This is a genomic window from Caballeronia sp. LZ032, assembly GCF_031451315.1.
GTDB lineage: Bacteria > Pseudomonadota > Gammaproteobacteria > Burkholderiales > Burkholderiaceae > Caballeronia.
Genome location: NZ_JARUXP010000001.1, coordinates 2938395 through 2988631, shown reverse-complemented (window position 1 = coordinate 2988631; position 50237 = coordinate 2938395). Strand labels below are relative to the sequence as shown.

Genomic DNA, 50237 nt, shown 5'->3' with positions numbered 1-50237 from the left:
CCCCCCCCCCCCCCCCCGGCCGCCCGCCGCCCCCCCCCCCCCCCGGCCCCCCCCCCCCCCCCCCCCCCCCCCCCCCCCCCCCCCCCCCCCCCCCCCCCCCCCCCACGCCCGCATTCTGTTTTCTTCCCTTCGCGCCGGCATTGTTCAGCCGCGCCGGTATCTCTGTTCAAGCTTCGATGCTTTTTCCCGCGCCGTACCGCGCCTAAAGTGTCCGACTTCAATCTGGCATTGGTGTCCTCATGCAAATCGAACCACCCGCTGTTTCAAACTCTTCCGAAGGAGGCTCGACGACGCTGCGTCAATGGCTCGCCGTGCTGGCCGTCGCGGTCAGCGCGTTCGCCTTCGTCACCGGCGAATTTCTGCCGGTGGGCCTGCTGCCGCAGATCGCACAGGATCTCGGCGTGTCGCCCGGCGTCGCGGGCCTGATGATCACGACACCCGGCGTAATGGCCGCGATCTTCGCGCCGACGCTCATCGTCAGCGCCGGCCGCATGGACCGCCGCTACGTGTTCCTGCTGCTCACCGCGGTGCTGCTGCTGTCCAACATCGTGTGCGCGATGGCCACGAACTTCGCGCTGATGCTCGCCGGGCGCGCGCTGCTTGGCGCCGCGCTGGGCGGCTTCTGGACACTCGCGACGGCGGCCGCGCCACGACTCGTGCAAGGCCGGGACGCAGCCAGGGCCACGGCCATCATCCTGACCGGCGTGACCTGCGCGACGGTCATCGGCGTGCCGCTCGGAACCTTCATCGCGTCGTTTGCCTCGTGGCGCATGTCGTTCGCAGCCACCGCCGGCCTGGTCGCGGTGGCGCTGCTCGCGCAGGCGCTGCTGGTGCCTGCGCTGCCGTCGGCATCGGCGCTGCGCGTCGCCGACTTCAGGACGCTGCTCTCACGCCCGCATACGCGTCTGAGCATGCTGATGGTCGCGCTCGTATTCGGCGCGCACTTCTCGACCTATACCTACATCGCACCGCTGCTCGAACAGGACTTCTCGCTCAGCGCGATCACGCTGCTGCTGTTCGGCTTCGGGCTGATCGGCTTCTTCTCCAATGCGCTAATGTCGATGGCGGTCTCGAATCACCTCAAGAAGTCGGTCGCCGTGATGGTCCTGCTGCTGCTTGGCGCCATGTCGTCGATGCTGCTGCTCGAACACTCGCTCATCGGCGAGACGGCGGGGATGCTTTTGTGGGGCGTCGCCTTCGGCGCGCTGCCGTTGTGTTTCAGCGTCTGGATCCAGCGCGGCACCGCGGACCTGCCCGAAGCCGGCTCGGCGATGTTCGTGAGCATCATTCAGGTGGCTATCGCCGCGGGCTCGGCGGTGGGCGGCGCGCTCGTCGATCGCGCCGGCGTGCAGGCCGACTTCACGCTGGGACTCGGGCTTGCCGTGCTGGGCCTCGTCATCCTGCAACGGCTCGCCTCGCTCGAGCGGCCCGCAAAAGCGGCGTCGTTCAAACAGACCTGCGACGCATCCGTCGACTGATCGACGACGGCATAGATGGCTTTATCGGGCATCTGGCGCCGCCGGGCGCCGGATGCCGCACCTGTGGACAAACTTGTTGAAACGTCATGGCACTGACTGTTTGCGGATTCTGAACAACTCGGCGTAAACGCGGGCGAGCCGAAAGTTGTTCCGGGTTCACGCCGCAACCGGCCGCGATATACCGAAGTTGTTTACTTGCTAAGTCACTGACGCGAAACGGCCGGCGAGAGTTGTCCACGGAAATGCGCGGGGCTTGTTAACTACTACCACGTATACATACACGTTCTTCTGTTTACTTAGAGAAGCAGAGGGCGCTGCTCAAAACAGGCGCGGCCTTCACGCCGCACCATGCACCTGTCTCAGGCGTTCACGGCTGTTGCTCAGATGCATGCGCATCGCGGCGCGCGCATCCTCGGCGTCTTGTCGCACGATCGCCTGGTAGATCGCCTTGTGCTCGGCAAGCACATGACGCAAATGTTCGATCTGATCCAGTTCCGCAATCTCCGCCTTTCCCAGACGCGTGCGCGGACTCACGCCGCGTCCCATCTGGCTCAGCACGTCGTGGAAGTAGCGGTTGCCGCTCGCCCGTGCAATCTGCAAGTGAAACTCGACGTCGTGCTGAAGGACATCGGTGCTGCCGCTCGCCAGTTGCGCCTCGAATTGCCCGAGCGCGGCTGAAATCTGCTTCAGATGAGTTTCGGTGCGCCGGCCTGCGGCGAGCGCTGCCGCCGCGCCTTCCAGATCGATGCGGAATTCGATGATCGCCATGATGTCGAGCAGGCTCGACAGGTCCGCGTCCTTCAGGCGCATCGCCTCGCGTTCCTCAGGTGCTCGGATGAAGGTGCCGATGCCATGGCGCGTCTCGACGACATTCGCCGCCTGCAAGCGCGACACCGCTTCCCGAACGACCGAGCGGCTCACCGACAGCTGTTTCATCAGCGCGACTTCAGTGGGAATCTTGTCGCCAGGGCGCAGGACGCCGCGCTCGATATCCTCGAACAGGGTGGAGACGACTTTATCGGTGAGACTGGGCATGGCGATTCGCGGTTGGAAACAGGGAGTGGATGCGTGGTCGGACATCCGCAAGCGGCTGGCGGCAAGACGACGCTCATCGACGACGAGCCGCACGGGAGCAGGCATCCAGAGATGTCCGACAACGCATCATCCCGCGTGACAGCAGGTTGGTCAAACCAGCGGCGGCAGACTGCCTTGAGCTTGCATGTTATTAGACATCGTACAATTGAAAGATCACATGGTTACGCCATTAAGCCTTATGGAAATAGGTGGTTAGGGTTTACATGCCTGTCACAGGGGCAAGCTTAAACGGTACTCTGTGTTAAGACGTCTGATGACATTGCCATTCAGACGTACCGGTTTCCTATCGTGTCGCTGCCGTCACAGGAGGCATCAATGTCGTCATCCTCGCCCTACCAGGCCCTGCCCAACGCCTTCCGGACTTCCGTGCGCGAGCGCAAGCGGCTGATCGGCTGCTGGATGTCGCTGGCCAGTCCCATTGCCACGGAACTCATCGGCGTGGTGGGCTTCGACTGGATGCTGCTCGACGCCGAACACACCCCCAACGACCCGCTCACGCTGATCCCGCAGCTCATGGCGCTGAAGGACAGCATCAGTGCGCCCGTGGTGCGGCCGCAGGCCAACGATGCCATCGCCATCAAGAAGCTGCTGGACATCGGCGTGGTCAATTTCCTGATCCCCTTCGTCGACAGCGCCGCCGACGCGCAGCGCGCCGTGGCCGCAACGCGTTATCCTCCGCAAGGGGTGCGCGGCGTATCGGTCGGGCATCGGGGCAACCGCTACGGCACGGTGCCGGACTACTTCGAGCAGGCGAACGACAACATGTGCGTCGCGGTGCAGATCGAGAGCCGCACGGCGGTGGCGGCAATCGACGAGATCGCCGCGGTCGAGGGCGTGGATGCGCTGTTCGTCGGCCCGTCGGATCTCGCGGCGTCCTACGGTCATCTCGGCAACCCGAATCATCCCGACGTGCAGGCGGCCATCGCACACGTATTCGAACGCGCGCGCGCCGCGGGCAAGCCGAGCGGCATCCTGACGCCCGTCCGCGAAGAGGCCGAGCGCTACCTCGCGATGGGCAGCACGCTCGTCGCCGTGTGCGCCGATCTGGGTCTGCTCAGGAACGCCGCGCAGGGCGTGCGCAAACACTTCATTCCCGAATGAGCTGAGTTAGCCGAGTGAGCAGCAGGTTCGGCGAACCGGCATCGAAGCATCGACATCAAGGAGCGATACATGCAAAAGGCAGGCTTTATCGGACTGGGCATCATGGGCAATCCCATGGCGGCCAACCTTCTCAAGAACGGCGTGGCGCTCGCGGCCTACACGCGCAGCGGCGTGCCCGCCGACCTGACCCAGGCGGGCGCCAGCGCGTGCGATTCGCCCGCCGCAGTGGCCGCGCAGGCCGATGTCATCTTCATCATGGTGCCGGATACGCCTGACGTCGAAAAAGTGCTGTTCGGCGAGAACGGCGTCGCAGGGAAACTGAAGGCCGGGCAGATCGTCGTCGACATGAGCTCGATCTCGCCCATCGCCACGCGCGAATTCGCGGCGAAGGTGCGCGAGAAGGGCGCCGATTATCTCGATGCGCCCGTCTCCGGCGGCGAAGTCGGCGCCAAGGCGGCGTCGCTGACGATCATGGTCGGCGGCGCGCAGGGCACGTTCGACAAGGTCAAGCCGCTGTTCGACATGATGGGCAAGAACGTCTCGCTGATCGGCGAGGTCGGTGCCGGGCAGGTCTGCAAGGTCGCGAACCAGGTGATCGTCGCGGCGACCATCGAGGCGGTGGGCGAGGCGCTGCTGCTGGCGTCGAAGGCCGGCGTCGATGCCGAGAAGGTCCGCACCGCGCTGATGGGCGGCTTCGCGTCGTCGCGCATTCTCGAAGTCCACGGCGAACGCATGACCAAGCGCACGTTCAATCCGGGCTTCCGGATCGAACTGCATCAGAAGGATTTGAACCTGGCGCTTTCCACTGCGCAGTCGCTCGGCGTCGCGCTGCCGAACACGTCGACGTGCCTGCAGCTGTTCAACGCGTGCGCGGCGCATGGCGGCAAGGCATGGGATCACTCGGGCATGGTGCGCGCGCTGGAAATCATGGCAAATCATGAGATCGGGCAGGGCGAGAAGTAAGCGTCGTCTCTTCCTTCGCATCATCGACACTGCCGGCCTTGGGCCGGCAGTGTCGTTTCTGACGGCTCCCTTGACGCGGTGATTAAGTCATCGGACGTCTTAGCTTGCGCAACCAATTCTACTGATAACGGGCACGCAAGAAGGCTTAAAACCGTTATAAAACAGAATGTTATGGGGTGTCGGGTAAACGCGCGCTAGCGTCACGGGGGCGCCGATCATAAAATGTCATCAGACAACGTACCACGTGGTGCGATCAGGAGACATTCCGTTGAACACCGACTTCGCCAGTCCCGACGCGGCCCTCGAATCGGCCAGTTCCAAGGTCAAGCGCCACGTTCTGCCCCTGTTCCTCATCATGTTCATCGCGAACTACATCGACCGCGTGAACGTCGGCTTCGTCAGTTCGCACCTGCAGACCGACCTGGGCATCGGCGCGGCCGCCTACGGCCTCGGCAGCGGCCTGTTCTTCGTCGGCTATGCGCTGTTCGAGGTGCCGTCCAACGTCCTGATGCAGAAGTACGGCGCGCGCGCGTGGCTCACCCGCATCATGGGCACGTGGGGAATCGTCGCGGGCGCGATGGCCTTCGTCTGGAACGACACCTCGTTCTACGTGCTGCGCTTCCTGCTGGGCATCGCGGAAGCCGGCTTCTTCCCGGGCGTCGTGTACTACTTCACGCAGTGGCTGCCGCAGAAGGAACGCGGCAAGGCCATCGCCATCTTCCTGGGCGGCTCGGCATTCGCTTCGATCCTGTCGGGACCGGTGACGGGCGGACTGCTGTCGATTCGCGGTCTCGGCCTGCACGGCTGGCAGTGGATGTTCCTGATCGAAGGCGCGTTCTCCATCTTCCTGTGCGGCGTGAGCTGGATGCTGCTGAAATCGCGCATCAGCGACGCGCACTGGCTCAGCGCCGACGAGCAGCGCGCGCTGCAACGGACCCTCACCGCCGAGCAGGCCGCGCGTGAGGCCGTGACCGGCGCGCACGTGCCCGCCATCAAGCTGCTGAAGGATCCGCAGATCCTGCTGTTCTGCATCCTCTACTTCGCGATCCAGCTGACGATCTACGCCGCGACCTTCTGGCTGCCGACGATCATCCGCAAGATGGGCGGCCTGAGCGACTTCCAGGTGGGACTGTTCAACGCGATTCCGTGGCTCATCGCGATGATCGCGATGTACTGCTTCGCGCTGCTGTCCGCGCGCTGGCGCTTCCAGCAGGCGTGGCTCGCGACAGCGCTCGTGATCGCGGCCTGCGGCCTGTTCGCGTCGACGACCGGCAACGCGGTGCTGTCGTTCGTCGCCATCTGTTTCTCGGCGATTGGCTTCAAGGCCGCTTCGTCGCTGTTCTGGCCGATCCCGCAGGGCTACCTCGATGCGCGCGTTGCGGCGGGCGTGATCGCGCTGATCAATTCGGTCGGCAATCTCGGCGGTTTCTTCGCGCCGGCGACCTTCGGTTATCTCCAGCAACACACGGGCTCGGTATCGGGCGGTCTGTATGCGCTCGGCGTCGCGTCGCTGATCGCGGCCGCGGCGGCCTTCTTCACCCGCAACCGCCGCGCGGATCATCCGCCCGGCGCACATGCAACGCAGCGCGCCGCGCACTGAATCTACCCGCCGAACGCGCAACCCTTCTTTTCTCAGGATCACGATCATGTCCACTCAAGCAGTCAAGCCCAACGCCACACCGACCGTCACCGAATTGCGCGTCATCCCGGTCGCGGGCCGCGACAGCATGCTCATGAATCTCTCGGGCGCGCACGGCCCGTTCTTCACGCGCAATCTTGTGATCCTGAAGGACAGCGCGGGCAATACGGGCGTCGGCGAAGTGCCGGGCGGCGAGAACATCCGCAAGACCATCGACGATGCGCGCGCGCACGTGGTCGGGCAGTCGATCGGCAACATGCAGGCGGTGCTGAACGCGGTGCGCACGGCGTTCGCGGATCGCGACGCGGGCGGACGCGGCCTGCAAACCTTCGACCTGCGCACGACGATTCACGCAGTCACCGCGCTCGAGGCCGCGCTGCTCGACCTGCTCGGCAAGCATCTCGGCGTGCCGGTGGCCGCGCTGCTCGGCGAGGGCCAGCAACGCGACGAAGTGGAAATGCTCGGCTATCTGTTCTATATCGGCGATCGCAACAAGACGGATCTGCCGTATGCATCGGGCGCGGATGGTCAGGACGACTGGGAGCGCTTGCGTACCGAAGTGGCGTTGACGCCGGAGGCGGTCGTGCGACTTGCCGAAGCGGCCCAGGCACGCTACGGCTTCAACGATTTCAAGCTGAAGGGCGGCGTGCTGGCCGGCGATGCGGAAATCGAAGCGGTGACGGCGCTGGCCGAACGCTTCCCGGAAGCACGCGTGACGCTCGATCCCAACGGCGCGTGGTCACTGGCGGAAGCCATCCGGTTGTGCCGCGACCAGCATGACGTGCTTGCCTATGCCGAAGACCCGTGCGGTGCGGAAAATGGCTACTCAGGCCGCGAGGTCATGGCGGAGTTCCGCCGCGCGACCGGCCTGCCGACGGCCACCAACATGATCGCCACCGACTGGCGCCAGATGGGCCACGCGATCCAGCTTCAATCCGTGGACATTCCGCTGGCCGATCCGCACTTCTGGACGATGCAGGGTTCGGTGCGCGTCGCGCAGATGTGCAACGACTGGGGCCTGACGTGGGGTTCGCATTCGAACAATCACTTCGACGTGTCGCTCGCGATGTTCACGCACGTCGCCGCAGCGGCGCCGGGCAAGATCACGGCCATCGACACGCACTGGATCTGGCAGGACGGCCAGCGCCTGACGCGCGATCCGCTGCAGATCGTCGGCGGCAAGGTGAAGGTGCCGCAGGCGCCGGGGCTGGGCGTCGAACTGGACATGGACGAAGTCGAGAAGGCCCACGCGCTGTACCGGGAGCACGGCCTCGGCGCACGCGACGACGGCGTCGCGATGCAGTATCTGATCCCGAACTGGACCTTCGACAACAAGAAGCCGTCGCTCGTGCGCTGAGCCTATTTGTTCAGGCGTTCGAGCAGCGCCATGGCGGCCGCCGGGTTGTGCACCTTGTGGCCGCTGATGACGTAGAGAAACACGTCGCGCGCGGCGGCCTTGGGCGGCGGCTTGCCGAAGGTCTGCAAGTCGTCCGGGGCCGCGCCCGCCGCCCACGACTGCGCACGCGCGGTCCAGCGGTCGAGCGCTGCTTTCGCGTAGCCTTTCGCCTGCTTCTCCGTGGTGCCCATGATGCGTGCATAGACGAAAGGCGCCGTGACGTCCGCGATCTGCGGATACTTCGAATCGCCGGCCACCACTACAGCAACGCGATACTTGCGCGCCAGCGCGACGAAGGCCGGATCGCAGAAGCTCTCGTGCCGGACTTCGACCGCATGTCGGATCGTGCGTCCGTCCAGCTTCGCGGGCAGCAGTTCGAGAAAGCGCTCGAAATCTTCAGGGTCGAATTGCTTGGTCGCCGCGAATTGCCAGTTGATCGGGCCCAGCTTGTCGCCCAGTTCGAGCACGCCGCTGCCGAAGAATCGCTCGATGGTGTCGCCGGCTTCGGCCAGAACGCGTCGATTGGTCGCGTAGCGGGGCGCTTTCAGCGAAAAGACGAAATCGTCGGGTGTCTCGTCACGCCACTTGATGAAACTCGCGGGCTTTTGCGAGCCATAGAACGTGCCGTTCACCTCGATGCTGGTCAGCGCACGGCTTGCATATTCGAGTTCGCGTTTCTGCACGAGATCGGCGGGATAAAACGTGCCGCGCCATGGCTCGAATGTCCATCCGCCGATGCCGACGCGTATGCGCCCGCCTTTAGATTTCGAGGTCTGCTTGCGTGTCGCCATCGATATGTTCCGCTCCGCTTACCTGCGTCCGACCAGATAGCTGACGCCCTCGGGCCCGTATGTCTCCGAATGCTCAGTGTGTGCCGCGAGATGGAAGATGTCGCCCGCGCGATAGGTGTGGGCGTCGTCGCCGATGCGGATCGTGACCTCGCCCGACAGAATCAGGGCGCGTGCCTCGAATGGATGCGTGTGCAGAGCCAGTGCGCCGTCCGGATCGCGCGTGACCGTGACGACTTCGTCATAGCCGGCGCTCGAGAGTTGCGCGAGAAATTCTTCGCGGTGCATGTGGGCGACCCTTGGAAGAGTAAGGGACACGCCCGGCCGCTCAGGCCGGGCGCGTGTTCATGCACCTGATGCTAACGCAGTTGCCGGACGTTCGTGCCGGCTCAGTTTCCAAAGAAGATATTGCACTGCGGTCCGCGTGTGCAGGGCTTCGATGCAGAGCTGTCCATCGTGCCCATCGTCGTCGCGCCGGCTGCGCCACGTGTCATCGGCGCGCCGCCATACGACATGTCGTCGGACTGACCTTGCATGGCGCTCTGCTGAGGCGCATTCGGATCGCTCCAGGTATCGGCGGTGGCCTGACCCGGCACTTGAGCCGTACGGTAATAGGACTGCTGGGCAGACGCCAGGCCCGCAGTGGCGAATAACGAGACGGCCAGCGCCGCCATGGCAATACGTGATTTCATGTCGACTCCTTGAGGAAAAGGCGCGCTCGCTTGTCGCCGGCCTGTCGCCTGTCGGCGGGATGCAGGCTGGCTGCTCGGCGCTGTTCACTGTTGCGGTTCGATGCTCCGCACAGAACGTGCCACGTGTCCTGATCTGCCATGCTTCGCCCGTGCTGCTGAAGGCCCCGGCGCCGGTTCTGGTCGGGCTGCGCGTGGCGCCGCGATGATGTCTGGCGCGGTTCGAATGCGATCCACCTCGCGCGCGGCATCTCGCGGGTGCGATGCAGACGGAGCGCCGATGCTCGCCGGTCAAGGCGGCGTGCTTCGTCGTTGCACAATTTGTTATAGGCCGCGCAACGGCGAATGAACAGGACAATTGATCATGCCGCAGGAAGGGAGTCGGGGGCCTGTCGCTGACGTGGCGCGCATGTCATCCGCGCGCGAGGGCTCTAGAATGCGAGGCGTCACCCCTTCTCACGAACGCAAGGATTTCTCGATCATGACCGTCACCATCTATCACAACCCGAAGTGCGGCACGTCGCGCAACACGCTGGCGTTGATCCGCAACGCGGGCATCGAACCGACCGTGATCGAGTATCTGACCCATCCGCCCGCGCGCGAGACGCTGGTCGCGTTGATCGCGCGTGCGGGCTTGTCGGTGCGCGAGGCGCTGCGCGAAAAAGGCACGCCGTACGCGGAGCTCGGTCTCGACGATGCCAGTCTCACCGACGACCAGCTCATCGACGCGATGCTCGCTCATCCGATCCTCATCAACCGTCCTTTCGTCGATGCCCCCAAAGGCGCGCGGCTCTGCCGTCCGTCCGAGCTCGTGCTCGATATCCTGCCCGAGCCGCAGAAGGGGCCGTTCACGAAAGAGGACGGCGAAGTCGTCATCGATGCGTCCGGCAAGCGCGTGCGCTAGGTCACGCTGAAACCCATCGCGTCACCTGACCAGCGGTTGACCGTTACCTGACGTTACCTTTCTGGCAGACCCGTAGCACTTGTATCGCGAAGCGCTTCTTAGACTGCTCCTGACTCACCCGGCACGAGGTGCAAGGAGAACGCGATATGAAAAAGAAACTTCTGGGTACGGCAATCGGACTGGCGGGGCTTGCGGCGCTCGCGATGTCGGCGGCGGCGAATGCGCATGTGGATGTAGCGGTTGGCGTCGGCGTGCCCGTGTACGCGCAGCCCGCCGAACCGGTGGGCTACTACGGTTATGGTCCCGGCTATCGGGAGCACGAGCGCTGGCGCGAACGCGAATGGCGTCGTCACGAATGGCGCGAACGTCACTGGCGTCATGAGATGCGCCGTGAAGATCGCTGGCACGAACGTCACGGCTGGTAAGCGGCAAGGCCTGCGACGGGTCAGGAAAGACCTGCCGCGCGCGGCTCAGATTTCCCCGACGTCGTCGTAGTTTTTGCGTTCGTGTTCCGGCTTGTTCATCCAGCGCCGCAACAGACGCTTCTCGACGACGCGTCCCGACACCATCAGCAGGATCATCAGCAGCATCGCGAGAAACGCGACGCTCCACACGCCGAGTCCGCACACGATGCCGACCGCCGCGGTCACCCAAATCGATGCCGCCGTCGTGAGGCCGCGCACGCGGTTCTCGCGCGGATTCTGCAGGATCACGCCGGCGCCGAGAAAGCCGACGCCCGTCACGATGCCCTGCACCGCGCGGGAGACGTCGGCGTCGTCGGAGAGCGTCATGGAAAAGCCCTGTGCGCACATGGTCGCGAGGCACGCGCCGAGCGACACGAGCCCGAGCGTCTTCATGCCGGTCGGCTTGCCGTGCAGATCGCGGTCGATGCCGATGATGCAGCCGATCAACATCGCGGTCAGCATGCGCATCAGCGCGTCGGCGAGGATGGGATAAGGAAGCATGGAGCGTTCGATGGAGGCACGGGGTTCCGGTCATCTTCGCATCAAAGCTGACGCGGCGGTAAGGCAGGAGCGTTCATGCCCAATTTTGGCGCGCTAAGGTTCGAGGCTCCGCCACCCGACGCAACCCAACAGACGTTCAGGAGAAGAAGTGACGCAACTGCCCAGGTTCACGATGGTCGATGCCGCGCCGACGCCGGTCGGTCCTTTCTCGCATGCCGCGGAGGCGGATGGCTGGGTGTTCCTGACCGGCCAGATGCCGACCGACCCCGACGACGACGCCGCGCCGCTGCCCGAAGGCGTCGCAGCCCAGACGCGGCGCGTGATGGACAACCTGATTCTCGTGCTCGGCGGCCTTGGCCTGACGCTCGACAACGTTGTGAGCGTGCGCATCTTCCTGACCGAGTTCAAGCGCGACTACGACGCGATGAACGCCGTGTACCGCGCCTACTTCCTGCCGAAGCCGCTGCCGGCGCGTACTTGCATCGGCGTGACGGGGCTTGCGCGGGACGCGCTCGTGGAGATCGATTTCGTCGCGAAGCGGCCCTAAGCGCGGCTGGGTTTGCGCTTCGACGCATCGACCCAGCGGAAGGTGAGATTGATGCGCTCGCCGCGCGCGCCCGGTTCCTTCGGCACGCGATGCACCCATTCGAGCTGGGTGCGTCCGCGCATCACCAGCAGGCTGCCGTGCGACAGCACGAGCGCATGCGTGGCATGGGTGCGCGCGTGACGGAATTCGAAGGTGCGTGTCGCGCCCAGGCTCACCGACGCGATCACCGGTTCAGGACCGAGTTCGCGTTCCTTGTCGGCGTGCCAGCCCATGCTGTCCAGCCCGTCGCGATAACGGTTCAGCAGCACGCTGTTGAAGCGCGCGCCGCAGGCCTCTTCGGCGCGCTCGCGCAACTGCGTGACAGCCGGCGTCCATGGTTGCGGCACGTTGCGGATGCCCGAGTACACATACACCGCATCGGGCTCGCCTTGCCACGCGGTCAGGCGCGGCAGCGGCACGCGCCCGCCGGGCGTGGTCATCGTGTCCTGTTGCCAGCGGACTTCGTCGAGCAGGGCGCCCATCAGGTCGGAGGCGGCGTCGGCCTCGATCCAGTCCGGATGCCACACGATATCGGGCTTGGGGATGTCGTCGAAGAGATCGAACATGACAGGATGCGCAAGAACGGCGGCTCGTGAAGCAGTCACGATAGCAGAGCCCGCGCACGCCGGATTGCTCCGCCATTCTGTGGCGCGAAAGCGCTGTGCTACAGTCCCCGCACTATCTCAATATAGTTGCGCGAGCGCCGGAGCACGGGCCTCGCGCGACGACGAATCACGGGAATTCGCATGAACACCATCGCCGAAGCGGACGGCGGCGCGATGCAAGGCCGCCGCATCCTGCTCGTCGACGACAGCCTCGACGCGGCGCTCGCGCTCTCGATGCTGCTCGAAGCACTCGGACACGAAGTGCGCACCGAGCACGACGGCCCGCGCGCGCTTGCCGCCATCGACGACTTCACGCCGGATGTGGTCGTGCTCGATATCGGCTTGCCTGGCATGAGCGGACTCGAGGTGGCGCGGGAGATGAGGAAGCGCGATGTGACCAAGCACGTGCTGATGCTCGCCTTGACGGGCTGGGGTGGCGAGGCCGACCGTCAGGAAGCGCTGGCCGCCGGCTTCGATCATCATCTGACCAAGCCTGTCGGCATTGCGGAGATCGAAGCCGCGCTCGCCGGCAAGCGGAAGTAACCTCGGATCGAGGCGCCGCGCTCAGTCCACGCGCAGCCGCGCCATGTAGGGCAGGTGATCGGAGAGCCACGCGGTATCCTGCGTCGGCACGAGCCATTCGACTGGTTTCAGTCCGCGCACGAACATCTTGTCGAGCGCGAGCGCCGGCGAGAACGCCGGAAACGTACGGCCCGATTCCCCCAGCATGTTCGCCACTTCCTGCATGCCCAGTTCGGCGAACAGCGGCGTGGAGTCGTTGCGCCAGTCATTGAAGTCGCCCGCCAGCACGAGCGGTCCTTCGGGCGCTTCCTTCGCGATCCAGTGCGCGATCCAGTTCATCTGCCGCAAGCGCGCCTGTCTTGTCAGCGCGAGATGCGCGCACAGCAGCGTGATGGCGCGGCCGGCGAAGGTCGCGCGCGCGACCAGCAAACCGCGCCGTTCGAAGCGATGCGCGGAGATATCCCAGCGCCCCGACAGATCGAGCGGATGCGGCGACAGGATCGCATTGCCGTGCCGCCACGACGGCTTGAACACGTTCGGCCCCAGAGCGATCTGCAACTCGAGCGCGGTGGCGATTTCGGTGGCCTGGCAATGCCAGACATCGTCGAGCGGCGCGTTCAGCGGATTGCCGAAGCCGGTGGCGAGCATCGGCTGCGGCATGCGCCGCGCCATCGCTTCCTGGAGAAAATAGACGTCTGCGTTGGTGGTCTGCACCCACCGCTGCATCGCGTTCCACGCGCGCAAGCCGAGCGGCGAGCGGCCCTTGTGGAGGTTCCAGCTGACCGCCGTGAAATCCGGAGTGGCCGGATCAGCGGACGGGCCGGGCGGAAGATGTTCTGGGTTTCGCATGCGTTCTGTATCTTGTGCGGCGCGCCGGAAGCCATGTCGCCGCGGTTGTCATTGCGCCGCCGTGGAAGCGGGGAGCGTCGCGCGCACCCGGTAGGCGAGCGACGGATTGCTGTCGATGATCTGCCATTGTCCCCATTCGCCCGGCTTGAGCACGAGCCCCGGATGCGCGCCGCTTACCTGGCGCGGCACCGGCGGCAGCTTGCAGCCGGATGGTGACGCGCGCGTGCTGTCGTCCTGCAGGGTTTCCTGGGCGTCGATGGCGAGCGTGATGTCATCGGCGCTGGCGTGGGTCGGGGAGACGGTGAGCGTGCGTTGCAGATCGATCTCGCCCGCGGGTTGATCCGCGCAGCCCACGCGGTTCTGCACCTTGTTGTGATGCGTTTCCGTGCGGGCCTGTCCGACGTTCGTCGTGCCGGAGAAGCTGTCGATCTGCTGCCCGTCGCGCACGACCTGCAGTTCCCACTGCACCGGCTGCGGCGCCGTGCTCTGCGCGCAGGCGCTGAAGGCGGCGAGGCCGGCTCCTGTCGCAAGCGCGAGTTGTACAAAGGCGGTTCGTATCGTTGTAGGCATTGAAAGCGGCTCCTGCGCGCGGACTGTTCGGATGGCGGCGCGCCCGGCGGGCGGCCGCTGGATCGGCGTTCCTCGGCAACTTCCTCTGACACGGCGGCACGGCGCCGGTTCAGCGCGCCGCTGAAACACGCACGTGGGGCTGACCTGTACATCGCTCAACCCCGGCACCTGAAAGAGCATGTTTCGAACCCGCCCGCCGCGCGATCCCGACGATGATACTAGCCCACGCAAAACGCGGCTCTGTCGGTGAGGCCCTGTGCTTTGGATTGGCAGCACACGCGCGAGACTGCTCGCTTGCGCGGCCTTTTGGCGTCGCTACACTGGACTCACCGACCAGAACAAAGACGGGGTGCGACATGACGACGGCCGTGGTGAAACAGGAACTCGCGGTGGCATCGTTCAGCAAGGTCTACAGTCTCGACGACGTGGAGACCGCGCTCAACGAGTTGTCCGAGGGCGCAAGCGAAGCCTTGCGCGCCACCTACGAAAAAATGCTCAAGGTAGGCAATCTGCGCTTCTGCGTGAAGCCGAACCGCATGCCGTCCATCGACGACCTCGCGGCCAGCCTGCCGAATTTCGAGGAGCCGCTCGACGACATCCGCAAGCAGATCGCGCTGTGTCTCGAAACCGATGACCGGCTCGAACTCATGCCCATGCTGCTGCTCGGCGAACCGGGCATCGGCAAGACGCATTTCGCGAAACAACTGGCGCGGCTGCTCGGCACGACGTCTCACTATGTGGCGATGAGTTCGCTGACGGCCGGCTGGATCCTGTCGGGGGCGTCGTCGCAATGGCGCAATGCGAAGCCGGGCAAGGTCTTCGATGCCCTTGTGAACGGCAGCTATGCAAACCCCGTGATGACCGTCGATGAAATCGACAAGGCCACCGGCGACGCGCAATACGATCCGCTCGGCGCGCTGTACGCGCTGCTGGAGCACGACACGGCGCAGAGCTTCATCGACGAATTCGCCGAAGTGCCGGTGAACGCGGGCAACGTGGTGTGGATCGCCACCGCGAACGACGCGCGCGCGATTCCCGAGCCGCTGCTGAACCGCATGAACGTGTACGAGATTCCGCCGCCCGACCGGGACGGTGCGCGTCGCATCGCTCAGGCGATCTACGCCGAGATCCGCGAGGCACACGCATGGGGCGCGCGCTTCCCGGAAACCCTCGGGGATGCGCCGCTCGACGCGCTCACGCGGGCGTCGCCGCGCGGCATGCGGCGGGCGATGCTGAATGCATTCGGCAATGCGCGTATCGATGGCCGGCATCACGTCGACGCGCGCGACATCCATCTCGACCGTCATTCGCACAAGAAAGCCATGGGTTTCTGAAAAGTCGAAAATGGCGAAATTGCCAAAAACGCTCCAAAAACCTGGCAATTTCGACATTTGGCGGCCAGATTCTTGCCTTTTTCCGAATTGCACCGGAAAACGATCCTAGTCGTGTGGGTTTGTTGTGTATTGCGCAATAGTCCCGAACGTAGAATAGCCAGGACGGAATGTGCGACGGACAAGACATGGATCGGATCGAGTGTGTGGTCATCGGCGCGGGCGCAGTGGGACTGGCCATCGCCCGCGCGCTGGCCTTGCGCGGGCGTGAGGTCATCGTGCTGGAGGCGGGGGAGGGGATCGGCATCGGCACGAGTTCGCGCAACAGCGAAGTCATCCATGCAGGCATCTATTACCCGCGCGGCTCGCTGAAGGCCGAACTCTGCGTGCGCGGCCGCGACATGCTGTATGACTTCTGCCGCGCGCATGGCGTGCCGCACCGGCAATGCGGCAAGCTGCTGGTGGCCACGGCGCGCAACCAGGTGCCGCAACTCGCGGCGCTGGAGCACAAGGGCACCGAAAACCGCGTGAAGGGTCTGGTGCGCATCAGCGCCGCCCAGGCGAAGGAAATGGAGCCGCAGCTGGAGTGCGTCGAGGCGGTCTTCTCGCCGCTCACCGGCATCGTCGACAGTCATCAATACATGCTCGCGCTGCAAGGCGAGGCCGAGCAGCACGGCGCGAACGTCGTGTTCCATACGCCGGTCACCAGCATCGATGCGCGCGAGGGCTGCTTCATCGTCGAGACGGGCGGCGCGTCGCCGGCGCGTTTCCGGGCGTCGTATCTGATCAACAGCGCCGGCCTGCACGCGAACGAAATCGCAAGTTCGATCCGCGGCCTGGATGACCGTCACGTGCCGCCGCTCTACTTCGCGAAGGGCAACTACTTCAGCGTGAGCGCCCGTACGCCCTTCGAGCGGCTCATCTACCCGATGCCCAACGAAGCCGGCCTGGGCGTTCATCTGACGATCGATCTCGGCGGCCAGGCGAAATTCGGCCCGGACGTCGAATGGGTGCCGACGCTCAACTACGATGTCGATCCGCGCCGCGCCGACTCGTTCTATGCCGCCATCCGCGCGTACTGGCCGGGCTTGCCCGACGATGCGCTGCAACCCGCCTACGCCGGCATCCGGCCGAAGCTCTCGGGACCGGGCCAGGCCGCCGCTGATTTCATGATCCAGGGCAAGTCCGCGCATGGCGTGCCGGGGCTCGTGAACCTGTACGGCATCGAGTCGCCGGGACTGACGGCATCGCTTGCGATCGGCGAGCGCGTGGCCGACATGACGCGCTAGATTACGGACGGCTTTCCGTCGATTCTTATCTCCGGCATTTGAGGTCCTCGACCCGCTTCCAGGTTGTTATGCTCGGTTGTCGCCGTCGCCAAGAACGGCGCAACCCCCAATACACCATGGAGTGAGTCACCATGAAGACATCACGTCGCACGTTCATTCTGACCAGCGTGGGCGTCGCCTCGACGCTCGCGCTCGGCGCCCGCACCGCGTTCGCCGCGGATGCGGCGAAGGTTACGGAGAGCGATCCCACCGCACAGGCGCTCGGCTACAAGGAAGACGCCAGCAAGGTGGACAAGGCCAAGTACGCGAGATATGCCGCCGGGCAGGACTGCGGCAACTGCCAGTTCTATCAGGGCAAGCCGACCGACGCCTACGCGCCGTGCCCGATGTTCAGCAACAAGCAGGTTGCGTCGAAGGGCTGGTGCAGTGCCTATGTGAAGAAGGCGTAACACGCCTCGCGACACCCCGCGCAGCGAACCGAAGCGCGCCCGGCCGCAAGTCCGGGCGCGCTTTTTCGTGTGCGCGATTCGCTTGATCGCGGATTAAGGCGTCTTTACACTCGCGAGGAAAAATCAGCCGCGCGTGCGAATCGGTGCAACAAAACGCGGACGGCACGAGACCAGCGGGGCCATGTTTCGAAGCCGCAACCGCAGCCGCAGCCCGACGCATGACGCCCGCATCCATGGCAATCATCGCAACCATCGACCTCAGGGGAACGCATGCCCGCCAGACCACTGAACGCGCGCGCCGTGACGGCGGCTGTCATCGGCAACGCACTGGAGTGGTACGACTTCACGGTATTCGGCTTCATGACGGTCGTCATCGCGCGGCTGTTCTTCCCGAGCGCGAGCGACTATTCCTCGATTCTCCTGACCACCGCGACGTTCGGCGTCGCGTTCGTCATGCGGCCGGTGGGCGGCATCGTGCTGGGCCTCTATGCGGATCGCGCCGGCCGCAAGGCGGCGCTGACGCTGGTCATCGGCCTGATGACGCTGGGCATCTTCCTGCTGGCCATCGCGCCGCCGTACTCGGCAATCGGCATCGGCGCGCCGCTCGTCATCGTGTTCGCGCGGCTGCTGCAAGGGTTCTCGGCGGGCGGCGAGTTCGGCAGCTCGACCGCGTTGCTGATCGAGGCAGCGCCTTTCTCGAAGCGCGGTCTCTATGGCAGTTTCCAGATGGCGAGCCAGGCGGCGTCGCTGCTGCTCGGTGCGCTCGTCGGCGCGGCGATCACGCGCGGGCTGTCTCCGCAGGCGCTCGATGCCTGGGGCTGGCGGGTGCCGTTCATCTTCGGGCTGATCATCGGTCCGATCGGCCTGTACATTCGCCGCAGCATGTCCGACACCGAAGCCTTCCTGCACGCGCGCAAGACCGCGCGGCGCGCGACGCTCGGCGAGGTCTTCGGCAGCCATGGCCGCGAAGTGCTGTGCGGGCTCGGCGCCGTGGTCGCGCTGACGGTGACGGTGTATGTGCTGATCGCCTATCTGCCGACCTTCGCCGTCAAGCAACTGAAGCTGCCGCTCGGCCAGTCGTTCACGGCGCTGATCGTCGGCAATCTGCTGCTGACGGTGTTGTCGCCGATCGCGGGCGCGTGGTCTGACCGCATCGGGCGCAAGGGTTTGTCGCTGTGGTCGCTCGGCATCACGTTCGTCGTGATCTATCCGCTGTTCGCGTGGCTCGCGGCCGAGCCCAGCGTGCTGCGGCTCGTGATCGTTCAGGCGCTGCTGTCGATCGCGCTCTCGGGCTACTATGGACCGTTCGGCGCGCTCATCGCCGAGCTGTTTCCCGCGCACATCCGCTCGACCGGACTCTCGCTCGCGTACAACATCGCGGTGATGATCTTCGGCGGCTTCGGACAGTTCATCGTGACCTGGCTGATCCGCGTCACGGACTCTCAACTCGCGCCCACCTTCTATGTGATGGGCGGACTCGCGCTCTCGTTGATCGCGGTGGCGTGCATTCCCGCGACGCGCCACGCGGATGTCGACGAAGCGCGCGATCTCAATCGCTAGGCGGTATCGAATGAAAGTGATCGAAAGCGGCAAGTTCAAGGCGGAGCGCGCGTGGGGCGCGCTCGACATCTGCGTGATGAACGGCACCTCGTGCCGGCTGCACTGGACCGACACGCCCTACAAGTGGCACGTCAACGACGGCGAGGAAGTGTTCGCCGTGATGCAGGGCGAAGTGCGCATGCATGTGCGCGGTCCCGAGGGCGAACGCGTGCTCACGTTGCGCGCCGGCGATATCTTCCACGCGCAGGCCGGCGACGAACACTGCGCCGAACCGGTCGGCGAGGCGCGCATTCTGGTGATCGAAAAAGAGGGAAGCGTCTGAAAAAGCGCTGGCCGTTCGGACAGGTGGCGCGCTGAGGCGGCCGCCGGTGATACTGTGCCCGTCGATGTGCGATTCACGTGCGAGGGCAGACATGGTCAGGACGGTTGAGTTGATCGAGCGCGAGTACGAAGCGGCGCGTGCGGCTGATCGGCTGGGCGAATGGGGAACCCTGCCGCTGCTCGAATCGGAAGAACTCGTCGTGATGTCGGTGCAGGCGCTGGCGCGCATCGCATGGCGCGTGGAAGAAGCGGAGCGGGAGCTGGACAAGCGCTTGATCGAGGAGTCGTTTGCGTGGTTCGAGTCGCTTGGCTATACGGAGGAGATATTGCTCTCTCCGGAAGATTTCCAGGGCGATGGTTCGACCACGAGGTCACGCGCTACGGTGGAATCTGACGCGCCGCGAAGCGCAGGCCAGGCGAAAGGACTGAAGACCGCGTTCGCCGGCTTTCTCGGAACGCTGTTCGCCAGACGCTCCGGGCAGGCCGGATGATGGCGCGCAGCATTCAGTTCTCGAAGCCAAGCTGGCATCACTACCATGCCTGGCGCGTGTCGGACGCGAAGATCTTCGAAAAAGTGACCGGGCTGATCAACGAGTGCTGCCGCAGCCCGTTCGCAGGACAGGGCAAGCCGGAACCGTTGCGCTACAGGAAGGCGTGGGTGCGTCGCATCGACGGGAAGCATCGCTTCGTCTATCACGTCACGGACGCGCAGCTTCTGATTTACAGCTGTCGCGGGCGCTGTGAAGACGAAGACAGTTAGCGTCCGCAACCGCGCCGGACCTTATCGTTCGAGCCCCGCCTTCACCAGCAATTCCGCCAGCACGTCGGTCATGTCGCCTTCGTGGGCCTCCGCGCGCTCCTTCAACTGCTTGACGAGCTTCTCGTCCAGCTTGCAGGCGAACGGCACGAGACCCTTGGCCTGATCGAGCTTGCGCTGTTCGCGGCGATCCAGCTTTGCTTCGTCAGCGGCACCGATGCGGTTCTTTCCGCCCTGTTTGAGGTCGTTGGCAAGCTTGAATGCCTTGGTTTGTTCCAGCTGGAATTTGTTCACGCGATGCTCCGGGGCGGTTTGTTGCCAAAGTCTCGTATTGTACGGAACACGCAGTGGCCACCCGCGAAAAGCGTCGTGACCGTTAACGGTCCGCGTCGGCCAATGCGTCGATGCGCGCCCGCATGCGGCGCCAGTGTGAGCCTTCCCAGAACACGCGGCGGCATACGTCGCAGGTGACAAAGCGCGTATGCCGCTCCCGCACGCCATCGGGCACACGGCCGTCGATCTCGCCCGGGCCGGCCGGACGCAACGGCGCATTGCACATCAGGCACAGCCGGAACGGCCGCGCGTGCGGCGCCAGGGCCAGCCTGTCCGCCAGCTCGTGCCATTGATCGTCGGCCTGTAACGCGCGCACATAGCAGCCGTACAGCACCGTGCGACGCTTGAGCAATTCGCGGTCGCGCGTCAGCACGATGCGGCTCTCCGCCTGTGCAAGCCGCTCGATTTCCTCGTCGGGGAAGTTGTTGTCGTAGCGCGTATCGAAACCGGCGAGCCGCAGCAATTGCGCGAGACCACCGAGATGCGCATCGGCGATGAAGCGCAGATCGGCGGCACGCAGCGGCGGGCGCAACAGCAGTCCGCCACTGGCCATGTCCGTTGCCGCGCGCCTCGCCGGATGGATCTCGATGAGATCGTCCGGTTCGATCTGCGCGTCGAAGCCCACCGGCCCGCCGTTCCTCAGGATCGCTCCCACTTCCGTGTGTGGCACGCCAAGCGCCTCGATCACATGCTTGGCCGAGGACGTCGGCGCGAACTGGCACGCGAACGTGCGCCCGCGCTGCGGCCGCGCGAGGAAGTCGTTCAATTCGCCGTGAAAGTGAAAGCGCGCCTCGACCATGCGGGCAGTATCGCATCGGGCGCTCCGGCGCGCTGCCGGTCGATGTGCTTAACTGAGGCTCGAACCGAAACGGGCCACGAAGGAGTCATGGAACATGGATATCGGATTTATCGGACTGGGCGAGATGGGCGGCGCGATGGCGAGCAACGCGCTGAAGGCCGGGCACACGGTGCGCGTGTGGAACCGTTCGCGCGACAAGACCCGTGCGCTCGCGGACCAGGGTGCATCGGTGGTGGATACGCCTGAACAGGCCTTCGCCGGCGACGCCGCGTTCTCCATGCTGGCCGACGATCACGCGCTGCGTTCCGTGCTCGTCGACGGCGCCTTGTTGCGGCGCGCGCCGAAGGGGCTCGTGCACGTGAACATGGCCACGATTTCAGCGGCGCTCGCCGTCGAACTGACGGAGCTGCACGCGCAGCACGGCATTGCGTACGTTGCCGCGCCCGTGCTCGGGCGACCCGACGTCGCGGCGGCAGGCAAGCTCAACATCCTTGCGGCGGGCGCGGCTGACGCGATCGATCGCGTGCAGCCGGTGCTCGACGTGCTCGGCCAGAAGACCTGGCGCGTCGGCGATGAACCGCAGCACGCCAACGTGCTCAAGCTCGCGGCGAATTTCATGCTGGCCTCGGCGATCGAGTCGTTCGGCGAAGCGGCCGCGCTGGTGACCGGCCACGGCGTGGCGTCCCGGACCCTGCTCGATGTCATCACGAACTCGCTGTTTCCGGGACCGGTGTACGCGGGCTACGGCAAGATGATCGCCGAGCAGCGCTATGAGCCGGCGCTCTTCAAGGCACGGCTTGGCTTGAAGGATGTACGCCTGGCCATCGCCGCCGGCGAGGCTGTCAATGTGCCGCTGCCCGTGGCAAGCGTCGTGCGCGACAACCTCGTCGATGCCCTTGCGCACGGCGACGGCGAGAAGGATTTCGCCGTGCTCGGTCAGGTGGCGGCGCGTCGGGCGGGACGCTGAAGGCTGGCTTTTTCACTCGGACAGCGCGTCTTCGGGATTTGCTTGCGCCGCTTCTCGCGGACGGCATAATGCGGATCCCTTTCCCTCTTCCGCTGCGCCGCAATGAACCTGCATGTCTGGTGGCTGTTCGTCGCCACTGTATTCGTCGTCTCCGCGATTCCCGGTCCCAACATGCTGCTCGTGATGACGCATGGCGCGCGTCACGGCCTCAGACGCTCGACCGCGACGATGGCCGGCTGTCTCGCCGCGCTGATCGCCATGCTGTCGGTATCGGCGGCGGGGCTGGGGGTGTTCCTCGAAGCCTGGCCACGTCTCTTCGATACCTTGCGCATGCTCGGCGCGGCTTATCTCGTCTGGCTCGGGGTGAAAAGCTGGCGCGCGAAAACCGGCGTGGTCGAGATCCGCGACGAAACTGACAGCGCCGGGCAGACCGTCCATTCGCCGCGTCGGTTCGGGCTCTTTCGCAATGGCTTCTTCGTAGCCGGCAGCAATCCGAAGGCGATCCTTTTCGCGGCGGCGCTGCTGCCGCAGTTCATCGATGCAAGCCATCCCGTTCTGCCGCAATTCGCGGTGCTTGTTTCGACTTTCGCGGTCATCGAGGTGAGCTGGTACGCGGTCTATGCGGGCTTGGGTGCGCGCATTGGCGACCGGCTCAGGAGCGCAAGCGTCGCGCAGGCCTTCAACCGTCTGACGGGCGGGGTGTTCGTCGGCTTCGGCGCGATGATGGCGCTGGTGCGCCACTGAGTGCTGCTGGACCAATCGTCTGCTCGAACGGGTGCACGATTTGCTCCAACAGGCATGCTTCATTCGGCTTCGAACAGACATTCGCTTTCGCCGGGCGGATAGTGGCGCTCGTCCGCCGGTAGGCGGCGAACCCAACAAGAACAGACAAAAAAGGAGACGCCTGATGCATTTCACTGTCCGACGCGTAACGCTGCTCGCGCTTGCCGGCGCCGCGCTTGCGCTGGCTTCGACCGCCCGGGCGGACGACTCGCCCAGTCCCTGTAGCGCGCTGAAGCGCATCGTGGCCGCCGCGCCCAATTTCGCGTCGCTGTCGGCGCTCGATGGCCGTCCCATCGCATTGCCCTACGGCGACGACGCGCAGTGCGCCGCGTCGCAGTCGAACTATCGCTGCACCTGGACGCCGCATGGCGGCGCGAGCGCCGATGCATTGCAGGGCGTTGCGGCGGACATCGCGGCCTGTCTTCCGGACGCGACGCACGATCAGAATTCGCCCGCCCGCCAGCATTTCTACCTCGGCGCACGCGGTGCGCGCACCAGCATTACGGCGGCGCAAGCCGGGTCGAACCGGCTGAAACTCGAAATTTCCGGAACACGCTGAGGCCATCGTGAGCAAGCGCATCCTCATAGCCGATGACGACGACGATGCGCTCGCAGGCCTCGCGAACCTGCTGACCGCGATGGGTCACGAAGTGGCGCTGGCGGGAAACGGGGCGCAGGCGGTGGAAGTGGCCGCGCAGTTCGCGCCGGATGTGGTGATCCTGGATCTGGGCATGCCGATGGTCGACGGTCTGGCGGCGGCGCGCGAGCTGCGGCTTTTGCCGCACGGCCACGCGATCATGCTGGTGGCGCTGACCGGCTGGGGGCAACCGCAGCATCGCGAGATGACGCTCGACGCCGGTTTCGACGTGCATCTCGTCAAGCCGATTGCTGCGGATCAGCTGCAATTCATCCTGTCGATGACACAGCCGTGAAGGCAGGACTGTGGAACCGGCGCAACAGCGTATGTTGCGTTGCATCATAAGCGCCGGTATAGTCGCTCCTGTCTCCTCCATGTCTCCATTGATATGGATTCAGCCCGCCAACTCGGCGGGCTTTTTTTATCTGCGGCCTTTGATGCTGCTACGCACCAGACAACTAAAAGGCCCGTCACATTGAAGTGGACCGGCCTTTTCTCATCCCGCAGCGGCAATCAGCGCGCGAGACCCGCTTCTTCGTCAGCGCCGATAGCCAGGTTCATGCACTGGATCGCCGCGCCCGACGCGCCCTTGCCCAGATTATCGAGCCGCGCCACGGTGACGAAGCGCTCATCGTTGCCGAACACGAAGATATCGACGCGATTCGTGTCGTTGCAGGCCTGCACGTCGAAGAAACCGGCGTCGAGGTTGCTGTCGGCGTCGAACGGCATCACGCGGACGAACGGCTCGTTGTTGTAGTACTCGGCGAGCACGTCGCGCACGTCCTGCGGCCTGGCGGGACGCGTGAGCTGGTCGGGCGAAAAGTACGTCGTGACGGCCAAGCCCTTGAGGAACGGACCGACGATCGGCGTGAAGACCGGCGCGCGCTTCAGTCCCGTGCGCACCGACATCTCCGGCAAATGCTTGTGCGTCAGGCCGAGCGCGTAGGCGCGCGGACTCATCAGCAGTTCATTGCCGCCCGCTTCATACTCCGCGATCATTTTCTTGCCGCCGCCGCTGTAGCCGGTGATGGAGTAGGCGTGGGCATCGAAATCGGCGGAGACGAGTCCGCTCGCGACCAGCGGCTGCACCGACAGCACGAATGCTGAAGCATGGCAGCCCGGCACCGCGATCCGTTTCGCCGTGCGCAGGCGTTCGCGCTGCGCGCGCGCCAGTTCCGGCAGGCCGTAGGCCCAGTCGTCCTGGGTACGGAACGCGGTGCTCGCGTCGATCATCACGGTGCGCGTGTTGCCGGAATCGACGAGTGAAACCGATTCGCGCGACGCGACATCCGGCAGACACAGGAACGTCACATCGGAGGCATTGATGAGGCGACGGCGCTCCTCGACGTCCTTGCGCTTCGCATCCTCGATGCGCAACACCTCGATGTCACGGCGTTGCGACAGATATTCGAAAATCTTCAGGCCGGTGGTGCCTTCCTGTCCGTCGACAAATACTTTCGTGGTCATCTCGATCTCGCTGGTTCGTGCGGCCGCTCGCCGCAAAACCGCTATTTTAAGGCGATTCCGAGGCTGCCTCATGTCCGCCGCTTCCGCCGCTTCCGCCGCTTTCCGAGGCGGACGCATTGCCGGTCCAGCGAGCGGTCACGGCCGCGATGCGCGCGCCGAATGCCTTCGCGGTTTCGAGGTCGCCGGGCGGCGGCGCTTCATCAGGCGACGCGTCCGCGGGCGATTGCGTCAGCAAGCCCGTGAAGCCGCCGATGAAGTTCAGGTCGTTGCGGGTGGCCGCCTTCGTGTTCGACGGCATCATGCCGGTGCCGGCCCAGATCATGCCGTGCTGCATCGCCAGGGTGACGAAGTAGGAGATGGTCAGGAACTTGTCGCCGTTCATGTGCGCGGAATTGGTGAAGCCCGCCGCGATCTTGTCCTTCCACTTCTGCGCGAACCAGGGTTTGGAGCTGGCGTCGGCGAATTTCTTGAAGTCGGCGGACGGTCCGCCCATGTACGTGGGCGCGCCGAAGACGATGGCATCGGCGGCGTCGAGGTCGTTCCACGCGGCGTCGTCGAGATCCGCGACGGCGATCAGCTTGACGCTCGCGCCCGCTTCGGTCGCGCCGGCGAGCACGGCTTCGGCAACCTTTTTCGTGTGGCCGTAGCCGCTGTGATAGACGATGGCAATAGTCGGCATGATGGCCTTGTGTCTGTCCACGTCGGCCAGCCGGCGGTCAGCATGCATGGGAGGGCGCCAGCGCGCCTTGCCGGAATGTGACGCCGCCGGACGGTGGAGATCGGTGGGGAAGGGTTCCGGCCAGTCTAGCAAAGTCGGCCGAAGGCTTACCGGCGCGACCGCACGGTTCGCGAACGCTGTGGTCAGCGGCCGTAACTGAAAGTCAGCTGCGCAGTGGCAATGGCCATCGTGCGGATCTCATGCTCGAACATCAGCGCCGGGGTGCCCTGGCGCAGCCGCAGGTCGTCGCTGTCGAGCGCGTACACCGTCACCACGTAGCGGTGCGCCTTGCCGGGCGGCGGGCAGGGGCCGCCGTAGCCGTCGGTGTCCCAGTCGTTGCGGGCTTCGATCGCGCCCATCTTGCGCAGCACGCCCGATGCGCTCGCGTTGTTCGGCAGGCGCTCGGTGCCGCCGGGAATGCCCGCGACCGCCCAGTGCCACCAGCCGCGCCCGGGCGCGTCCGGATCGAAGATGGTCACCGCGAAGCTGCGCGTGTTCGCCGGCGCGCCGCGCCAGGAAATCTGCGGCGAGCGGTTGCCGCCCGTGCAGCCGGCCTGGTCGAACAGGAGATCGCGCCCGATCGGCTTGCCCGGCGCGAGATCCGTGCTGGTCACGGTAAAGCCGGCGTCGGCCGCCGCTGCGCGTGAAAAAGGCAGCGCCGCAGCAGCGCCGAGGATGAAAAGGACAGATGCGACCAGGCCACTCGATTCCCCGCTTCGACCAGTAAGGCGCATGGGCCGGACTCCTTTCAAAATCGTTGCGGTTAATCTGCGATTCGCTGACCGAAACGACGTTTTTTGTCTCATGGATGCGCTTCTTGACAGGTTGCAGTTTAACATTGCAACAAAGGTTTAAAGCCTTTATCGCTTGATACTTAGCCAGTGGCCTGGGTTTGTTTGCTTTTGGGCGGAAAGCGAGCGGGATGGCGAGGCCGGTCTTTTCCGAACATTTTGAATGAAAAAATGAATAATTCGATGCAAATTCGCGCGGCACGCAAACCATCCATTTACGGGAGATTTGAATGAGCCAGCGAATAACCGTCATCATTGCAGACGATCATCCAGTGATTTTGTTTGGCGCCACGCAGGCGCTCAGCAAGTTTCCCGAAAATCGATGTTGTGGGCCAGGCGCGCCAGTCGACCGAACTCATCCAGCTCCTGCAGAAGACGCCCTGCGACGTCCTCGTGACCGATCTCGCCATGCCCGGTGGCTCGTACGGCGACGGCATGCCGCTGCTCGGCTATATCGGGCGGCAGTTTCCGCGCGTGAAGCTCGTGGTGCTGACCATGCTCGAGAATCCGGCGCTGCTCAAGCGTCTGCGCGAGGTGGGCGTCATGTCCATCATCAACAAGGCCGACGACATGAACCACATCGGCTGGGCCATCCAGCACGTGATGCGAGCCCAGGAGTATCTCGGTCCGTCTGTCAAGGCAGCGCTCGACAGCATGGGCCTCGCCACGAACGGACAGCAGCGCGGCGTGATTCTGTCGAAACGCGAACTGGAGGTCGTGCGCCTGTTTGTCTCGGGCATGACCATTACGGAAATCGCCGCGCAGTTACGGCGCAGTATCAAGACCATCAGCACGCAAAAGAATACGGCCATGCGAAAACTCGGCATCGAACGCGATTCCGAATTGTTTCAATATGCACAGAGCAACGGATTGATGAATCTCTCGGCCTATTCCGGCGACGGCAGTATCGACGATTCTCCGATTTCAAGCTCGCACACGCTGTAAGCGCGGTATCGCGAAATAAATAAAAAAGCCGCTGAGTCAGTCAGCGGCTTTTTTTCGGCGTTTTTCTGCCAGCAGCTTTTGCCTGGCTTTTGCTTTTATGCAGCCTTCAAAAAAAACGCTTATTGCGGAGCAGCGGTCGCGCCGCCGTGAGCAGCCGACCATTCGGCGGGCGAATGCAGAAATTTCTCGACTTCGTCCAGCGTCTTGGTTTCGAAGTAACCCTGCTCCTTGGCGACACGCAGGACGTCCCACCACGTGGCGAGCGCGTGCAGGTCGACGTCGATGTCCTTCAAGACCGACACGCTTTCCTTGAAGATGTTGTAGTGGAACAGCACGAAGCAGTGATTCACGGTCGCGCCGGCGGTGCGCAGCGCGTTGATGAAGTTGATCTTGCTGCGGCTGTCGGTCGTCAGGTCTTCGACCAGCAGCACACGCTGGCCTTCCGTCAGCAAACCTTCGATCTGCGCATTGCGTCCGAAGCCCTTCGGCTTCTTGCGGACGTATTGCATCGGCACCATCAGGCGGTCGGCGATCCACGCGGCGAACGGAATGCCGGCCGTTTCGCCGCCCGCGACCGCGTCGATCTGCTCGTAGCCGACGTCGCGCAGGATGGTCGACTCGGCCATTTCCATCAGGCCGCGGCGCACGCGCGGGTAGGAGATCAGCTTGCGGCAATCGATATACACCGGGCTCGCCCAGCCGGACGTGAAGATGTACGGTTTTTCCGCGTTGAAGTGCACCGCCTGGACTTCGAGGAGCATCTTGGCGGTGGTGTCGGAGATCGTCTGGCGATCGAAGCCTGTCATGGGCGAATCCTTGGACTTGATATGACGCTTGCTGAGCGTGGAGGCGGCCGTGAGGGCCTTCGGCGCGGGTTCGGCGCGGGTTCGGCGCGGGTTCGGTGCAACAGGACCGCTCGACGACGGGCTGTTGACGTGTGCCGCGCGTGCCGGCGGGACGAAGCGCTGTGACGCCCGAGTCCCGAACCTTGCGGAGCCAGCCCGAGATTTTACCCGAGGCGGCGTGCCGGGGCGAGGACCCTGGCCGAACGGACGGCCTCCCGGATGACTCCGCCAGAAGGCGCGCCTGGCCGCTCAAATCCGACGAAACGAACACGGCAGGCGCCGGAACACCCGCTGAAAGGTTGCATCGCGTCATTTCAAAAGCGGGGTGTACACTGAACGTCCAAAAAATTCCGAAGGCTCCGTCTGCTCGTCCCATCCGGCCAGCAGCATGTTGCGCCTATCCGGCGCGTCGGGCCTGTGAACCTGGTCCATCGATTCACATTCCCGCACTCACGGTAGCGGTCGACGGCAGTGTGAACCCTGTTCAAATAATTTCCAACGTCTCAGGTCAATCATGGACGAACAACTGAAGCAAAGCGCCCTCGCGTATCACCAGAATCCGCGTCCGGGCAAGATCTCGGTCACGCCGACCAAACCCCTGTCCAACCAGCTCGATCTCTCGCTCGCGTATTCGCCGGGCGTCGCGGCCGCGTGCATGGCCATCTACGACGAACCGCTCGACGCGCAGAAGTACACCTCGCGCGCCAATCTCGTCGGCGTCGTGACGAATGGCACGGCGGTGCTCGGTCTCGGCAATATCGGCCCGCTCGCGGCCAAGCCGGTGATGGAAGGCAAGGGTTGTCTGTTCAAGAAGTTCGCGGGCATCGATGTGTTCGACATCGAGCTGGCGGAGACCGATCCGGACAAGCTCGTCGACGCCATCGCGATGCTCGAGCCGACGCTCGGCGGCATCAACCTCGAGGACATCAAGGCGCCGGAATGCTTCTATATCGAGAAGAAGCTGCGCGAGCGCATGAAGATTCCCGTCTTCCATGACGATCAGCACGGCACGGCGATCATTGCGTCGGCGGCGATTCTCAACGGCCTGAAAGTGGTCGGCAAGAAGCTGGACGAAGTGAAGCTCGTGTGCTCGGGCGCGGGTGCGGCGGCCATTGCGTGCCTGGACTTGCTGGTGCACCTCGGCCTGAAGAAGTCGAACACGCTGGTGATCGACTCGAAGGGCGTGATCTATGAAGGCCGCGGCAATCTGGACGCATCGAAGGAGCGGTATCAGGCGAGCACCGACGCGCGCACGCTCGGCGATGCCATGCACGGCTGCGACGTCTTCCTCGGCTGTTCGAGCGCCGGCGTGCTGAAGCCGGAGATGGTCGTGACGATGGCGGACAAGCCGCTGATCCTCGCGCTGGCCAATCCGGAACCGGAAATCCGTCCGGAAGAGGCGAAGAAGGTGCGTCCGGACTGTATCGTCGCGACGGGCCGTTCGGACTATCCGAACCAGGTCAACAACGTGCTGTGCTTCCCGTTCATCTTCCGCGGCGCGCTGGATGTCGGCGCGACCACCATCACGGAAGAGATGAAGCTCGCGTGCGTGCATGCGATCGCCGAACTCGCGGAAGAAACCGATCAGGGCGATGAAGTCGCGAAGGCCTATGAAGGTCACTCGCTCGAATTCGGTCCGGAGTATCTGATTCCGAAGCCGTTCGATCCGCGCCTGATCATCAAGATCGCGCCCGCTGTCGCGCAGGCCGCGATGGATTCGGGCGTCGCGACGCGTCCGATCAAGGACATGGACGCCTATCGCGAGACGCTCGGCGCAACCGTGTATCGCACGGGCATGGTGATGCGTCCGGTGTTCGTGGCGGCGAAGGCCGCGCCGGCGCGCATCGTGTTCGCGGAAGGCGAGGACGAGCGCGTGCTGCGCGCCGCGCAGTTCGTCTTGCTGGAGAAGATTGCGAAGCCGATCATCGTCGGCCGGCCGGCGGTGGTGGAAATGCGTCTGCAGAAGATGGGCTCGAAGCTGAAGCCGGGCATCGATTTCGAGATCGTGAATCCGGAGGACGATCCGCGCTATCAGAAGAGCTGGCAGGCGTATCACGAGATCGCCGCGCGCGATGGCGTGACGCCTGAAGGCGCGAAGGCCGCGCTGCGCAAGTTCAACACGCTGATCGGCGCGATCCTGATCCATACGGGCGACGCGGACGGCATGATCTGCGGCCTGATCGATACGTATCAGGACCATCTGAAGTTCGTGGATCAGGTGCTGGGCAAGGCGGAAGGCGCGAACAACTTCGCGGCGATGAACCTGCTGATGCTGCAAGGACGCAATCTCTTCATCAGCGACACCTACGTCAACGAATCGCCGACCGCCGAGCAGCTCGCCGACATGACGATTCTCGCCGCGCGCGAAATCGAGCGCTTTGGTGTGCAGCCGAAGGTGGCGTTGCTGTCGAACTCGAACTTCGGCAGCGTGCCGAGCGCGTCGAGCAAGCGCATGGCCGAGGCGCGCAAGCTGATTGCCGAGCGCGCGCCGACGCTGGAAGTAGACGGTGAAATGCACGGCGATGCCGCGTTGTCCGAGGCGGTGCGCAAGGCGTCGTTCCCGGGCACGACGTTGACGGGCGAAGCCAACCTGCTGATCATGCCGAACGTCGAAGCGGCGAACATCACCTACAACCTGCTCAAGATGGTGAGCGGTGAGGGTGTGACGGTGGGACCGTTCCTGCTGGGCGCCGCCAAGCCGGTGCATATCCTGACACCGGCCGCGACCGTGCGGCGGATCATCAACATGACCGCGGTGGCGAGCGCGAATGCGAGCGTCGCGAAGGCGAAGTAAGGCGGTTGGGTTTTGGTGAGGTGAGGTGAAAAACGGCGATCCGGGTGACCGGATCGCCGTTTTGTTTGGTGGGAAGGAACGCGCGAGGAGTCAGGCGTCGCCCTTCCAGTCGTGACCCGGCATGATGCGGGTCATGAACTCGTCGAAGAGCGGAACGGTAAAGGCCGTATCGCCGTGAGTGGGGCTCCAGATCATTCCCTTCACGATCAGGTTGCTCCGATTGGGCGCAAGCGATGTGCTGTCACGGCCCAGCACCGAGGCAATGTCCCCCGATCGATGCGGTCCTGGCCCCAGCTCGGCCATGGCTCTCAGGTACTTCTTCTCGGCCGGTGTGAGACGGTCGAAACGGACTCGCGTAGTCTTTCGCCGCCTCGATCTGGCTGAGTTTGAGCAGAGCCAGCCGAAGCTTGGGCGCGAGCAGGGCGGGTAGAGAGCGTCCCTCGGGAGCCTCGATCCTTATCGCCAGAAGGCCGCCTTCGCCTATGGCGTCCCTCATCATCTGGTCCAGCAAGACGGTTTTGCCGACCCCGCGCAGACCCGCCAGCATGATGCTTTTCGCGGCGCGTCCCTTCTTGAGACGCTGAATGCACACCAACATTTGCTTGCGGACGGCGTCGCGCCCGGCAAGCTCGGGCGGTGGATTGCCCGCGCCCGGCGCGAAGGGGTTGTCTACCGGATCCATGGTTTTAGCAAGTTTATCGAGTTTAGGGAATTCCGCTAACTTCCCTAAATTAGATATGACTTGCCAAGCAGCACGGGAGTCAGTTCAGAGAAGGAAGGTCAGCCGACCTTCCATCCCCTCACGCCACCTGCCGCGTCTCACCGCCTTCCCCACTGCGCCACCGCGCCAGCAACTTCTCCCACTTCAGCTTCGCGGCCTTCACGTTGTTTTCCTTGATGTGGCCGTAACCGCGCATTGCGTCGGGCAGGCTCGCCAGTTCGATCGCCAGCGGCAACTTCTCGACCGTGAGCCCGTCGATGATTTCCCGCACCAGCGCCTCGTACTCCCCGATCAACGCTCGCTCCATCTTCCGCTCTTCGGTACGACCAAACGGATCAAGCCCCGTGCCGCGCAGGAACTTGAGCCGGGCGAGCACGCGCATCGCGGACATCATCCACGGGCCGTATTGTTTCTTGACCAAATGCCCGTGCGCGTCCTTCTTCGACGTGCTCGGCGGCGCGAGATGCATCTTGATCTTCCAGTCGCCTTCGAAGCTGCTCTTCACTTTCTCGATGAACGCCGGGTCCGCGTACAGCCGCGCGACTTCGTATTCGTCCTTGTAGGCCATCAGCTTGTGCAGGTTCTTCGCGACGGCTTCCGTCAGCGCATACTGGCCGTCGCCCATGCCCAGGCTCGCTTCGGCCGTGCGCACTTCCGCGACGATCCGCCCATAACGCGATGCATACGCGCTGTTCTGGTACTTCACGAGATAGTCGAGACGCTTTTCGATCAGGCTGTCCAGCGCCTTCGGCGTGTGCAGCGCGACCACCTTGCCCGCTGCGCTGTCCATACCGCGCTGTCCCTGCGTGAGCCGCTGCACAGCGTCGATATCGTGCGCCGCGCGGCGTCCCCATTCGAACGCGGCGAGATTCTTCTCGACCTGTACGGCGTTCAGCTCGATTGCGCGCATCAGCGATTCATGCCGCAACGGCACCCAGCCCTTTTGCCACGCGTAGCCGAGCACGAACGGATTGGTGTAGATCGCGTCGCCCATCAGCGCGACGGCAAAACGGTTCGCATCGACGAGCGCCACATGCTGGCCCGCCGCCGCGCGAATATCCGCTTCCGCGCTCGCGCCCGGAAAACTCCAGTTCGGGTTCTTGATGAAGTCGGCGGTCGGCGTCTGCGCGCTGTTCACGACGACGCGCGTATGGTCAGGCTGCATCCGCGAGCCGCATTCGTTGCTCGCCGTCACGATCGCGTCGCAGCCGATCACCAGATCCGCCTCGCCCATCGCGATGCGGGTCGCATGAATGTCGGCCGGACGGTTGGCGATCTGCACATGGCTCATCACCGCGCCACCCTTCTGCGCGAGACCGGTGACGTCGAGCACCGTGACGCCCTTTTGCTCCAGATGCGCCGCCATGCCGAGCAGCGCGCCGATCGTCACGACGCCCGTGCCGCCCACGCCCGTCACCAGCACGCCGTACGGCCGCGCGATCTCGGGCAGTTCGGGTGTCGGCACCGGGGGCATCGCATCGGCGCCGACGCTCGTCGCCTTCGGCTTCTTCAACTGCCCGCCCTCGATGGTGACGAAGCTCGGACAGAAGCCGTTCACACACGAATAGTCCTTGTTGCAGGTCGACTGGTTGATCTGCCGCTTCGTGCCGAATTCGGTTTCCAGCGGTTCGACCGAGAGGCAGTTCGACTTCACGGAACAATCGCCGCAGCCTTCGCACACCGCCTCGTTGATGACGACGCGCTTCGCCGGATCGGGGAACGCGCCGCGCTTCCTGCGGCGGCGCTTCTCGGTCGCACAGGTCTGGTCGTAGATCAGGATCGATGTGCCTTGCACTTCGCGCAACTGGCGCTGGATGTCGTCGAGCACGTCGCGGTGATGCACGTCGATGCCCGGTGCGAGACCGGTCGTCGCGGTGTATTTCTCCGGCTGATCCGTGACGATGACGATCTTCGCCGCGCCTTCCGCCGCCAATTGATGCGTGATCTGCGGCACGGTCAGGACGCCGTCGACGGGCTGGCCGCCCGTCATTGCGACCGCATCGTTGTAGAGGATCTTGTAGGTGATGTTCACCTTCGCCGCGATCGCCGCGCGAATCGCGAGCAGGCCCGAATGGAAGTAGGTGCCGTCGCCGAGATTGGTGAACACGTGCTTGTCGTTCGAGAACGGCGCCTGTCCGACCCACGCGACGCCTTCGCCGCCCATCTGGCTGAAGGTGCTCGTGTTGCGGTCCATCCAGACCGTCATGTAGTGGCAGCCGATGCCGGCCATCGCGCGCGAGCCTTCCGGCACGTTCGTCGAAGTGTTGTGCGGACAGCCGGAGCAGAACCACGGCTTGCGCTCAGCTTCTACGCGCGGCCGTGCCAGCGCCTTTTCCTTCGCGTCGATCACCGCGAGCCGCGTCGCGATGCGGGCGCGCACGTCGGCGGGCAGATCGAATTTCTCGAGACGCGTGGAGATGGCCTTCGCAATGATCGCCGGCGACAGTTCGTAGTGCGCGGGCAGCAGCCAGTTGCCCATCGGCACGGACCATTCGCCGCCCGCGCCGTCTTTTTCGTCGAACTTGCCGTAGACACGCGGGCGCTGGGCGTCCGGCCAGTTGTAGAGCTCTTCCTTGATCGCGTATTCGAGAATCTGGCGCTTTTCCTCGACGACCAGAATTTCCTCGAGACCGCGCGCGAATTCATGCGCGCCTTGCGCTTCGAGCGGCCAGACGCAGCCGACCTTGTACAGCCGGATGCCGATCTGCGCGCAGGTGGCGTCATCGAGACCGAGATCGGTGAGGGCCTGGCGCACGTCGAGATAGGCCTTGCCGCCGGTCATGATGCCGAAGCGCGCATGCGGCGAATCGATCTCCACCCGGTCCAGCTTGTTTGCCCGCACATAGGCCAGCGCGGCGTACCACTTGTAGTCGAGCAGACGCGCTTCCTGCACGAGCGGCGGGTCCGGCCAGCGGATATTGAGACCGCCTTCGGGCATCGCGAAATCGGTGGGAAGCACGATTTGCGTGCGATGCGGATCGATATCGACGGAAGCAGACGATTCCACCACGTCGGTCACGCATTTCATTGCGACCCAGAGGCCGGAGTAGCGGCTCATGGCCCAGCCGTGCAGGCCGAAATCCAGATATTCCTGCACGTTCGACGGAAACAGCACCGGCAGGCCGCACGCCTTGAAGATGTGTTCGGACTGATGCGCCAGGGTCGACGACTTCGCGGCGTGGTCATCGCCGGCGAGCACCAGAACGCCGCCGTGCCGCGCCGATCCCGCGGAATTGCCGTGCTTGAAGACATCGCCTGAACGATCGACGCCGGGGCCCTTGCCGTACCACATCGAGAACACGCCGTCGTACTTGGCGCTCGGGTAAAGATTGACCTGCTGCGAGCCCCATACGGCGGTGGCGGCGAGGTCTTCGTTCACGCCCGGCTGGAATACGACCTGATGGCCGGCGAGATGCTTTTTCGCCTTCCAGAGGGACTGGTCGAGACCGCCAAGGGGAGAACCGCGATAGCCGGAAATGAATCCGGCCGTGTTGAGGCCGGCGGCCTTGTCGCGTTCCTGTTGGAGCATGGGCAGGCGCACCAGCGCCTGGATGCCGCTCATGTACGCGCGGCCGCGTTCGAGCGTGTATTTGTCGTCTAGCGTGACGGATTTCAGCGCGGCTTCTAGCGAAGCTCTTTGTTCTGCGTCTAGCGGGGCGTTCATTATGTGTCTTCCTCCACCCGAGGTTTGGGATCACCAAAGCATGTTTCGGGCCGTCCGCGTCTTGTGAACGCTCGGCCGCGACTTCCAGTGTGCCGATGCGACGGTTTTTCCGGCACTGGGGCAAACCCGTTTGAAATTACTCAACTAGCAGCGCTTTGCGTCAAATCCTTGACGATTTGGCGGCAAACGGGAAGGTTTTGTTACAGCATGTAAAACCGACCTTGCTTTGGAACCCTGCTGTTCAATCATGTCTAAAATGGCGCTTCCGGTATTTTCGCGCCGTTCCTTGTGCGCGCATTTTCATCCGGAAGCAAGCAGTACATATGCGGTTAGAAGGAGATAACGATGAAACAACGCCACATTCAGAATTTCTTGATGGTCTCGACCGCCTTTTTCGCGATCAGCGCGCCGGTCGGCGCGCGGGCGCAGGGTGCGTCGCCATTCGGGGCGTCGTCGGTTGCACAGGTCGCGCAGGCGCGCGTTCAGTCCGTTCAGGCAGGCGCTGAGAAGCGCCGCGCATCGGAAGGCAGCGACGACGAGACGGCGGGCTGATCCGCTCGCGGGATTCGTCCGCCGGGACGGATCGCTGAAAATGACGAAGGGGCATGAACCACTCAGGTTCATGCCCCTTTTACTTGACGTTGCCAGTGGCTCGATTGCGCGGCAGCTTAGCCGCCTGTCGTGTCCTTCAGCACGCCGCGGCGCATCTGATCCAGTTCGATGGATTCGAACAGCGCCTTGAAGTTGCCCTCGCCGAAGCCTTGGTTGCCCTTGCGCTGGATGATCTCGAAGAAGATCGGTCCGATCTGGTTCTCGGTGAAGATCTGCAGCAGGATTTCGTCCTTGGTTCCGTCGATCAGGATCTTGCGTTTCTTCAACTCGGAAACCGACTCCACATGCCCCGGCACGCGCCGGTCGACCAGCTCGTAATACGTGTCGATGGTGTCGAGCAGCGCAATGCGCGCGCTGCGCAGGCCGTCGACGGTCGTGTAGATGTCATCGGTGCCGAGCGCGATGTGCTGAATGCCTTCTCCGCGATAGGCGTCCAGATATTCCTGAATCTGTCCGGCGTTCTCCGAGCCTTCCTCGTTGATCGGAATGCGGATCTTGCCGCACGGCGAGGTCATCGCCTTGGACTTCACCGCCGTCACCTTGCCCTCGATGTCGAAGTAACGCACCTCGCGGAAGTTGAACAGCCGCTCGTAGAACTCGGCCCATTCGACCATGCGGCCGCGATGGACGTTGTGCGTCAGGTGATCGATATAGGTCAGGCCATGGCCGGCCGGATTCTGCTCGGCGCCGGGAATCGGCTCGAAATCGACGTCATAGATGCTGATGTTGCCGATGCTGCCCGGCTGCGCGCCGTTCTTGCCGCGCCAGCGGTCCACGAAATAGATCAGCGAATCGCCGATGCCCTTGATGGCCGGGATGTTCAACTCCATCGGACCGGTCTTGTTGTCGAAACCCCAGGCGCCGAGTTCGAGCGCGCGCTGGTAGGCCTTGGCGGCATCGGCGACGCGGAAGGCGATCGCGCAGATGGACGGGCCGTGCAGGCGGGCGAAGCGTTGCGCGAACGAGTCGGGCTCGGCGTTCACGATGAAGTTGATGTCGCCCTGGCGATACAGCGTGACGTCCTTGTGGCGGTGCTTCGCGATGGCCGTGAAGCCCATCTGCTCGAACAGCTTGCCGAGCGCGACCGGGTCCGGCGCGGTGTACTCGATGAATTCGAAGCCGTCGGTGCCGACGGGATTCTCCCAGGTCGTTGCGGTCATGCGGTGTCTCCGGAAATTCGTTCTGCGCGAATGCGCGACGTAGAGACAGTTTAGTCATGGCGATGCGGCAAAAACTTGCGAAACAAATCGCCAATTCATAGACTTGCGCTAGTTCATGCCGGGAAAACACAGACAGGAGCCAGAAAGTGGCCGAAGCAGAATCGGACTCCGAACTCGACACGATAGACCGGCGCATTCTGGCGATCCTCCAGGAAAACGGCCGGCTGTCCAATCAGGAGATTGCGGAGCGCGTCAATCTTTCGCCGAGTCCGTGCTTGCGGCGCATCCGGCGGCTGGAGGAAAGCGGCGTGATTCGCGGCTATGTGGCGCTGCTCGATGCGAAGAAGCTTGGCCTCGGCCTGCTGGCCTACATCAACGTGCGGCTCGAGAAGCGCGGCGGCACGCACGCCGCGGCGGGTATCCCGAAGACGCCGACGCACGGCGACCTGTTCCGCGAAGCAGTGCGCTCCTGGCCGGAAGTCGTTGCCTGCGACGCGATGACGGGCGAGATGGACTTTCTGCTGCGGGTGCAGGTGCGCGACATGGAGGACTTTTCCCGCTTCGTGCAGGAGCAGTTGCTGCACCATCCGTCGGTCATCGATGTCAGGTCGAGCTTTTCGCTCGAGCGCATCAAGGAAACGACCGCATTGCCGCTGCGTTGAACCGTGCCGAAACCACAAGGGCGGCCGGAGCCGCCCTTGCGTGCGATAAGCGATGCGGTCTGGAATCAGGCCGCGTCCGCCGTCGGCATGAACGCCTGGAACATCTGCGACGCACGATGCGCCTGGCGCTTGATGGCGTAGTCGAATACGGCGGCTTGCTCCTGCAGCATCTCGGTCATGATGCTGTTCTGGTCGGCCGGCGCGAGCGACAGATAGGCGTCCGCTTCACCATACGCATATTCGATCTTCATGCCCGACTTGCGGGCGATGTGCATCATCGTCGAATTGCGCGACAGGCAGTGCATGTAAAGCACCGAAACGTGCGTGTTGCGGCTGCGCATGGCGGCACGCTCGAACAGCTTCGAACCGACACCGCGCCCACGCGCGCTTTCCAGCACCGACACCCCGAATTCCGCGGTGCGCTTGTCGCCTTCGGCAGGCAGATAGGCCAGATGGCCGACGCCGATCAGTTCCAGCGCATCGCCGAACACGCCGAATACCTTGTCGTTCGAAAAACTGATATTGCGCACGTAGTTCTCGATCACGTGATCGGGAACCACCTGACCGAAGCGCAGGAGACGGTCATCTTCTTCGAGGGCGAGGAAGTGGCTAAGCAGGCGCTCGCGATCGGCGGAAGAAAGCTCGCGGACGAGAACCGGCGGACGCGCGTCAGTCAGCGGCGGATCGTTCGGCACGATCTGCTCGGCGGTGCGGTTGAGGGTCAGTTCCACGGCGTTTCTCCTTCATTCGTCATGCAGCATGCTGCAATGCAAGACAAATTTTAACGGAATCCGCGGAAGCGAGTACGGGAAAACCCTAAATCGGACTAGGTGAGCCGTTCTAAACGGATGCTAAAATTCGAGGTAGTCGATAGCAATCAATTAGTTACATGACGTTGTGGAACACCGCGATGCTTTCTGTCGAAATGCTGCTTCGCAGCAATCAAACGTTTGGCTGACCGCCCAGGCCATGCTCGATCATGTCCACGACCTGATCGGCGAACTCGCGGTAGCCGAGCTTGCCGCCTGGTTTAAGCCAGGTGAAGGTCCAGTTGATCATGCCGAAGACCATCATCGTGAGCGCGGTCTGGTTGTCTCGCGATGCGCGCTTCGGATACGCCCGCGCCAGCTGGCGCGCGAACGCGGCAACGATATCGCGCTGACGATCCAGGACGATCTGGCGCTGTGCTTCTTCCAGATATTTCACGTCGTTGAGGAGCGCGACGTGGCGGCTATGCGAGGTCTCGTATTCGGCGAGGAACGCCCGCACCAGATCGGCGAAGGCTTCGCGCTCGCCGAGACCGCGCCGCTGGCTCGCGCCTTCCACTTCCGCGATGATCAGCATCAGCCGCTTGGTGTAGCGGTCGAGCAGATCGAACAGGATGGCTTCCTTGCTCTCGTAATAGTGGTAGAGACGGGCCTTGGACGTGCCGCTTGCCGCGGCCAGATCGGCCATCGACGTGCTGGGGTAACTCGTCTGGGCGAATTTCGCGGCGGCGAGTTCGAGAATCTGTTCGCGTTGGGATTCGTGATCGGCTGCTTTGGTACGGGCCATGTGTCGTGACGGTGCGTTCTTATGGATTCGATGCCGCTTTTATGCCGCTTCGATGCAGATTGCAGATGCGCTTTAGCGGCGCAATTCGGCCTGGGCGATGTCGGACGGCGTGCCCCGAATCTTCAGCCGCCCCGCGACGACGAGTTCGCGCAGGCGCCAGAACGCGACGGAATCGGAGAGCAGGAAGTCGAAACGCTGGCCCATCGCTGCACCCGCGATCCGCCGTGACGGTTGCCATTCGGCGCTGGCGAGATCGAGCAGCAATTCGTCGACGTCCAGCCAGGTGCCCGATACCAGCATGTTGTCGCGCAGCCGGCGCGTTTCGGCGCTGGCATATTTCGCTTCCTGCCATTCGAGCGCAAGGCGGCTGATGCGCAGCACGGAAATCGGCGCGGCGGTCGGCAGCTTCGCGAGCAACTGCTTCGGCGAAAACATGCCGACAGCGGTCGCGCGGTCCGGGCGTCCAATAAATCCGGAAGAGCCGGAAGAGCCGTCTTCCGCGCCGGTCTGCAGATCGTCGTGCGACAGCTTCGCCTCGTTGAGGCGCTGGGGCACGTTGCGCAAATAGAAAGCGGTGCGCCGCAGCGTCAGTTGATCGGCGGCGCTCTGGCCATGCCATACGACGACCTGCGCATCGCCGCGAGTGAGGCGATCGAGCACGCCGAGCTGTTCCTCGAGCTGCTCCTCGAAGTCCATCGCGCTGTTCAGGACCTGGCGCCAGAACGCGGCGCGCGTGAGCGCGGAATCGTCCACGTCGCGGATGGGGCCGACCGCCAGATCGTCGCGCAGCGTCACGACGCGGTCTGCGCGTTCCGCGCGGAGCAAGGCTTCGGTGAGGGACTGCGCCGCGCTGTCGCCATTGACGACGTGAATCGTGTTCATGGGTGTCGGAATGCCGGAAAACTGAGGGAACGCTCGAAGAGAGCGATCCTAGTTTACGCGAATCGACTCCCGTCCGGCGGCCGCATGTCCGTCCCGGTGCGCGACAGACCGCTCATGCCTGCACTCAACCCGAATCAGCGTTCGTCGAAACTCACGACCACGCGCTCGCTCAGCGGATGACACTGGCAGGTCAACACGAAACCGTCATCGATCTCGTGCTGTTCGAGCGTGTAGTTCTTGTCCATTTTCACTTCACCTTCCAGCACCTTCGCGCGGCACGTGCAGCACACGCCGCCCTTGCACGCGTACGGCAGCGCCAGTCCCGCCTTCAGGCCGACGTCCAGCACGCTCACGCCTTCGTACGGCAGGCGCAGCTTGCGTTTCTTGCCGTCGATGATCAGTTCCAGGTCCGCCGCCGGCGTGTTCTCCGTGATCTCGACCGGCGGCACGCCCGCCTGCGGCAGCGGCGTGCCGAACCGTTCGACGTGAATCTGCTTCGGCGGCACACCGGCGTCGTTCAACGCGGCTTCGGCCGCGTCCATCATCGGGCCGGGGCCGCAGATGAAGGCCTCGTCGATGTCCTGAGGCGAGAGCAAGGTCTCCAGGAAGGCTTGGCACTTCGCCTGATCCAGCACGCCGTTGAACAGCTCCACGTCCTGCAGGTCGTCCGACAGCACGTGATACAGCGCGAACCGCTCCATGTAGCGATTCTTCAGGTCTTCGAGTTCCTCGGCGAACATGATGGCGTCGACGCTGCGGTTGCCGTAGACGAGCGTGAAGCGGCTGGTCGGCTCCGTATCGAGCGTCGTCTTGATGATCGCCAGCACCGGCGTGATGCCCGAGCCGCCCGAGAACGCCACGTACTGTTTGGCGTGATCGGCGTTCAGGTGCGTGAAGAAGCGCCCGTCGGGCGTCATCACGTCGATCTCATGGCCGGGCTTGAGCGTCTCGAACGCGAAGTTCGAGAACCGTCCGCCACGTACCCGCTTGATGCCGATGCGCAGTTCGCCGTCGCGGTCATAGTCGGTCACGCCGACGCAGATCGAGTAGGAGCGGCGCGTCTCCTCGCCGTCGATATGCGTCTTCAGCGTGACGAACTGCCCTTGCGTGAAGCGGAAGGCGTCGCGCAAGGCCGGCGGGACGTCGAACGAAACAGTGAATGCATCGGCGGTTTCGGGGCGCACGTCGCGGATGCGCAGCGGGTGGAATTGCGGAGTCGCCATCTTTATCGGCTCGCTTTCAATGAGATCGGATTGAATCAGGGGCCGCGGTTCAGTACGGCTTGAAATAGTCGAACGGTTCGCGGCAATCCACACAGCGGTACAGCGCCTTGCAGGCCGTGGAGCCGAATTGCGACAGCTGCTCCGTGTGCGTGGAGCCGCAGCGCGGACAGGCGACCGTCTCCTTCGTGCGCGGCATGGCGCGCGGCACGAAACGGATCGGCTTCTCCATGACGGCGCAGCTCCCCGATGGCGGCGCGATGCCATAGCGCCGCAGCTTGTCGCGCGCTTCCTCGGTGATCCAGTCGGTCGTCCAGGCCGGCGCCAGCACCGTCTCGATGCGATGCGCGCCCAGGCCGGCATTGCCGATCGCCAGCGCGATGTCTTCCGCGATCTGCCCCATCGCGGGACAGCCGGAGTAGGTCGGCGTGATCACCACTTCGAGCACGCCGTCGCCGCCTTGACGCACGTCGCGCAGGATGCCCAGTTCGCGGATCGACACCACCGGGATCTCCGGATCGGGCACCGCTTCCAGCACCGACCACGCATGCTGGATCGTCGCGTTCATGTCGGCGCGGGCGGGGACGCTGGCGGCGTTCATCACCAGCTTGCTCCGGGATGCTGCCGCGCCAGGCTCTGCATTTCCGCCAGCAGATAACCCATGTGTTCCGAGTGCGTGCCTTGCTTGCCGGTGGAGACATGACGCACTTCCGCGGGCGCTACGAGCGTTGCTTCTTCCAGCGCCGAGGCAAGCTGCGCGCGCCACGACGCTTCGAAAGCGCTGGCCAGCGGCGCGATGCCCGCATCGGCCACGGCCTGTTCGATGGCATCGGTGGCGAAGAACTCGCGCGTGTACGGCATCAGGTAGTCGAGCGCCGCCTGCGTGCGCCGATGCGATTCGTCGGTGCCGTCGCCCAGGCGCACGAGCCAGTCGCGCGCGTGGTGCAGGTGATAGCGCGTTTCCTTCAGCGACTTCGCCGCGATCGCCGCGAGCTGGGTATCGCCCGAGGTTTGCAACGCCGTCCAGACCTCGGCCATCAGCGCCGAGTACAGGAAGTTGCGCACGATCGTCACTGCGTAGTCGCGTTCGGCGCGCGCGGTGCCGGCGAGCGGGCCGAAGTGCGGCAGCTCCGCCAGCGTGTAATTGGCGAACTCGCGTTCCGTGCGGAAGTAGGCGTAGTCGTCTTCGGTCTTGCGGGCGCCGTTGAGCGCGGCGTCGAGCGTCGCCGCGTGCGAATAGAGCAGACGCGCCTGGCCGATCAGATCGAGGCTGATGTTCGCCAGCGCGATGTCTTCCTCCAGCGCCGGGCCGTGACTGCACCATTCGGCGTTGCGCTGGCCGAGGATCAGCGCGTTGTCGGCGAGGCGCAGCACGTAGGCGAGATGTTCCTGAGTCATGTCCCGCGCCCTTACATGTGGTTGATTTCTTCGGGCAGCACGAAGAAGGTCGGATGACGGTAGATCTTGTCGCCCGCCGGCTCGAACAGTTCGCCCTTGTCCGCCGGATCCGACGCCGTGATCGCCGCCGACGGCACCACCCAGATGCTCACGCCTTCCTGGCGGCGCGTGTACACATCGCGCGCCATGCGCAGCGCCGCGCCCGCGTCCGGCGCGTGCAGGCTGCCGCAATGTTTGTGATCCAGTCCCTGCTTGCTGCGCACGAACACTTCCCAGATCGGCCATTCCTTGTTCATCGTTCCATCTCCTGTTTCTCGTCGTCCGGCTCAGGCCGCTTGCTTTTGAGTTCGCGCCCGCTGCTTCTCGGCGTGGGCCAGCGCGGCTTCGCGCACCCACGCGCCCTCGTTGTGCGCCTTCACGCGCGTGGCGAGCCGTTCCTTGTTGCACGGACCGTCGCCGTTGACGACGCGCCAGAACTCGTCCCAGTCGATCGCGCCGTAGTCGTGCGCACCGCGCGCCTCGTCCCATCTCAAGTCCGGGTCGGGCAGCGTGACGCCCAGGATGCGCGCCTGCTCGACGGTGGCATCGACGAACTTCTGGCGCAGATCATCGTTCGAGATGCGCTTGATGCCCCACGCGAACGACTGCCCGCTGTGGATCGAATCCTTGTCGCTCGGGCCGAACATCATCAGCACCGGCCACCACCAGCGGTTGACCGCCTGCTGCACCAGATCCTTCTGCGCCTGCGTGCCTTTCATCATGGCGAGCAGCGCGTCGAAGCCCTGGCGCTGATGGAACGACTCCTCCTTGCAGATGCGGATCATCGCGCGGGCGTAGGGCCCGTACGTGCAGCGGCAGAGCGGGATCTGATTCATGATCGCGGCGCCGTCGACCAGCCAGCCGATCACGCCGACATCGGCCCAGGTCGGCGTCGGGTAATTGAAGATGCTCGAATACTTGGCGCGTCCGGCGTGCAGCGCGTCGACCAGCTGATCGCGCGAGACGCCCAGCGTTTCAGCGGCGCTGTAGAGATAGAGGCCGTGGCCGGCCTCGTCCTGGACCTTGGCCAGCAGGATCGCCTTGCGTTTCAGGCTCGGCGCGCGGCTGATCCAGTTGCCCTCGGGCTGCATCCCGATGATCTCCGAATGCGCATGCTGGGAAATCTGCCGCACCAGCGTCTTGCGATACGCCTCGGGCATCCAGTCCTGCGCCTCGATCTTGCCGTCGGCCTGCATCACGGCGTCGAAGCGGGTCTGGTCGGCGCTTTGATCGGACGAGGCGGGCGGCTTGCCGGACGAGGCATCCGGCGCGGAACTGGGGATATCGAGGGATTGGGTGTACATGGCGGCACTCGCGCTCAAGGAAATCGCAGTGGGGAGATTATAAACCGACCGGACGGTCGGTGAATGATTTTTCCGAACGGGCTGGGGTAAATCCGCATGCGTGGGGAGGGATGAGGCGGATGCGCCGGTGCGGACGCAAAGGGGGGACGGCGGAAGGAGAGAAAAGCGGAGACGAATGAGCGGCGGCGATTGCCGCCGCTCGAAATGCAGAAGAAGAGGTTGCCGACTCAGCGCGCCTGTTGCGCGGCGAAGTCTTCGGCGTCGACGTCATAGCCCGACGGTTCCCAGCGCACCGCGAACAGCGCGACGAGTCCGGCGAGCGGCGCCACCGCGATGATCCAGAACACCTTCGTGCCGAGCGCCGCGGACAGCACGGGGAACAGGAACAGCGAAACGGTCGAACTGGCGCGCATCAGGGTCTGATTGAACCCGACGCCGACGCCGCGCAGCGAAGTCGGATAGCTCAGCGACGCGAAAGTCATGCTGTGCGAGCCCGGTCCGACGCCTTGTCCAAGCAGGAACGCGGCCAGGAAGCCGATGGCGAGCACGACTTCGGCGCCGCTCGAAGGCTTGCCGACGATCGCGAGCCCGACGAGCGCGGCCAGCTGAAACGCGTAGCCGACCACCGACAGCTTCCAGGCGCCGTATTTCGGCACGGTGCGCACCGAGAACAGGCCGCCGGCGAACGCGAAGCAGAGATTGAGCGCGAGCGAGGCAAGAATGGTCGTGAGCATCGACTGGGCGAGGAAGCTCGAGATGATCACCGGCAGGCCGAACGCGACGGCGTTGTACGCGAACGAGGAAGCGATCGCGATGACGGTCGCGAGCACGGTGCGGCGCAGATAGACGCCGCGCAGCAGCGCGCCGTAGTTGCTCCACGTCGCGCGGCGCGCCTTGGGCGGGGCGACGGGCGTGTCGGCGACGCGGGCATCGATGCCGTACGAACGCTTGAGGATGGCCGCCGCGCCCTTGAGATCGCCCTGGTTCGCCGCCCAGACCGGCGATTCGCTCATGTAGCGGCTGCGGATCACGATGATCGCGATCGCCGGCACCGCGCCGAAGCCGAGGATCAGGCGCCAGAGCCAGCCGGCGTTGTGTGCAGGCAGGACGGCATACAGGCCGAGCACGAGCAGATACGAGATGAGGATCGCCGCGTACCAGACCGGGCACCACATCGCGACGCGGGCGGCCTTGTTGCCGCGGCCCTGCAGCCGCGAGAACTCGGCGAGGAAGGCCATGGCGACCGGCAAATCGATGCCCACGCCCAGCCCCATCACGAAGCGCGCGCCGCCGAGCGTCCAGGCATTGGGCGCGAGCGCGCAGGCGATGGCCGCGACGACGAAGAAGAACATGTCGGCCATGAAGACCCGATAGCGGCCGATCTTGTCAGTGAGATAGCCGCCGAGGAACGCGCCGATGATCGCGCCGAAGGTGATCGCGGACGCGACGAAGCCGGCGCCGGTCGGGGTCAGCGAGAATTCCCGCGCGATGTCCTTCATGCCGAAGGCGAGCGCGCCCAGATCGTACGCATCGAGAAAGATGCCGCCGAGCGCGATCGCGACGACCACGCGTGCATCGCTGCCGACGGCGGCGCCGTGGTTGACGAGGCGGGAGACATCGGCGGCGCTTTCGATGACGGGGCGCGGATCGGCGGCGCGGGCTGAGGCGCTGGTCGAGGCGGGCTCGGGCGCGAGGGATACGGACATGGTCGGTCTGATTTTGAAAAAGATTGTTGATGCAACGAATCGCGGGATCGTACTGGGCCGGGCGGGAGCGCCCAAATTCTTTTTTGTTATTTAATGACTTACGAGCGGCAAGCGGGGCGGCCGGGGGGCAGCGCGAAGCGTCCCGATGCCCGGGTGCGACAATGTCGCTCCTATTCGTTCTTGACCATCCAGCATGTCTTCAGCCGACAACATCGAATCGAGCGGCGTCGCGGTCGCGGTCGCGGTCGTGGGCGGCGGCCCGGCCGGGCTCATGGCTGCCGAGGCGCTCGCGGCGGGCGGCGCGCGTGTCGATGTGTACGACGCCATGCCTTCCGTCGGCCGCAAGTTCCTGATGGCGGGCAAGGGCGGCATGAACCTCACGCATTCCGAACCCGCCGAGGCGTTTCTCTCGCGCTACAGCGCCCGTCGGCCGGATATCGCGCCATTGCTCGCGCGTTTCGACGCCGCCGCGCTGAGGACGTGGGTGCACGGACTGGGTGTCGAGACTTTCGTCGGCAGTTCCGGGCGCGTTTTCCCCACCGACATGAAAGCCGCGCCGATGCTGCGCGCCTGGCTGCATCGGCTGCGCGGCGCGGGTGTGACGTTCCATATGCGTCATCGCTGGCTCGGCTGGGCGGAAGACGGCGTGTCGGCGTCGCGATTTGCCACGCCCACCGGCGAGAAACAGGTTCGTCACGATGCGCTGATCCTCGCGCTCGGCGGCGCGAGCTGGCCGCAACTCGGTTCGGACGGCGGCGCTTTGCCGCTGCTCGCGGCGCGCGGGGTGGAGGTGCGGCCGTTTCTGCCGTCGAACTGCGGGTTTGATGTCGGCTGGAGCGAGCACTTCAGCAGCCGTTTCGCGGGCGAGCCGCTCAAGTCGGTCGCGATTGGTCTGCCGGGCACGGATGGCGAAACCGCGTGGCGCGTCGGCGAGTGCCTGGTCACGGCGCAGGGCATCGAGGGCAGTCTGATCTACGCGCTGTCGGCGCCGATCCGCGAGCGGATTGCCGCCGGCGCAGGCGAGGGCGCGACGGTGCTGCTGGATCTCGTGCCGCAGCTTTCCGCCGAACGGGTGAGGGACGAAGTGCTGCATCCGCGCGGCGCGCGGTCGATGTCGAGCCATTTGCACAGCCGGCTGCACCTGACCGGAGTCAAAGCGGGGCTGCTGCGCGAGTGCCTGACCAAAGACGAATTCGCCGATCACGACATCCTCGCCGAGCGCATCAAGGCGCTGCCGCTGCACCTGCTGCGCCCGCGGCCGATCGCCGAAGTGATCAGCAGCGCGGGCGGCGTGGCGTTCGAGTCGCTCGACGCGCGCTCGATGCTCACCGCGTTGCCCGGCGTGTTCTGCGCGGGCGAGATGCTCGATTGGGAAGCGCCGACGGGCGGCTATCTGCTGACGGCGTGTTTCGCGAGCGGTCTCGTCGCCGGCGAGGGCGCGCTCGCTTGGCTGGCCGGGCGCGGCTGAGCGCCGAAGCCGCCAGGAGATGAGACTAGGCGGCCACAAGACGCCAGAGCGACGTCACTTCCGCGGCACGCGCGGCGTGCAGCGGATCCGTCTTGTCGGCGGCGCGCGGATGATGCGGCTTCACGTCGATGCGTCCGTCCACCTTCAGGCCGGCGGCATCGATCCATCCCTGCAACTGCGCGCGCGTGCGCAGTCCGAGATGCTCGGCGAAGTCGGACAGGATCAGCCAGCCTTCGCCGCCAGGTGTGAGATGCGCGGCGAGGCCGTCGAGGAAACCGCGCAGCATGCGGCTGTCGGGATCGTAGATCGCGTGCTCGATCGCGGCGCTCGGGCGCGCGGGCAGCCAGGGCGGATTGCAGACGATCAGCGGCGCGCGGCCGGCGGGAAATAAATTGGCTTCCGTGACTTCGACCTGACGGCCAAGTCCGAGCCGCGACACGTTCTCCCGGGCGCAGGCGAGGGCGCGGGGATCGAGTTCTGTCGCCACCACGCGCTCGACGCCGCGTCGGGCGAGCAGCGCGGCCAGCACGCCCGTGCCGGTGCCGATATCGAAGGCCAGTTCCCGCGACGGCAACGGCTGGTTCGCGACCAGCTCGACGTACTCGCCACGCACCGGCGAGAACACGCCGTACCACGGATGGATGCGCGCGCCGAGCGCCGCGATCTCGACGCCCTTCTTGCGCCACTCGTGCGCCCCGACCAGCCCGAGCACTTCCCGCAAGGACACCACCGACGCCTCGCCGGATGCCGGACCGTACGCTTCCTCGCAGGCCTCGCGCACGTCGGGCGCGCGGCGCAACGGAATGGCGTAGTGCTCGTCGAGCGGCAGCACGAGCATCGCCAGGGTGCGGGCGCGTTGCGACTGGGCGAGGCGGTGCAGATTGAAGGTATCGACCGGCGAGGTTTCCGGCGCGGCTTTCCTGGCCTTGCGCGGCTTGTTGTCGATGCGGCGCGCCATCGCCTGCAGAAGCTGCCGGGCGTTCTGGAAGTCGCCGCGCCAGATGATTGCCGTGCCTTCGCAGGCGAGCCGGTAGGCGTTATCGGCGGTCATCTGGTCATGTCCGATGACCACGCGTTTCGGCGGCGAGTTGCCGCTTTCCGATCGCCAGTGGGCCGAGCGGCTTTCGCCGTCCTCTTCCCAGTCGAGTCGCTGAGGAACAGTGGTTTTTGATTGCATATCGATGAGCCTGCGAGCCGTCCGGAGCGGACGGCGAAAAATGAACTGGCTGCATTGTGAGGCCAAACCGGACGTTCCGTTCCCGCAGGCGAAGGTTTCGCACGAATCGCGCCGTGGCGGATCCGGCGCTTCAGGCACAATCGATCCTTTTCCGCACGCCTTCGCCGAATGAAACGCCCTGTTCTCACCGCGATCTGCGCGGCTGCGCTGCTCGCGCAATCCCTCTTCGTTCCGCACGCCTTCGCCGCCGACACCGCCGAGCCGTCCGCCGGCGAGCACTGGGTCAGCGCGTGGGGCACGGCGCTGCAGGCCATTCCGCAACTGGCGAACTTGCCGCCGCTGTACCGCGCGCCGGAGGTTGGCGGACGGACCGTTCGGCAGGTCGTCTATCCCCAGGCCGACGGCAAGCGGGTACGCCTGCGTATCAGCAATACCTTCGGGACGGAGCCGCTGGTGGTCGACGCGATGAGTGTCGCGCGATCGGCGGGCGGCAGCGGCGCGGCGCTTCGTCCGGGCAGCGCGCGGCCGGTGCTGTTCGGCGGACAAAAGAGCGTGACCGTGGCGCCGGGCGCCCAGATCACGAGCGATCCGGTGGAGTTCGCCGTCGATGCGCAGCAGCCGCTAGCCGTGAGCATGTTTGTGGGGAAGGACCAGAAACTGGTCGCGTGGCATCGGATCGCGAGCCAGGTGAATTACGTTTCGACGCCTGGCAACCATGCCGACGACAGTTCCGCCGGCGCGTTCCGCACGCGGTTCACGCAGTACGCGTGGCTGACAAATGTGGCGGTGGAGAACGCGTCGGCGCACGCGGTGGTGGCGATCGGCGATTCGATCACCGACGGCATGCGCTCGTCGCTCAATGCCAATCGCCGCTGGACGGACGCGCTCGCAAGGCAGATCGCGCGCAAGGAGGGCGCGCAGACGGCGGTCGTGAACGCGGGCATCAGCGGGAATCGGCTGCTGAGCAACTCGCCCTGCTACGGGGAAGCCGTGGTGAGCCGTTTCGAGCGTGATGCCTTGCGTCAGCCGGGCGTGCGCGCGGTGATCCTGCTGATCGGCATCAATGACATCAATTTCATGGCGATGCCAGCGCATGCCGGCCTGGATTGCGACGCGCCCCATACGGAAGTCAACGCCGATGCGCTGGTCCGCGGCTACCAGCGGCTGATTGCGCAGGCGCACCAGCGCGGCGTCAAGATTTATGGCGCGACGCTGACGCCGGCCTCGCTGCCGCCTGAGCGGGAGGCGATCCGCACGGCAGTTAACCAGTCGATCCGGGCGAGCCGCGCGTTCGATGGCGTGATCGACTTCGATCAGGCGCTGCGCGACCCGGTGCACCCGACGGCGTTGCAGAAGCGGTACGACAGCGGCGATCACATTCATCCGAGCGACGCGGGATATGCCGCGATGGCCGCTGCGGTCCCGCCTGAATTCGTCATGAGCACTGCCAAACCGGCGCAGAAATGAAGCGTTTGCAAAAAAGTTGCTTCATCACCTTGTCATCCGCGTTTGCTTGGCCTACTATTCAGCCCCTCGTCGCAAGACGTTGGGCCGCTGCGAAACGGGCGGCCTCCAAGTCGGCAAATTTTGAAGCGAAAGCCAAAAAAATAGTGTTGACAAGGAGAAAAAGATTCCTCATAATCTCGTTTCTCTGCTGCTGATGCAGCGACGCAAGACGGAAGTGCAGTGGTTCTGTTCTGCGATGTGCTCTTTAAAAACTAACAGCCGATAAGT

General features: G+C 64.6%; 51 protein-coding genes and 2 pseudogenes. 26 read left to right on the top strand and 27 right to left on the bottom strand.

The window, feature by feature from the left end:
• The first annotated feature begins 239 nt into the window (after window positions 1-239).
• Window positions 240-1478, top strand: coding sequence for an MFS transporter (locus QCE69_RS14045; RefSeq protein WP_309931207.1), 1239 nt, complete (start codon window positions 240-242; stop codon window positions 1476-1478).
• A 336-nt stretch (window positions 1479-1814) separates the two neighbouring features.
• On the opposite strand, the gene QCE69_RS14040 is transcribed toward QCE69_RS14045, so the two are convergent.
• Window positions 1815-2513 (bottom strand): FadR/GntR family transcriptional regulator, encoded by a 699-nt coding sequence (locus tag QCE69_RS14040; RefSeq protein ID WP_309931205.1) that lies wholly within the window; start codon window positions 2511-2513, stop codon window positions 1815-1817.
• A gap of 375 nt (window positions 2514-2888) precedes the next feature.
• Between QCE69_RS14040 and garL the strand changes: the two genes are divergently transcribed.
• The 4 genes from garL (at window position 2889) to gudD (ending at window position 7633) form a co-directional block, all read left to right on the top strand.
• The gene (garL, locus tag QCE69_RS14035) at window positions 2889-3674 is read left to right on the top strand and encodes a 2-dehydro-3-deoxyglucarate aldolase (RefSeq protein WP_309918978.1); all 786 of its coding nucleotides are present in this window, start codon (window positions 2889-2891) and stop codon (window positions 3672-3674) included.
• Window positions 3675-3722: 48 nt separating this feature from the next.
• Window positions 3723-4637 (top strand): 2-hydroxy-3-oxopropionate reductase, encoded by a 915-nt coding sequence (locus tag QCE69_RS14030; protein WP_309919864.1) that lies wholly within the window; start codon window positions 3723-3725, stop codon window positions 4635-4637.
• 355 nt (window positions 4638-4992) lie between these two features.
• Entirely contained in the window at window positions 4993-6237 is a 1245-nt protein-coding gene (locus QCE69_RS14025; RefSeq protein ID WP_309919861.1) for an MFS transporter, read from the top strand.
• A gap of 46 nt (window positions 6238-6283) precedes the next feature.
• Complete coding sequence (gudD, locus tag QCE69_RS14020; protein ID WP_309918975.1) at window positions 6284-7633, top strand: glucarate dehydratase; 1350 nt, start codon at window positions 6284-6286, stop codon at window positions 7631-7633.
• Window positions 7634-7635: 2 nt separating this feature from the next.
• Here the strand turns inward: gudD and QCE69_RS14015 are convergent, their stop codons facing one another.
• The 3 genes from QCE69_RS14015 to QCE69_RS14005 all read right to left on the bottom strand — a co-directional run bounded on the left by QCE69_RS14015 (window position 7636) and on the right by QCE69_RS14005 (window position 9152).
• Window positions 7636-8463 (bottom strand): DUF72 domain-containing protein, encoded by an 828-nt coding sequence (locus QCE69_RS14015; protein ID WP_309931202.1) that lies wholly within the window; start codon window positions 8461-8463, stop codon window positions 7636-7638.
• Between the two features lie 18 nt (window positions 8464-8481).
• Window positions 8482-8748, bottom strand: coding sequence for a cupin domain-containing protein (locus QCE69_RS14010; protein WP_309918968.1), 267 nt, complete (start codon window positions 8746-8748; stop codon window positions 8482-8484).
• A 101-nt stretch (window positions 8749-8849) separates the two neighbouring features.
• On the bottom strand, window positions 8850-9152 hold the full coding sequence (locus tag QCE69_RS14005; RefSeq protein WP_309931200.1) for a hypothetical protein: 303 nt from the start codon (window positions 9150-9152) through the stop codon (window positions 8850-8852).
• A 478-nt stretch (window positions 9153-9630) separates the two neighbouring features.
• On the opposite strand from QCE69_RS14005, the gene arsC reads away from it, so the two are divergent.
• Window positions 9631-10053, top strand: a complete 423-nt coding sequence (gene arsC, locus QCE69_RS14000; RefSeq protein ID WP_309918963.1) for an arsenate reductase (glutaredoxin) — start codon at window positions 9631-9633, stop codon at window positions 10051-10053.
• A gap of 146 nt (window positions 10054-10199) precedes the next feature.
• Entirely contained in the window at window positions 10200-10478 is a 279-nt protein-coding gene (locus tag QCE69_RS13995; RefSeq protein WP_309810525.1) for a hypothetical protein, read from the top strand.
• A gap of 45 nt (window positions 10479-10523) precedes the next feature.
• On the opposite strand, the gene QCE69_RS13990 is transcribed toward QCE69_RS13995, so the two are convergent.
• The gene (locus tag QCE69_RS13990; RefSeq protein WP_309918961.1) at window positions 10524-11018 is read right to left on the bottom strand and encodes an MgtC/SapB family protein; all 495 of its coding nucleotides are present in this window, start codon (window positions 11016-11018) and stop codon (window positions 10524-10526) included.
• A 172-nt stretch (window positions 11019-11190) separates the two neighbouring features.
• Between QCE69_RS13990 and QCE69_RS13985 the strand changes: the two genes are divergently transcribed.
• Complete coding sequence (locus QCE69_RS13985) at window positions 11191-11565, top strand: RidA family protein (protein WP_404984773.1); 375 nt, start codon at window positions 11191-11193, stop codon at window positions 11563-11565.
• Here the strand turns inward: QCE69_RS13985 and QCE69_RS13980 are convergent.
• Window positions 11562-12170, bottom strand: a complete 609-nt coding sequence (locus QCE69_RS13980) for an alpha-ketoglutarate-dependent dioxygenase AlkB (protein WP_309931198.1) — start codon at window positions 12168-12170, stop codon at window positions 11562-11564. The genes QCE69_RS13985 and QCE69_RS13980 overlap by 4 nt on opposite strands.
• 180 nt (window positions 12171-12350) lie before the next feature.
• Here QCE69_RS13980 and QCE69_RS13975 point away from each other — a divergent pair, with 180 nt between their 5' ends.
• A complete protein-coding gene (locus QCE69_RS13975) occupies window positions 12351-12752 on the top strand; it encodes a response regulator (RefSeq protein WP_309918952.1) in 402 nt (133 codons plus the stop codon).
• A 21-nt stretch (window positions 12753-12773) separates the two neighbouring features.
• On the opposite strand, the gene QCE69_RS13970 is transcribed toward QCE69_RS13975, so the two are convergent.
• The gene (locus QCE69_RS13970; protein WP_309810512.1) at window positions 12774-13580 is read right to left on the bottom strand and encodes an endonuclease/exonuclease/phosphatase family protein; all 807 of its coding nucleotides are present in this window, start codon (window positions 13578-13580) and stop codon (window positions 12774-12776) included.
• A gap of 48 nt (window positions 13581-13628) precedes the next feature.
• Complete coding sequence (locus QCE69_RS13965) at window positions 13629-14150, bottom strand: hypothetical protein (RefSeq protein WP_309918948.1); 522 nt, start codon at window positions 14148-14150, stop codon at window positions 13629-13631.
• Window positions 14151-14506: 356 nt separating this feature from the next.
• Here QCE69_RS13965 and QCE69_RS13960 point away from each other — a divergent pair, with 356 nt between their 5' ends.
• The 7 genes from QCE69_RS13960 (at window position 14507) to QCE69_RS13930 (ending at window position 19860) form a co-directional block, all read left to right on the top strand.
• Complete coding sequence (locus tag QCE69_RS13960) at window positions 14507-15484, top strand: AAA family ATPase (protein ID WP_309931195.1); 978 nt, start codon at window positions 14507-14509, stop codon at window positions 15482-15484.
• A 185-nt stretch (window positions 15485-15669) separates the two neighbouring features.
• The gene (locus QCE69_RS13955; protein ID WP_309918945.1) at window positions 15670-16770 is read left to right on the top strand and encodes an NAD(P)/FAD-dependent oxidoreductase; all 1101 of its coding nucleotides are present in this window, start codon (window positions 15670-15672) and stop codon (window positions 16768-16770) included.
• A 131-nt stretch (window positions 16771-16901) separates the two neighbouring features.
• Window positions 16902-17219: a high-potential iron-sulfur protein gene (locus tag QCE69_RS13950; protein WP_309931192.1), complete on the top strand. Its 318-nt coding sequence runs from the start codon at window positions 16902-16904 to the stop codon at window positions 17217-17219.
• Window positions 17220-17489: 270 nt separating this feature from the next.
• Window positions 17490-18779: an MFS transporter gene (locus QCE69_RS13945; protein WP_309810500.1), complete on the top strand. Its 1290-nt coding sequence runs from the start codon at window positions 17490-17492 to the stop codon at window positions 18777-18779.
• A 10-nt stretch (window positions 18780-18789) separates the two neighbouring features.
• On the top strand, window positions 18790-19101 hold the full coding sequence (locus QCE69_RS13940; RefSeq protein ID WP_309810496.1) for a cupin domain-containing protein: 312 nt from the start codon (window positions 18790-18792) through the stop codon (window positions 19099-19101).
• 91 nt (window positions 19102-19192) lie between these two features.
• Window positions 19193-19591, top strand: coding sequence for a hypothetical protein (locus tag QCE69_RS13935; protein WP_309931190.1), 399 nt, complete (start codon window positions 19193-19195; stop codon window positions 19589-19591).
• Window positions 19591-19860, top strand: coding sequence for a Txe/YoeB family addiction module toxin (locus QCE69_RS13930; protein ID WP_309931188.1), 270 nt, complete (start codon window positions 19591-19593; stop codon window positions 19858-19860). The genes QCE69_RS13935 and QCE69_RS13930 overlap by 1 nt, the downstream gene beginning before the upstream one ends.
• Window positions 19861-19881: 21 nt before the next feature.
• On the opposite strand, the gene QCE69_RS13925 is transcribed toward QCE69_RS13930, so the two are convergent.
• Together QCE69_RS13925 and QCE69_RS13920 are read right to left on the bottom strand one after the other, a co-directional pair.
• Entirely contained in the window at window positions 19882-20151 is a 270-nt protein-coding gene (locus tag QCE69_RS13925) for a hypothetical protein (protein WP_309918937.1), read from the bottom strand.
• An 82-nt stretch (window positions 20152-20233) separates the two neighbouring features.
• Complete coding sequence (locus tag QCE69_RS13920) at window positions 20234-20989, bottom strand: Mut7-C RNAse domain-containing protein (protein ID WP_309931186.1); 756 nt, start codon at window positions 20987-20989, stop codon at window positions 20234-20236.
• 52 nt (window positions 20990-21041) lie between these two features.
• On the opposite strand from QCE69_RS13920, the gene QCE69_RS13915 reads away from it, so the two are divergent.
• From QCE69_RS13915 to QCE69_RS13900, 4 genes are all read left to right on the top strand, one after another.
• Window positions 21042-21956 (top strand): NAD(P)-dependent oxidoreductase, encoded by a 915-nt coding sequence (locus tag QCE69_RS13915; protein ID WP_309931652.1) that lies wholly within the window; start codon window positions 21042-21044, stop codon window positions 21954-21956.
• Between the two features lie 102 nt (window positions 21957-22058).
• Window positions 22059-22700 (top strand): LysE family translocator, encoded by a 642-nt coding sequence (locus QCE69_RS13910; protein ID WP_309918931.1) that lies wholly within the window; start codon window positions 22059-22061, stop codon window positions 22698-22700.
• Between the two features lie 163 nt (window positions 22701-22863).
• The gene (locus tag QCE69_RS13905; RefSeq protein WP_309931185.1) at window positions 22864-23298 is read left to right on the top strand and encodes a hypothetical protein; all 435 of its coding nucleotides are present in this window, start codon (window positions 22864-22866) and stop codon (window positions 23296-23298) included.
• 7 nt (window positions 23299-23305) lie between these two features.
• Window positions 23306-23671 (top strand): response regulator, encoded by a 366-nt coding sequence (locus QCE69_RS13900; RefSeq protein ID WP_309918921.1) that lies wholly within the window; start codon window positions 23306-23308, stop codon window positions 23669-23671.
• Window positions 23672-23889: 218 nt separating this feature from the next.
• On the opposite strand, the gene argC is transcribed toward QCE69_RS13900, so the two are convergent.
• The 3 genes from argC to QCE69_RS13885 form a co-directional block, all read right to left on the bottom strand.
• Window positions 23890-24843 (bottom strand): N-acetyl-gamma-glutamyl-phosphate reductase, encoded by a 954-nt coding sequence (argC, locus tag QCE69_RS13895; RefSeq protein WP_309931184.1) that lies wholly within the window; start codon window positions 24841-24843, stop codon window positions 23890-23892.
• A 46-nt stretch (window positions 24844-24889) separates the two neighbouring features.
• Complete coding sequence (locus QCE69_RS13890; protein WP_309931651.1) at window positions 24890-25522, bottom strand: flavodoxin family protein; 633 nt, start codon at window positions 25520-25522, stop codon at window positions 24890-24892.
• 182 nt (window positions 25523-25704) lie between these two features.
• Complete coding sequence (locus QCE69_RS13885) at window positions 25705-26295, bottom strand: YbhB/YbcL family Raf kinase inhibitor-like protein (protein WP_309918915.1); 591 nt, start codon at window positions 26293-26295, stop codon at window positions 25705-25707.
• Window positions 26296-26582: 287 nt separating this feature from the next.
• Here QCE69_RS13885 and QCE69_RS13880 point away from each other — a divergent pair.
• Window positions 26583-27297, top strand: a pseudogene (locus tag QCE69_RS13880) (response regulator).
• Window positions 27298-27416: 119 nt separating this feature from the next.
• On the opposite strand, the gene QCE69_RS13875 reads toward QCE69_RS13880, so the two are convergent.
• A complete protein-coding gene (locus QCE69_RS13875; protein ID WP_309810461.1) occupies window positions 27417-28103 on the bottom strand; it encodes an orotate phosphoribosyltransferase in 687 nt (228 codons plus the stop codon).
• Window positions 28104-28656: 553 nt separating this feature from the next.
• Here QCE69_RS13875 and QCE69_RS13870 point away from each other — a divergent pair.
• Window positions 28657-30936: an NADP-dependent malic enzyme gene (locus QCE69_RS13870; protein ID WP_309918911.1), complete on the top strand. Its 2280-nt coding sequence runs from the start codon at window positions 28657-28659 to the stop codon at window positions 30934-30936.
• 241 nt (window positions 30937-31177) lie between these two features.
• On the opposite strand, the gene QCE69_RS13865 is transcribed toward QCE69_RS13870, so the two are convergent.
• Both QCE69_RS13865 and QCE69_RS13860 read right to left on the bottom strand, forming a co-directional pair.
• The gene (locus QCE69_RS13865) at window positions 31178-31618 is read right to left on the bottom strand and encodes an ATP-binding protein (RefSeq protein WP_309931183.1); all 441 of its coding nucleotides are present in this window, start codon (window positions 31616-31618) and stop codon (window positions 31178-31180) included.
• A gap of 118 nt (window positions 31619-31736) precedes the next feature.
• A complete protein-coding gene (locus QCE69_RS13860; protein WP_309931181.1) occupies window positions 31737-35321 on the bottom strand; it encodes an indolepyruvate ferredoxin oxidoreductase family protein in 3585 nt (1194 codons plus the stop codon).
• A 345-nt stretch (window positions 35322-35666) separates the two neighbouring features.
• Here QCE69_RS13860 and QCE69_RS13855 point away from each other — a divergent pair, with 345 nt between their 5' ends.
• Entirely contained in the window at window positions 35667-35873 is a 207-nt protein-coding gene (locus tag QCE69_RS13855) for a hypothetical protein (protein ID WP_309918903.1), read from the top strand.
• A gap of 116 nt (window positions 35874-35989) precedes the next feature.
• Here the strand turns inward: QCE69_RS13855 and hppD are convergent, their stop codons facing one another.
• A complete protein-coding gene (hppD, locus tag QCE69_RS13850; RefSeq protein ID WP_309931180.1) occupies window positions 35990-37093 on the bottom strand; it encodes a 4-hydroxyphenylpyruvate dioxygenase in 1104 nt (367 codons plus the stop codon).
• A 146-nt stretch (window positions 37094-37239) separates the two neighbouring features.
• Here hppD and QCE69_RS13845 point away from each other — a divergent pair, with 146 nt between their 5' ends.
• Window positions 37240-37755: an Lrp/AsnC family transcriptional regulator gene (locus tag QCE69_RS13845; protein ID WP_309931178.1), complete on the top strand. Its 516-nt coding sequence runs from the start codon at window positions 37240-37242 to the stop codon at window positions 37753-37755.
• A 65-nt stretch (window positions 37756-37820) separates the two neighbouring features.
• Here the strand turns inward: QCE69_RS13845 and QCE69_RS13840 are convergent, their stop codons facing one another.
• From QCE69_RS13840 to QCE69_RS13800, 9 genes and pseudogenes are all read right to left on the bottom strand, one after another.
• Window positions 37821-38486: a GNAT family N-acetyltransferase gene (locus QCE69_RS13840; RefSeq protein ID WP_409021185.1), complete on the bottom strand. Its 666-nt coding sequence runs from the start codon at window positions 38484-38486 to the stop codon at window positions 37821-37823.
• A 211-nt stretch (window positions 38487-38697) separates the two neighbouring features.
• Window positions 38698-39309 (bottom strand): TetR/AcrR family transcriptional regulator, encoded by a 612-nt coding sequence (locus tag QCE69_RS13835; protein ID WP_309918892.1) that lies wholly within the window; start codon window positions 39307-39309, stop codon window positions 38698-38700.
• 72 nt (window positions 39310-39381) lie between these two features.
• Window positions 39382-40191 carry a DUF1835 domain-containing protein gene (locus QCE69_RS13830; protein ID WP_309931177.1) on the bottom strand — a complete coding sequence of 270 codons (810 nt, stop codon included), beginning with the start codon at window positions 40189-40191 and terminating at the stop codon, window positions 39382-39384.
• Between the two features lie 134 nt (window positions 40192-40325).
• The gene (gene paaE, locus QCE69_RS13825; protein WP_309931176.1) at window positions 40326-41414 is read right to left on the bottom strand and encodes a 1,2-phenylacetyl-CoA epoxidase subunit PaaE; all 1089 of its coding nucleotides are present in this window, start codon (window positions 41412-41414) and stop codon (window positions 40326-40328) included.
• A 49-nt stretch (window positions 41415-41463) separates the two neighbouring features.
• Window positions 41464-41958, bottom strand: a pseudogene (paaD, locus tag QCE69_RS13820) (1,2-phenylacetyl-CoA epoxidase subunit PaaD); the annotation flags it as partial.
• A 53-nt stretch (window positions 41959-42011) separates the two neighbouring features.
• Window positions 42012-42809 carry a 1,2-phenylacetyl-CoA epoxidase subunit PaaC gene (gene paaC / locus QCE69_RS13815; protein ID WP_309918880.1) on the bottom strand — a complete coding sequence of 266 codons (798 nt, stop codon included), beginning with the start codon at window positions 42807-42809 and terminating at the stop codon, window positions 42012-42014.
• An 11-nt stretch (window positions 42810-42820) separates the two neighbouring features.
• A complete protein-coding gene (paaB, locus tag QCE69_RS13810) occupies window positions 42821-43105 on the bottom strand; it encodes a 1,2-phenylacetyl-CoA epoxidase subunit PaaB (RefSeq protein ID WP_309810429.1) in 285 nt (94 codons plus the stop codon).
• 30 nt (window positions 43106-43135) lie between these two features.
• A complete protein-coding gene (gene paaA, locus QCE69_RS13805) occupies window positions 43136-44152 on the bottom strand; it encodes a 1,2-phenylacetyl-CoA epoxidase subunit PaaA (RefSeq protein ID WP_309931175.1) in 1017 nt (338 codons plus the stop codon).
• Between the two features lie 227 nt (window positions 44153-44379).
• Entirely contained in the window at window positions 44380-45858 is a 1479-nt protein-coding gene (locus tag QCE69_RS13800) for an MFS transporter (RefSeq protein WP_309931173.1), read from the bottom strand.
• Between the two features lie 193 nt (window positions 45859-46051).
• On the opposite strand from QCE69_RS13800, the gene QCE69_RS13795 reads away from it, so the two are divergent.
• The gene (locus QCE69_RS13795) at window positions 46052-47326 is read left to right on the top strand and encodes a TIGR03862 family flavoprotein (protein ID WP_309931170.1); all 1275 of its coding nucleotides are present in this window, start codon (window positions 46052-46054) and stop codon (window positions 47324-47326) included.
• Between the two features lie 25 nt (window positions 47327-47351).
• Here the strand turns inward: QCE69_RS13795 and QCE69_RS13790 are convergent, their stop codons facing one another.
• A complete protein-coding gene (locus tag QCE69_RS13790) occupies window positions 47352-48503 on the bottom strand; it encodes a class I SAM-dependent methyltransferase (RefSeq protein WP_309931168.1) in 1152 nt (383 codons plus the stop codon).
• A gap of 168 nt (window positions 48504-48671) precedes the next feature.
• Between QCE69_RS13790 and QCE69_RS13785 the strand changes: the two genes are divergently transcribed.
• The gene (locus QCE69_RS13785) at window positions 48672-49970 is read left to right on the top strand and encodes an SGNH/GDSL hydrolase family protein (RefSeq protein ID WP_309931165.1); all 1299 of its coding nucleotides are present in this window, start codon (window positions 48672-48674) and stop codon (window positions 49968-49970) included.
• Window positions 49971-50237 lie beyond the last annotated feature (267 nt).

Bases quoted from the DNA above. Each gene is read 5' to 3' on its own strand.
- QCE69_RS14045 (WP_309931207.1), top strand. From the start codon at position 240: ATGCAAATCGAACCACCCGCTGTTTCAAACTCTTCCGAAGGAGGCTCG.
- QCE69_RS14040 (WP_309931205.1), bottom strand. From the start codon at position 2,513: ATGCCCAGTCTCACCGATAAAGTCGTCTCCACCCTGTTCGAGGATATC.
- garL (WP_309918978.1), top strand. From the start codon at position 2,889: ATGTCGTCATCCTCGCCCTACCAGGCCCTGCCCAACGCCTTCCGGACT.
- QCE69_RS14025 (WP_309919861.1), top strand. From the start codon at position 4,993: ATGTTCATCGCGAACTACATCGACCGCGTGAACGTCGGCTTCGTCAGT.
- gudD (WP_309918975.1), top strand. From the start codon at position 6,284: ATGTCCACTCAAGCAGTCAAGCCCAACGCCACACCGACCGTCACCGAA.
- QCE69_RS14015 (WP_309931202.1), bottom strand. From the start codon at position 8,463: ATGGCGACACGCAAGCAGACCTCGAAATCTAAAGGCGGGCGCATACGC.
- QCE69_RS14010 (WP_309918968.1), bottom strand. From the start codon at position 8,748: ATGCACCGCGAAGAATTTCTCGCGCAACTCTCGAGCGCCGGCTATGAC.
- QCE69_RS14005 (WP_309931200.1), bottom strand. From the start codon at position 9,152: ATGAAATCACGTATTGCCATGGCGGCGCTGGCCGTCTCGTTATTCGCC.
- arsC (WP_309918963.1), top strand. From the start codon at position 9,631: ATGACCGTCACCATCTATCACAACCCGAAGTGCGGCACGTCGCGCAAC.
- QCE69_RS13995 (WP_309810525.1), top strand. From the start codon at position 10,200: ATGAAAAAGAAACTTCTGGGTACGGCAATCGGACTGGCGGGGCTTGCG.
- QCE69_RS13990 (WP_309918961.1), bottom strand. From the start codon at position 11,018: ATGCTTCCTTATCCCATCCTCGCCGACGCGCTGATGCGCATGCTGACC.
- QCE69_RS13985 (WP_404984773.1), top strand. From the start codon at position 11,191: ATGGTCGATGCCGCGCCGACGCCGGTCGGTCCTTTCTCGCATGCCGCG.
- QCE69_RS13980 (WP_309931198.1), bottom strand. From the start codon at position 12,170: ATGTTCGATCTCTTCGACGACATCCCCAAGCCCGATATCGTGTGGCAT.
- QCE69_RS13975 (WP_309918952.1), top strand. From the start codon at position 12,351: ATGAACACCATCGCCGAAGCGGACGGCGGCGCGATGCAAGGCCGCCGC.
- QCE69_RS13970 (WP_309810512.1), bottom strand. From the start codon at position 13,580: ATGCGAAACCCAGAACATCTTCCGCCCGGCCCGTCCGCTGATCCGGCC.
- QCE69_RS13965 (WP_309918948.1), bottom strand. From the start codon at position 14,150: ATGCCTACAACGATACGAACCGCCTTTGTACAACTCGCGCTTGCGACA.
- QCE69_RS13960 (WP_309931195.1), top strand. From the start codon at position 14,507: ATGACGACGGCCGTGGTGAAACAGGAACTCGCGGTGGCATCGTTCAGC.
- QCE69_RS13955 (WP_309918945.1), top strand. From the start codon at position 15,670: ATGGATCGGATCGAGTGTGTGGTCATCGGCGCGGGCGCAGTGGGACTG.
- QCE69_RS13950 (WP_309931192.1), top strand. From the start codon at position 16,902: ATGAAGACATCACGTCGCACGTTCATTCTGACCAGCGTGGGCGTCGCC.
- QCE69_RS13945 (WP_309810500.1), top strand. From the start codon at position 17,490: ATGCCCGCCAGACCACTGAACGCGCGCGCCGTGACGGCGGCTGTCATC.
- QCE69_RS13940 (WP_309810496.1), top strand. From the start codon at position 18,790: ATGAAAGTGATCGAAAGCGGCAAGTTCAAGGCGGAGCGCGCGTGGGGC.
- QCE69_RS13935 (WP_309931190.1), top strand. From the start codon at position 19,193: ATGGTCAGGACGGTTGAGTTGATCGAGCGCGAGTACGAAGCGGCGCGT.
- QCE69_RS13930 (WP_309931188.1), top strand. From the start codon at position 19,591: ATGGCGCGCAGCATTCAGTTCTCGAAGCCAAGCTGGCATCACTACCAT.
- QCE69_RS13920 (WP_309931186.1), bottom strand. From the start codon at position 20,989: ATGGTCGAGGCGCGCTTTCACTTTCACGGCGAATTGAACGACTTCCTC.
- QCE69_RS13910 (WP_309918931.1), top strand. From the start codon at position 22,059: ATGAACCTGCATGTCTGGTGGCTGTTCGTCGCCACTGTATTCGTCGTC.
- QCE69_RS13905 (WP_309931185.1), top strand. From the start codon at position 22,864: ATGCATTTCACTGTCCGACGCGTAACGCTGCTCGCGCTTGCCGGCGCC.
- argC (WP_309931184.1), bottom strand. From the start codon at position 24,843: ATGACCACGAAAGTATTTGTCGACGGACAGGAAGGCACCACCGGCCTG.
- QCE69_RS13890 (WP_309931651.1), bottom strand. From the start codon at position 25,522: ATGCCGACTATTGCCATCGTCTATCACAGCGGCTACGGCCACACGAAA.
- QCE69_RS13885 (WP_309918915.1), bottom strand. From the start codon at position 26,295: ATGCGCCTTACTGGTCGAAGCGGGGAATCGAGTGGCCTGGTCGCATCT.
- QCE69_RS13875 (WP_309810461.1), bottom strand. From the start codon at position 28,103: ATGACAGGCTTCGATCGCCAGACGATCTCCGACACCACCGCCAAGATG.
- QCE69_RS13870 (WP_309918911.1), top strand. From the start codon at position 28,657: ATGGACGAACAACTGAAGCAAAGCGCCCTCGCGTATCACCAGAATCCG.
- QCE69_RS13865 (WP_309931183.1), bottom strand. From the start codon at position 31,618: ATGGATCCGGTAGACAACCCCTTCGCGCCGGGCGCGGGCAATCCACCG.
- QCE69_RS13860 (WP_309931181.1), bottom strand. From the start codon at position 35,321: ATGAACGCCCCGCTAGACGCAGAACAAAGAGCTTCGCTAGAAGCCGCG.
- QCE69_RS13855 (WP_309918903.1), top strand. From the start codon at position 35,667: ATGAAACAACGCCACATTCAGAATTTCTTGATGGTCTCGACCGCCTTT.
- hppD (WP_309931180.1), bottom strand. From the start codon at position 37,093: ATGACCGCAACGACCTGGGAGAATCCCGTCGGCACCGACGGCTTCGAA.
- QCE69_RS13835 (WP_309918892.1), bottom strand. From the start codon at position 39,309: ATGGCCCGTACCAAAGCAGCCGATCACGAATCCCAACGCGAACAGATT.
- QCE69_RS13830 (WP_309931177.1), bottom strand. From the start codon at position 40,191: ATGAACACGATTCACGTCGTCAATGGCGACAGCGCGGCGCAGTCCCTC.
- paaE (WP_309931176.1), bottom strand. From the start codon at position 41,414: ATGGCGACTCCGCAATTCCACCCGCTGCGCATCCGCGACGTGCGCCCC.
- paaC (WP_309918880.1), bottom strand. From the start codon at position 42,809: ATGACTCAGGAACATCTCGCCTACGTGCTGCGCCTCGCCGACAACGCG.
- paaB (WP_309810429.1), bottom strand. From the start codon at position 43,105: ATGAACAAGGAATGGCCGATCTGGGAAGTGTTCGTGCGCAGCAAGCAG.
- paaA (WP_309931175.1), bottom strand. From the start codon at position 44,152: ATGTACACCCAATCCCTCGATATCCCCAGTTCCGCGCCGGATGCCTCG.
- QCE69_RS13800 (WP_309931173.1), bottom strand. From the start codon at position 45,858: ATGTCCGTATCCCTCGCGCCCGAGCCCGCCTCGACCAGCGCCTCAGCC.
- QCE69_RS13795 (WP_309931170.1), top strand. From the start codon at position 46,052: ATGTCTTCAGCCGACAACATCGAATCGAGCGGCGTCGCGGTCGCGGTC.
- QCE69_RS13790 (WP_309931168.1), bottom strand. From the start codon at position 48,503: ATGCAATCAAAAACCACTGTTCCTCAGCGACTCGACTGGGAAGAGGAC.
- QCE69_RS13785 (WP_309931165.1), top strand. From the start codon at position 48,672: ATGAAACGCCCTGTTCTCACCGCGATCTGCGCGGCTGCGCTGCTCGCG.